General features: G+C 61.9%; 52 protein-coding genes and 1 pseudogene (1 of these 53 cut by a window edge). 24 read left to right on the top strand and 29 right to left on the bottom strand.

Features of this window, described 5'->3' with window-relative positions; all coding sequences use genetic code 11:
• The 3 genes from ROE7235_RS08890 to ROE7235_RS08880 form a co-directional block, all read right to left on the bottom strand.
• Nucleotides 1-435, bottom strand: the beginning of a protein-coding gene (locus ROE7235_RS08890) for an ABC transporter substrate-binding protein (RefSeq protein ID WP_121094808.1). 1,197 nt of this gene lie to the left of the window's left edge; only the first 435 of its 1,632 coding nucleotides appear in the window; the start codon lies at nucleotides 433-435; its stop codon lies off the left edge, out of view.
• Between the two features lie 372 nt (nucleotides 436-807).
• Complete coding sequence (locus ROE7235_RS08885) at nucleotides 808-2,037, bottom strand: M20 family metallo-hydrolase (protein WP_121094762.1); 1,230 nt, start codon at nucleotides 2,035-2,037, stop codon at nucleotides 808-810.
• Entirely contained in the window at nucleotides 2,030-2,692 is a 663-nt protein-coding gene (locus ROE7235_RS08880) for a DUF1028 domain-containing protein (protein WP_121094760.1), read from the bottom strand. The genes ROE7235_RS08885 and ROE7235_RS08880 overlap by 8 nt, the downstream gene beginning before the upstream one ends.
• A gap of 106 nt (nucleotides 2,693-2,798) precedes the next feature.
• On the opposite strand from ROE7235_RS08880, the gene ROE7235_RS08875 reads away from it, so the two are divergent.
• From ROE7235_RS08875 to ROE7235_RS08855, 5 genes are all read left to right on the top strand, one after another.
• A complete protein-coding gene (locus ROE7235_RS08875) occupies nucleotides 2,799-4,376 on the top strand; it encodes an ABC transporter substrate-binding protein (protein ID WP_121094758.1) in 1,578 nt (525 codons plus the stop codon).
• A 95-nt stretch (nucleotides 4,377-4,471) separates the two neighbouring features.
• Entirely contained in the window at nucleotides 4,472-5,419 is a 948-nt protein-coding gene (locus tag ROE7235_RS08870; protein WP_121094756.1) for an ABC transporter permease, read from the top strand.
• The gene (locus ROE7235_RS08865; protein WP_121094754.1) at nucleotides 5,416-7,281 is read left to right on the top strand and encodes a dipeptide/oligopeptide/nickel ABC transporter permease/ATP-binding protein; all 1,866 of its coding nucleotides are present in this window, start codon (nucleotides 5,416-5,418) and stop codon (nucleotides 7,279-7,281) included. The genes ROE7235_RS08870 and ROE7235_RS08865 overlap by 4 nt, the downstream gene beginning before the upstream one ends.
• The gene (locus tag ROE7235_RS08860; protein ID WP_121094752.1) at nucleotides 7,278-8,231 is read left to right on the top strand and encodes an ABC transporter ATP-binding protein; all 954 of its coding nucleotides are present in this window, start codon (nucleotides 7,278-7,280) and stop codon (nucleotides 8,229-8,231) included. Before ROE7235_RS08865 ends, ROE7235_RS08860 begins: the two co-directional genes overlap by 4 nt.
• Nucleotides 8,200-8,973: a FadR/GntR family transcriptional regulator gene (locus ROE7235_RS08855; protein WP_281272830.1), complete on the top strand. Its 774-nt coding sequence runs from the start codon at nucleotides 8,200-8,202 to the stop codon at nucleotides 8,971-8,973. Before ROE7235_RS08860 ends, ROE7235_RS08855 begins: the two co-directional genes overlap by 32 nt.
• Here the strand turns inward: ROE7235_RS08855 and hypF are convergent.
• The 4 genes from hypF to ROE7235_RS08835 form a co-directional block, all read right to left on the bottom strand.
• Nucleotides 8,966-11,203, bottom strand: a complete 2,238-nt coding sequence (gene hypF / locus ROE7235_RS08850; RefSeq protein WP_121094804.1) for a carbamoyltransferase HypF — start codon at nucleotides 11,201-11,203, stop codon at nucleotides 8,966-8,968. The genes ROE7235_RS08855 and hypF overlap by 8 nt on opposite strands.
• 94 nt (nucleotides 11,204-11,297) lie before the next feature.
• A complete protein-coding gene (locus ROE7235_RS08845; RefSeq protein ID WP_121094750.1) occupies nucleotides 11,298-12,731 on the bottom strand; it encodes a nickel-dependent hydrogenase large subunit in 1,434 nt (477 codons plus the stop codon).
• On the bottom strand, nucleotides 12,728-13,720 hold the full coding sequence (locus ROE7235_RS08840) for an NADH-quinone oxidoreductase subunit B family protein (protein WP_121094748.1): 993 nt from the start codon (nucleotides 13,718-13,720) through the stop codon (nucleotides 12,728-12,730). The genes ROE7235_RS08845 and ROE7235_RS08840 overlap by 4 nt, the downstream gene beginning before the upstream one ends.
• Nucleotides 13,717-14,970: a sensor histidine kinase gene (locus tag ROE7235_RS08835; protein WP_370743586.1), complete on the bottom strand. Its 1,254-nt coding sequence runs from the start codon at nucleotides 14,968-14,970 to the stop codon at nucleotides 13,717-13,719. Before ROE7235_RS08835 ends, ROE7235_RS08840 begins: the two co-directional genes overlap by 4 nt.
• A 201-nt stretch (nucleotides 14,971-15,171) precedes the next feature.
• On the opposite strand from ROE7235_RS08835, the gene nikR reads away from it, so the two are divergent.
• Nucleotides 15,172-15,645: a nickel-responsive transcriptional regulator NikR gene (gene nikR / locus ROE7235_RS08830; protein ID WP_121094744.1), complete on the top strand. Its 474-nt coding sequence runs from the start codon at nucleotides 15,172-15,174 to the stop codon at nucleotides 15,643-15,645.
• Here nikR and ROE7235_RS08825 read toward each other — a convergent pair.
• The 5 genes from ROE7235_RS08825 to ROE7235_RS08805 are packed head-to-tail and all read right to left on the bottom strand — an operon-like array spanning nucleotide 15,642 to nucleotide 18,798.
• On the bottom strand, nucleotides 15,642-16,361 hold the full coding sequence (locus ROE7235_RS08825) for an energy-coupling factor ABC transporter ATP-binding protein (protein WP_121094742.1): 720 nt from the start codon (nucleotides 16,359-16,361) through the stop codon (nucleotides 15,642-15,644). The two genes, nikR and ROE7235_RS08825, sit on opposite strands and share 4 nt — an antisense overlap.
• A complete protein-coding gene (locus ROE7235_RS08820; protein ID WP_121094740.1) occupies nucleotides 16,358-17,050 on the bottom strand; it encodes an energy-coupling factor transporter transmembrane component T family protein in 693 nt (230 codons plus the stop codon). Before ROE7235_RS08820 ends, ROE7235_RS08825 begins: the two co-directional genes overlap by 4 nt.
• The gene (gene cbiM, locus ROE7235_RS08815; RefSeq protein WP_121094738.1) at nucleotides 17,043-17,666 is read right to left on the bottom strand and encodes a cobalt transporter CbiM; all 624 of its coding nucleotides are present in this window, start codon (nucleotides 17,664-17,666) and stop codon (nucleotides 17,043-17,045) included. The genes ROE7235_RS08820 and cbiM overlap by 8 nt, the downstream gene beginning before the upstream one ends.
• Before the next feature lie 3 nt (nucleotides 17,667-17,669).
• Nucleotides 17,670-18,098 carry a carboxypeptidase-like regulatory domain-containing protein gene (locus ROE7235_RS08810; protein ID WP_121094802.1) on the bottom strand — a complete coding sequence of 143 codons (429 nt, stop codon included), beginning with the start codon at nucleotides 18,096-18,098 and terminating at the stop codon, nucleotides 17,670-17,672.
• Nucleotides 18,082-18,798, bottom strand: coding sequence for a hypothetical protein (locus ROE7235_RS08805; RefSeq protein ID WP_121094736.1), 717 nt, complete (start codon nucleotides 18,796-18,798; stop codon nucleotides 18,082-18,084). The genes ROE7235_RS08810 and ROE7235_RS08805 overlap by 17 nt, the downstream gene beginning before the upstream one ends.
• Before the next feature lie 311 nt (nucleotides 18,799-19,109).
• Between ROE7235_RS08805 and ROE7235_RS08800 the strand changes: the two genes are divergently transcribed.
• From ROE7235_RS08800 to hypE, 15 genes are all read left to right on the top strand, one after another.
• Entirely contained in the window at nucleotides 19,110-20,261 is a 1,152-nt protein-coding gene (locus ROE7235_RS08800; RefSeq protein WP_281272829.1) for a hydrogenase small subunit, read from the top strand.
• A gap of 3 nt (nucleotides 20,262-20,264) precedes the next feature.
• Nucleotides 20,265-22,055 (top strand): nickel-dependent hydrogenase large subunit, encoded by a 1,791-nt coding sequence (locus ROE7235_RS08795; protein WP_121094734.1) that lies wholly within the window; start codon nucleotides 20,265-20,267, stop codon nucleotides 22,053-22,055.
• 13 nt (nucleotides 22,056-22,068) lie between these two features.
• On the top strand, nucleotides 22,069-22,794 hold the full coding sequence (gene cybH / locus ROE7235_RS08790) for a Ni/Fe-hydrogenase, b-type cytochrome subunit (RefSeq protein WP_121094732.1): 726 nt from the start codon (nucleotides 22,069-22,071) through the stop codon (nucleotides 22,792-22,794).
• A gap of 283 nt (nucleotides 22,795-23,077) precedes the next feature.
• Complete coding sequence (locus ROE7235_RS08785) at nucleotides 23,078-23,713, top strand: HyaD/HybD family hydrogenase maturation endopeptidase (RefSeq protein ID WP_121094798.1); 636 nt, start codon at nucleotides 23,078-23,080, stop codon at nucleotides 23,711-23,713.
• Nucleotides 23,714-23,718: 5 nt separating this feature from the next.
• Nucleotides 23,719-24,039 (top strand): HypC/HybG/HupF family hydrogenase formation chaperone, encoded by a 321-nt coding sequence (locus ROE7235_RS08780; RefSeq protein WP_121094729.1) that lies wholly within the window; start codon nucleotides 23,719-23,721, stop codon nucleotides 24,037-24,039.
• 10 nt (nucleotides 24,040-24,049) lie between these two features.
• Nucleotides 24,050-24,436 carry a thioredoxin domain-containing protein gene (locus tag ROE7235_RS08775; RefSeq protein WP_121094727.1) on the top strand — a complete coding sequence of 129 codons (387 nt, stop codon included), beginning with the start codon at nucleotides 24,050-24,052 and terminating at the stop codon, nucleotides 24,434-24,436.
• Nucleotides 24,436-25,263, top strand: a complete 828-nt coding sequence (locus ROE7235_RS08770) for a hydrogenase expression/formation protein (RefSeq protein ID WP_121094725.1) — start codon at nucleotides 24,436-24,438, stop codon at nucleotides 25,261-25,263. The genes ROE7235_RS08775 and ROE7235_RS08770 overlap by 1 nt, the downstream gene beginning before the upstream one ends.
• Nucleotides 25,260-26,021, top strand: a complete 762-nt coding sequence (hybE, locus tag ROE7235_RS08765) for a [NiFe]-hydrogenase assembly chaperone HybE (protein WP_121094723.1) — start codon at nucleotides 25,260-25,262, stop codon at nucleotides 26,019-26,021. Before ROE7235_RS08770 ends, hybE begins: the two co-directional genes overlap by 4 nt.
• A 5-nt stretch (nucleotides 26,022-26,026) precedes the next feature.
• Complete coding sequence (locus ROE7235_RS08760; RefSeq protein ID WP_121094721.1) at nucleotides 26,027-26,911, top strand: hydrogenase expression/formation protein HupK; 885 nt, start codon at nucleotides 26,027-26,029, stop codon at nucleotides 26,909-26,911.
• Nucleotides 26,904-27,245 (top strand): hydrogenase maturation nickel metallochaperone HypA, encoded by a 342-nt coding sequence (hypA, locus tag ROE7235_RS08755; RefSeq protein WP_121094719.1) that lies wholly within the window; start codon nucleotides 26,904-26,906, stop codon nucleotides 27,243-27,245. The genes ROE7235_RS08760 and hypA overlap by 8 nt, the downstream gene beginning before the upstream one ends.
• The gene (gene hypB / locus ROE7235_RS08750; RefSeq protein ID WP_121094717.1) at nucleotides 27,245-28,051 is read left to right on the top strand and encodes a hydrogenase nickel incorporation protein HypB; all 807 of its coding nucleotides are present in this window, start codon (nucleotides 27,245-27,247) and stop codon (nucleotides 28,049-28,051) included. Before hypA ends, hypB begins: the two co-directional genes overlap by 1 nt.
• Nucleotides 28,048-29,535, top strand: coding sequence for a sigma-54-dependent transcriptional regulator (locus ROE7235_RS08745; RefSeq protein WP_121094715.1), 1,488 nt, complete (start codon nucleotides 28,048-28,050; stop codon nucleotides 29,533-29,535). Before hypB ends, ROE7235_RS08745 begins: the two co-directional genes overlap by 4 nt.
• A 3-nt stretch (nucleotides 29,536-29,538) precedes the next feature.
• Nucleotides 29,539-29,829, top strand: a complete 291-nt coding sequence (locus ROE7235_RS08740; protein ID WP_121094713.1) for a HypC/HybG/HupF family hydrogenase formation chaperone — start codon at nucleotides 29,539-29,541, stop codon at nucleotides 29,827-29,829.
• Nucleotides 29,826-30,962, top strand: coding sequence for a hydrogenase formation protein HypD (hypD, locus tag ROE7235_RS08735; protein WP_121094711.1), 1,137 nt, complete (start codon nucleotides 29,826-29,828; stop codon nucleotides 30,960-30,962). Before ROE7235_RS08740 ends, hypD begins: the two co-directional genes overlap by 4 nt.
• A gap of 74 nt (nucleotides 30,963-31,036) precedes the next feature.
• Nucleotides 31,037-32,059: a hydrogenase expression/formation protein HypE gene (gene hypE / locus ROE7235_RS08730; protein ID WP_121094708.1), complete on the top strand. Its 1,023-nt coding sequence runs from the start codon at nucleotides 31,037-31,039 to the stop codon at nucleotides 32,057-32,059.
• Between the two features lie 74 nt (nucleotides 32,060-32,133).
• On the opposite strand, the gene ROE7235_RS08725 is transcribed toward hypE, so the two are convergent.
• The 17 genes from ROE7235_RS08725 to ROE7235_RS08645 form a co-directional block, all read right to left on the bottom strand.
• Nucleotides 32,134-33,180, bottom strand: a complete 1,047-nt coding sequence (locus ROE7235_RS08725; protein WP_121094706.1) for an ABC transporter ATP-binding protein — start codon at nucleotides 33,178-33,180, stop codon at nucleotides 32,134-32,136.
• The gene (locus ROE7235_RS08720; protein ID WP_121094796.1) at nucleotides 33,180-34,436 is read right to left on the bottom strand and encodes an MGH1-like glycoside hydrolase domain-containing protein; all 1,257 of its coding nucleotides are present in this window, start codon (nucleotides 34,434-34,436) and stop codon (nucleotides 33,180-33,182) included. The genes ROE7235_RS08725 and ROE7235_RS08720 overlap by 1 nt, the downstream gene beginning before the upstream one ends.
• A gap of 5 nt (nucleotides 34,437-34,441) precedes the next feature.
• The gene (locus ROE7235_RS08715) at nucleotides 34,442-35,653 is read right to left on the bottom strand and encodes a carbohydrate ABC transporter permease (RefSeq protein ID WP_121094704.1); all 1,212 of its coding nucleotides are present in this window, start codon (nucleotides 35,651-35,653) and stop codon (nucleotides 34,442-34,444) included.
• Nucleotides 35,650-36,879, bottom strand: coding sequence for a carbohydrate ABC transporter permease (locus ROE7235_RS08710; RefSeq protein WP_121094702.1), 1,230 nt, complete (start codon nucleotides 36,877-36,879; stop codon nucleotides 35,650-35,652). Before ROE7235_RS08710 ends, ROE7235_RS08715 begins: the two co-directional genes overlap by 4 nt.
• Nucleotides 36,880-36,932: 53 nt before the next feature.
• Nucleotides 36,933-38,279 (bottom strand): ABC transporter substrate-binding protein, encoded by a 1,347-nt coding sequence (locus tag ROE7235_RS08705; protein ID WP_121094700.1) that lies wholly within the window; start codon nucleotides 38,277-38,279, stop codon nucleotides 36,933-36,935.
• 35 nt (nucleotides 38,280-38,314) lie between these two features.
• A complete protein-coding gene (locus ROE7235_RS08700) occupies nucleotides 38,315-39,379 on the bottom strand; it encodes a LacI family DNA-binding transcriptional regulator (RefSeq protein ID WP_121094698.1) in 1,065 nt (354 codons plus the stop codon).
• A 176-nt stretch (nucleotides 39,380-39,555) separates the two neighbouring features.
• Nucleotides 39,556-40,947, bottom strand: a complete 1,392-nt coding sequence (locus tag ROE7235_RS08695; RefSeq protein ID WP_121094696.1) for a sulfatase family protein — start codon at nucleotides 40,945-40,947, stop codon at nucleotides 39,556-39,558.
• A complete protein-coding gene (locus ROE7235_RS08690; RefSeq protein ID WP_183073429.1) occupies nucleotides 40,944-41,891 on the bottom strand; it encodes a carbohydrate kinase family protein in 948 nt (315 codons plus the stop codon). The genes ROE7235_RS08695 and ROE7235_RS08690 overlap by 4 nt, the downstream gene beginning before the upstream one ends.
• Nucleotides 41,892-41,952: 61 nt before the next feature.
• Nucleotides 41,953-42,960: an ABC transporter ATP-binding protein gene (locus ROE7235_RS08685; RefSeq protein ID WP_121094691.1), complete on the bottom strand. Its 1,008-nt coding sequence runs from the start codon at nucleotides 42,958-42,960 to the stop codon at nucleotides 41,953-41,955.
• A gap of 3 nt (nucleotides 42,961-42,963) precedes the next feature.
• The gene (locus tag ROE7235_RS08680) at nucleotides 42,964-43,794 is read right to left on the bottom strand and encodes a carbohydrate ABC transporter permease (protein WP_121094689.1); all 831 of its coding nucleotides are present in this window, start codon (nucleotides 43,792-43,794) and stop codon (nucleotides 42,964-42,966) included.
• Entirely contained in the window at nucleotides 43,791-44,738 is a 948-nt protein-coding gene (locus tag ROE7235_RS08675) for a carbohydrate ABC transporter permease (RefSeq protein ID WP_121094687.1), read from the bottom strand. The genes ROE7235_RS08680 and ROE7235_RS08675 overlap by 4 nt, the downstream gene beginning before the upstream one ends.
• Before the next feature lie 57 nt (nucleotides 44,739-44,795).
• Nucleotides 44,796-46,061, bottom strand: coding sequence for an ABC transporter substrate-binding protein (locus tag ROE7235_RS08670; protein ID WP_121094686.1), 1,266 nt, complete (start codon nucleotides 46,059-46,061; stop codon nucleotides 44,796-44,798).
• A gap of 43 nt (nucleotides 46,062-46,104) precedes the next feature.
• A complete protein-coding gene (locus ROE7235_RS08665; protein WP_121094684.1) occupies nucleotides 46,105-47,649 on the bottom strand; it encodes a PHP domain-containing protein in 1,545 nt (514 codons plus the stop codon).
• Nucleotides 47,646-48,914, bottom strand: a complete 1,269-nt coding sequence (locus ROE7235_RS08660) for a Gfo/Idh/MocA family protein (RefSeq protein WP_121094681.1) — start codon at nucleotides 48,912-48,914, stop codon at nucleotides 47,646-47,648. The genes ROE7235_RS08665 and ROE7235_RS08660 overlap by 4 nt, the downstream gene beginning before the upstream one ends.
• Before the next feature lie 73 nt (nucleotides 48,915-48,987).
• Entirely contained in the window at nucleotides 48,988-50,082 is a 1,095-nt protein-coding gene (locus tag ROE7235_RS08655) for a GntR family transcriptional regulator (protein ID WP_121094679.1), read from the bottom strand.
• 183 nt (nucleotides 50,083-50,265) lie between these two features.
• On the bottom strand, nucleotides 50,266-50,652 hold the full coding sequence (locus ROE7235_RS08650; RefSeq protein ID WP_121094677.1) for a DUF3307 domain-containing protein: 387 nt from the start codon (nucleotides 50,650-50,652) through the stop codon (nucleotides 50,266-50,268).
• On the bottom strand, nucleotides 50,649-51,356 hold the full coding sequence (locus ROE7235_RS08645; RefSeq protein ID WP_121094675.1) for a Crp/Fnr family transcriptional regulator: 708 nt from the start codon (nucleotides 51,354-51,356) through the stop codon (nucleotides 50,649-50,651). The genes ROE7235_RS08650 and ROE7235_RS08645 overlap by 4 nt, the downstream gene beginning before the upstream one ends.
• A gap of 245 nt (nucleotides 51,357-51,601) precedes the next feature.
• Between ROE7235_RS08645 and ROE7235_RS20930 the strand changes: the two are divergent.
• The 3 genes and pseudogenes from ROE7235_RS20930 to ROE7235_RS08635 form a co-directional block, all read left to right on the top strand.
• Nucleotides 51,602-51,733 (top strand): annotated as a pseudogene (locus ROE7235_RS20930) (double zinc ribbon domain-containing protein); the annotation flags it as partial.
• A gap of 84 nt (nucleotides 51,734-51,817) precedes the next feature.
• Nucleotides 51,818-55,006, top strand: a complete 3,189-nt coding sequence (locus tag ROE7235_RS08640; protein WP_245963915.1) for an ATP-binding protein — start codon at nucleotides 51,818-51,820, stop codon at nucleotides 55,004-55,006.
• Between the two features lie 66 nt (nucleotides 55,007-55,072).
• On the top strand, nucleotides 55,073-56,053 hold the full coding sequence (locus tag ROE7235_RS08635) for a hypothetical protein (RefSeq protein WP_121094671.1): 981 nt from the start codon (nucleotides 55,073-55,075) through the stop codon (nucleotides 56,051-56,053).
• Nucleotides 56,054-56,176 lie beyond the last annotated feature (123 nt).

The following is a 56,176-nucleotide window of genomic DNA, read 5'->3' as shown; positions in this document are numbered from 1 at the left end:
CGCCACATCCGAGGCCGTGAACGGGTCGCCGTTGTTCCATGTGACGCCGGGGCGGATTTTCAGGGTATAGGCAGTCGCATCGGCATTGGCCTCCCAGCTTTCCAGCAACACGGGCTGCACGGTGCCGTCGCGTTCATAGCTGACCAGATATTCCAGCCAGCCGCGGCAGACATTGGACAGTTCCGACCAGTCCCATGTTCGTGGGTCGCGTTGCGCCTTGATCGCCATCTGGATGCGCATGCTGCCGCCCATCTGGGCAGTCTGAGCCGTTGCCTGTGGTGCAGCAAGCCCCAGCAGGCCATAGGCGGCGGGTGCCGCAACACCCAAGGCTGTGGCGCGGGTCAAAAACTCGCGGCGACTTAGTTTGCCATCTTTGCACTCGCGCGCGTATCCGCGTACCCCTTGGTGCAGGCCGTTGCTGCTGTCTTTTGTCATCGTCGTCTCCCTAGTGTATTTCGCCGTTTTTTGGTCGACCGGTTGCGCTTGTTTTGCAGGTGCGCGGTCAGTTTGCGCCATCAGTGTATCAAAAGCGACATCGTCGCTGGTTTCAAGCATGTATCGCCCAGCAGCTTGGCCGATTTCGTATGTGTTTGGGTAAGAACCTGTTTCAACAAAAATAATGTCAAGGGTTGCGCCTGCATTTGCAGGTGCACCGCTCGGTCACCACATCGGTGGTCACGTGTTTTTCCGGCGCGTCCTGCCAGTGTTCACAAGGGTCATGCGTATGACTTTGCGAATTGGATAAAGCAATCTCAGCGGATCAACAGGCGCGTTCCGGCCTTTAGAGTGCGCAGCCACCCGAACCGCCTACTTGGCGGGAAGCGTTTGCATCATGCGGCACAGAACCTCGATCGCTGCTGACATCGCTACTGCATCGACATGCTCTTCGGGGTTATGGCTGATACCGGACTTGCAGCGGGTAAACAGCATCCCGACAGGGCAGAGATCCGCCATGGCAGATGTGTCATGCGTGGCCCCGGACGGAAGGGTCGGCGCGTCAAAACCCAGCCCAGCCGCCGCTTGGGACAGGTGGTTGATGATCGCTCCGTCGCAAAGGGTTGCCGGTTGCGCATATGTGCGCGTAGTGTCGAGTTTCAGACCTCTGCGGGTAGCTATGTTCTGGGCAGCATCCGCCAGGTCAGCGCCGGCCTGCGCGCGCTGCTTGTTTATGGCCGAGCGCAATTCCAGCGTCATCTCGACGTGGCCGGGCACCGAATTGACCGCGCCGGGCCGGACCTGCAACGTGCCGATATTCGCCAAAAGCGCGTCAGTGTCTTGGGCCAGGCGCTCAACCCTGCCGATCAGTTCAGACGCGCCAGCCAATGCGTCGCGGCGCAGCGCCATCGGCACAGTTCCGGCATGGGCTGCTGTGCCGGTAAACGCGATCCTGTGGCGCTCGATCCCGCAAATGGCCGAGACAACACCGACAGGTTGGCCAGCATGTTCCAGCACTGGCCCTTGCTCCAGATGGGGTTCGATCCAGCCCAATATGCCTGCCGGATCGCGCTTCAGGGCGGGTAGTGTATCCGGGCGAAGGCCGAAGCCTTCCATTGCGCGCCGCAGCGAGATGCCATCGCGGTCGCACAGGTCCAGCGCAGCCATGTCGAACGTGCCTGCCAGAACACGCGGTCCCATCAGGGCTGTCGGGAAGCGCACGCCTTCTTCATCGGCGAAGGCCAAAATCTCTATGCTGTAGGGCAGCGTGATCCCGTCCTGTTGCAATTTCATCAAGGCCAGAACCGGCAGCACAACCCCCATTATCCCATCATAGGCACCGCCCTCGCGCACCGAGTCCTGATGCGAGCCCATCAGCAAAACCGGCGCCGCGCGTGGTCCATCCCGCCGTCCGATCAACGTGCCTGCCGCATCCATCGACACGGCCAGCCCGGCCGCGTGCATCAGCTCTGTCAGGATATCGGTGGCCGCCTTGTGTTCGGGGGTAAAGGGCAGGCGGGTCACGCCGGGGCCGGGTTCAGAGCATTGCGCAAGCCTGTCCAGCCAGTGTTGCGCTTGTGTTCCCCAATCGGTTTCATCCATGCCCGCGCTCCGGGTCGTTTCGGGTGGGCACCGTCGGCAGCCATTCAGCATAGTCGCCTGTCTGGCTGCGGTCATACAAATCCTGAAGCGCCCGGATCGGCGCTTCGGCCCAGTCGATGCGCAGGGTCAGTGGGGGGGTGTCGTTCGACACGACCAGCAGTGCCGCCGATTGCAGGCCACGGGTGTCGCCGCCTGCGGCATCGGCGGCTGCCAGCGCCGCCAACAGCCGTTCTGGCAATGCGCCCTGGCTGGCAAGGAATGTGTCGCGCAACGCCACCAACACATGGGGGCCGTCAAGCAGATTTCCCGACACGACCAATCCCGGAGCGACCAAGGCCCCTTTCCAGTCTGTATTCTGCGCGCCGGTGTGACAGGCGGTGCCCCCTTTGCGGTCTAGCACCGCCAATTGCCGCCAATCGTGCCCGCGATCCCGCGCCACCAGCGCGGAAAGCGTGTCATTGGCGGTATGGCCGTCGCGCATGCGGTCAAGCGCATCCTCGCCCCACAGGATTGACGGTGACGCGCCCTGCGAGGCCGACATGCCACCGCGCGAATCGCCGCGCAACACCCATCCCCCGACACAGAGCGACCCCGTCGCCGCCGCGCCGCCAAATGCCCCGGTGCTCAAATCTTGCGCAAGAATCGAAAAAGTCATGTGGTTGTTTCCCGTGTTGCCACCAATTTATCATGAAAATTTTGACCGATGCAAATTATCATGATAATTAGGCTGAAAATAAACTTCACAACAGGGAGTGCCGGATATGGCCTTTTCTTCACTGACCCGTCGCGGCTTCGGGGTTTTGACAGCCGCATTGTTGGCCAGTTCGGCGCTTGTTGCGCCTGCCAGTGCCCAGACCCCGCCCGGTGTGCTGGTTGTCGGTCAGATCGCCGAACCGCAGGCGCTGGACCCGCATGCTGTGACCGCCGTCAATGATTTCCGCATTCTGATGAATATCTATGACGGTCTTGTGCGCTATGCCTCCGGCACGCTGGAAGTGGAGCCCGCCTTGGCCGAATCCTGGGAGATTTCCGAGGATGGAACAGTCTACACGTTCAACCTGCGCGACGGTGTCAGCTTTCATGATGGCAGCACATTCGATGCCGAGGACGTGGTGTGGAATTTCGAACGCATGCTGAATGAGGACCATCCCTATTACGACACTGGCCCGTTCCCGCTGTCGTTCTTTTTCAGCGCAATCCAGTCGGTCGACGCGTTGGATGCCTCGACCGTGCAATTCACCCTGAACGAGCCTTATGCACCGTTCCTGTCGAATCTTGCCTATCCGACCGGGCTGATCGTGTCGCCCGATGCGGTGATGGAACATGGCAGCGATTTCGGCCGCAACCCGTCGGGCACCGGCCCGTTCCAGTTTGCCGAATGGCGCTCTAACGAGCGGGTGGTCGTGACCCGCAACGAAGATTACTGGGACGGTGTCGCCAGCACCGAAGCTGTCATTTTCCGCCCGATCACCGACGCCAACACCCGCGTGGCCGAAATGCTGGCCGGTGGCATTGACTTGATGGTCGAAGTGCCGCCCGTGGCAATTTCGCAGTTCCAGAGCGATGCGCATACCGTACATGAACAGGCAGGCCCGCATGTCTGGTTTCTGATCCTGAACGCCAAGGAAGGGCCGTTCGCAGACAAACGCGTGCGGCAGGCCGCGAACTATGCGATCAACAAGGAAGCGCTGGTGGATGACGTGCTGGAAGGCACGGCCACCATTGCCGCGGGCCCGACCCCGCCCGCCTTTGCATGGGCCTATAACGAGGCGCTGGAACCCTACCCCTACAACCCCGACCGCGCGCGTGAATTGTTGGCAGAGGCCGGCGCAGAAAGAGCCAGTCTGACCTTCTACGTCACCGAAGGTGGCTCTGGCATGCTGGACCCGATCCCGATGGGCACCGCCATTCAGGCCGATCTGGCTGCCGTGGGGCTGGATGTCGAGATCGAGACCTATGAGTGGAACACATTTCTGGGCGAGGTAAACCCCGGTCTGGAAGGCAAGGCCGACATGGCGCAAATGGCGTGGATGACCAACGACCCCGACACGCTGCCCTTCCTTGCGCTGCGCACCGATGCCTGGCCCGACGCGGGCGGGTTCAATTCGGGCTATTATTCCAACCCCGAAGTGGATGCCTTGCTGGAAGCCGCCCGTGTGGAAACCGATCAGGCCGAACGTGCGCGGTTGTACCGCGAAATGCAGGCCATTGTGCAAGAAGACGCGCCATGGGTGTTCGTCGCGAACTGGAAGCAGAACGCGGTCACATCGGACGCGGTCGACAATTTCCAGTTGGAACCGTCTTTCTTTCTGCTGCTGAAAGACGTGGTCAAAAATTGAGCCGGGGCAGGGGGCGCTCGCGCCCCCTCTTGGCCTTTGGCCAATTCACCCCCTGAGGATATTTAGGCAAGGATGAAACAGCAGGGGATGCGCGGATGGGCGGCTATATCCTGAAACGGCTTTTATCGGCCATTCCGGTCTTGCTGGGAATTACGGTGATCGTGTTCCTGATTATGGCCATGATCCCTGGTGATCCGGCCACGGCGATCCTGGGCAGCTATGCGACGCCTGAAAATGTCGAGCGCCTAAACCGCCATCTGGGCTTGGACGAGCCCTTGTGGCGGCAGTATTTCATTTGGCTTGGCAATCTTGTGCAGGGCGATTTCGGGCGTTCTTTCGCGCTGAACCGGCCTGTGCTGGATGAAATCCTTGACCGGTTCTCGGCGACGCTTGTGCTTGCGGGCACCGCATTTGTGCTGTGTTCGCTGCTGGGTATTCTGGCCGGTGTGGTGTCTGCCGCACGGCAATACGGGCTTGCGGATAAGGCCATCACCTTCGTGGTGATCCTGGGTATTTCGGTGCCCTCGTTTTTCCTTGGCATGATGATGATCCTGCTATTCGCCGTGAAACTGCAATGGTTTCCCGTATCGGGCATGTATTCCATCTGGGGCGGCGGCGATCTGCCCGACCTGATCCGCCATCTGACCATGCCCGCGCTGGCGCTGTCGGTCGTGGCCACGGGCGTGATCGCGCGGCTGTCGCGCGGCGCGATGCTGGAAGTGCTGCGGCAGGATTTCGTCCGCACCGCGCGCGCCAAGGGCGTGCATGAGCGCCGCGTGATCTGGGGCCATGCACTGCGCGCCGCGATGGTCAGCATCATCCCGGTGCTGGGTATCCAAGCCGGGTTCGTGCTGTCGGGCGCGGTCTATATCGAAATGGTGTTTCAATGGCCCGGCGTGGGCCGGATGCTGGTCGACGGCATCCTGAAGCGCGACATCCTGCTGGTGCAGGGGGGCGTTGTTTTTGTCGCGGCCTGCTACGTCGGGTTCAATATCGTGGTCGACGTGGCGCAAAGCCTGCTGGACCCGAGGATCCGCACATGACCCTGTTCCTGCGCCTTTTGTTTCGTAACAAGTTGGCAGGCTTTGGCGCTGTGGTGCTGGGCGTGATCGTGGTGCTGGCGGTGCTGACCCCGATCCTGCCCTTGCAGCCGCCGAATGAAACCAACACAGCCGACCGGTTTCTGCGGCCTCTGCAAGGCGGGCATTTGCTGGGCACCGACCATCTGGGTCGTGATCTGCTGTCGCGGCTGATGTGGGGCACACGGCTGTCGCTGGCGGTCGGCTTTGCCGCCGCATTGGTGGCCGGACTTGTGGGGGCCGCGATCGGCGTGGTTGCGGGGTATTTCGGCGGGCGCACAGACAACGTGACCATGCGCGGCGTCGATATGCTGATGGCCTTTCCCTACATCTTGCTGGCCTTGGCCATTGTGGCCGTGCTGGGGCCGGGCCTGTTGAACGCGCTGATCGCGGTCGCGGTGGTGAACATTCCCTTCTTCGCGCGCAATATTCGGGGCGTGACAGTGGGCATAGCCCATCGCGAATTCATAGACGCCGCGAAACTGGCGGGCATGGGGCACACGCGCATTCTGCTCAGCGAGGTGGTGCCAAATATCGTGCCGGTCGTGGTAATCGCCATGTCGACCACCATTGGCTGGATGATACTGGAAACCGCCGGGCTGTCCTTTCTGGGCCTTGGCAGCCAGCCACCGCAGGCCGATCTAGGGTCCATGCTGGGCGAGGCCCGCTCGGCGCTGATCACGGCGCCGCACACCTCGGTGGTGCCGGGCGTGATGATCCTGCTGATCGTGATGTCGGTCAACCTGCTGGGGGACGGGATACGCGATGCGCTGGACCCGCGCTTGCGCTCGGGTGCGCTGGCGCGGCCCATGGCAACCACCCGGGTGGAGCGTGCAGGCGCACCGATGCCCAAGCCTGAGGACGGGCTGTTGCAGATTGATGATCTGGAAACACAGTTCCATGTCGGCACGCGCGTGTACAAGGCTGTCAACAAGGTGTCTCTGGCGTTGAATCCCGGCGAATGTCTGGGGCTGGTTGGCGAAAGCGGGTCGGGCAAATCGGTCACGGCGCTGTCGGTCATGGGGCTTGTGGCCTCGCCCCCCGGCGTGATTACTGGCGGCGCCGTGCATCTGCAAGGGCAAGACCTGATCGGCGCGCCGTATGAACTGCTGCGCACGCTCAGGGGCCGTAAGGTGGCGTATATCTTTCAAGACCCGCTTTCGACCCTGCACCCGCTGTACCGCATCGGCGACCAATTGATAGAGGCGATCCGCGTCCATGACCCGGTTAGCCATGCCCAAGCGCATCGGCGCGCGGTCAAGCTGCTGGAAGACGTGCGCATCCCCAATGCGGGTGCGCGCGCAAGGGCCTATCCGCATGAACTGTCGGGCGGTATGCGCCAACGTGTGGGCATTGCGATGGCGCTGGCCAATGATCCCGACATCATCATCGCGGACGAACCGACCACCGCACTGGATGTGACGGTGCAGGCGCAGATACTTGCGCTTTTGTCGGACCTGCGGCGCGACCGTGGTCTGGCGATCCTGTTCATCACCCATGACTTTGGTGTTGTCGGCCAGCTTTGTGACCGGGTGGCGGTCATGTATGGTGGCCGAATTGTCGAGGCGGGGCCAACCGGCGATGTTCTGACAGCGCCCGCACATCCCTACACCAAGCGGCTGATCGCCTGCGTGCCGGAACTGGGTGGCGGCCAGCGCGCGCTTGCGGCGATTCCGGGCTTGCCCCCCGCGGTCGACAATTTGCCCGAGGGCTGCGCCTTTGCGCCGCGCTGCGACAAGGCCCAGCCAAGCTGCAAGACCGGAGAGATTGATCTGACAGGCGACACGCGCAAGGTGCGCTGCCTGTTTCCAGAGGTGGCGCTATGACCTTGGCCCTGAAAACGACAGACCTTGCCAAGACGTTCGATATGGGCAAACGGCTGTTTGGCCCGCCGCGTGCTCAGGTTCACGCAGTGCACCCCGTATCCTTGCAGGTGCGGCAGACAGAGACCTTGGGCATTGTCGGCGAATCCGGTTGCGGCAAATCCACCTTGGCGCGTATGCTGGTCGGCCTGACCCCGCCCACATCCGGCACGATAGAAATAGAGGGGCGGGCGCTGGACCGCGCCGACCCGGCGGCCTTTGGGCGGCTCATTCAGTATGTGTTCCAAGACCCTGTTTCCAGCCTGAACCCGCGCAAGACGATCCGGCAGATCATGGAAGCGCCGCTGCGCCTGCTGCACGGGCTGACGGGACAGGCGTTGGACGACCGGGTCATGGAGCTGTTCGATGCCGTCAATCTGCGCCCCGAATTCCTGACCCGCTACCCGCATGAGTTTTCCGGCGGGCAGGCGCAGCGTATCGGGATCGCGCGTGCGCTTGCCGCCAGCCCGCGTATCCTGATCCTTGATGAGCCCGTCTCGGCGCTGGATGTGTCGGTGCAGGCACAGGTGCTGAACCTGCTGGCCGATCTGAAACAGCGGCTGGACCTGACCTATCTGTTCATCAGCCATGATCTGGCCGTGGTAGAGGCCGTAAGCGACCGCATCGCGGTGCTGTATTTCGGGTCGGTGGTGGAAACCGGACCCGCCGAAAAGGTCTTTGCAGCGCCGCGCCATCCCTATACCAAGCTACTTGCGGATTCCGCACCCGTGGTGGCGCGCGCGCTTGGCGGGGCGCAATCGGGCGAATTGCCCGACCCGCTGAACCCGCCTGCGGGATGCGCCTTTGCCGGGCGCTGCCCGCGCGCAACCGATCTGTGCCGCCGCATCGTGCCCGACCTGCGCGCCATTGAAGGAGACCAGTTTGCCGCCTGCCATCATCCGCGCGATCCCTGAACGCCTGTCCCGCCCGCAGCAGGTGGCAGAGGCGATCAAGTCATGGGTCATGGCGAATGGCTGGGTGCCGGGCGACAGGTTGCCGTCAGAGCAAGACCTGATCGACCGTTTCGGCATGGCCAAGGGCACCATCCGCGAGGCCATCCGCATTCTTGAAGCGCAAGGATTGGTGAAATCGCGCACCGGACCGGGGGGTGGGGTGTTCGTGCATCAGGTGTCCGAGGAACGGGCCACAGCGCTTCTGGGGAATTATTTCTACTTCCAGCATCTGACGATAGACGATGTCTACCAGATCCGCACCGTGCTGGAGCCGGAGCTCGCCGCCTCGCTTGCCGGCAAGCTGTCCGAGGCGCAACTTCATGCGCTGGAAGAGGTGATGACCTGCTATGCGGCCCCCGCGCGGTCCGCGCAGGAAGAACGCGAGCAGCATATCTCTTCGCTAAGGTTTCATGCGCTTCTGGCCGAGATGTCGGAAAATCCGCTGCTAAGGTTCCTGATCCGCTTCACCGCCAATATGCTGGCGGATATCACCGTGTCGCGCAAACTCTATGCGCAGCCCAATCAAGAACTCTGGTCGTCGGGGTTGGATTACCAGTCACGCCTGGTATCCGCCCTGCGCGCGGGCGATGCCGCTGCGGCGCGTCAGATTCTGGCAGAGCACATGAAAAATGCCCAGCGGCTAATGCGCATGCAAGAGACGGTTCTGACCCAGCGTTTCCTGCCGGAAGGCACGATTATTTAGGCAGCCCTTGCGCAAGGGCGACCAGCGCCTGCCCGAAAGCAAGGCTTCCGTCATTGGCTGGCAGGGTTTGATAATGCAACACCCGATAGCCGTCAAGCCGGGCCATACAAGCCGACAACAAGACTTCGTTCTGAAAGCATCCTCCAGTCAGGGCAACCGCAGCCGCCTGTCCTGTGTCGACCAAGGCGCGCGCCTGACTGCAGAACATCTCTGCAATGGTCGCATGGAAGCGCGCTGCGATGCGCGTAGTCGGCTGTCCCGTCTCTAGATCGGCTGCAATGGCGCGAAACAGGGCATCGGTCGGGATCGCGCCGGATGCGGCAGGCAAGACATAGGGCGAGGCCACGCCATATGCCTGCGCCTGCGCTTCCAGCGCCATTGCGGCCTCTGCTTCATGCGTCTGGCGCATTGGGCAAAGGCCCAGAAGGGCCGCCACGGCATCAAACAGCCGACCTGCGGAACTGGACAGCGGGGCATTGACCTGCGCTGCTACGGCTTGACGCAGCGCCGCGCGGGGGGCGTCTGGGAACACCCTGTCGGCAAGTCCCCCCAAGCCCGCCATGTCCAGACGCACCAGCGCGTTGCGCCATGGCTGTGCTTGTGCCAGATCGCCACCAGCCAAAGGGGCGGGCGCGAGCCATGCAATCCGGTCGAACCCATGATAATCGCCCAGCAACACTTCGCCGCCCCAGATCGTGCCGTCTGGTCCCAGGCCCAACCCGTCCAGCACGATCCCTGCGACCGCGCCGCCATCCTTCGGCCAGCCATGCTCGCCGATGCAGGCGGCCAGATGTGCATGATGGTGCTGAACTTCGACCACTGGCAGGCCCAGAGCTTGGCCGGCTTGCGTGGCACGAAACCCTTGGTGCAGATCCACCGCAACACCGGCGGGGGAGTGGTCGAATAGCGCAGCATAATCGGCCATGGCGCGCCTGTATTCGTCCCATGTCAGCGCATCGTCCAGATCGCCCAGATGATGCGATAAAAGTGCCTCGCCGCCGCGTGTCAGGCACAAGGCCCCCTTCATCTGGCCGCCCATGGCCAGCATTTCAGGTGCATCCTCGAACCCCGGTGGCAAGCGCGTGGTGCCGGGTGCGCGCCCGCGCGCATGGCGCAGCACCATGGGACCATATGGCGTGATGCGCTCGACCGAATCGTCCAGCCGCCGCGCGATGGGCCGGTCATGCAGCAAAAACGCATCGGCAAACCCGGCCAGCTTTTCGCGGGCCTCTGCGAGCGTTGTGACCTGTGGCTCGCCCGACAGGTTGCCGGATGTCATGACCAGCGGTCCGCCGAACCGCGCCAGCAGCAGGTGGTGCAATGGCGTGTAGGGCAACATCCAGCCCAAGTTTGTCTGCCCCGGCGCGACCGACGGGGCGACAGAAACGCCCTTTTGCGCCAAAAGCAGGATGGGTGCGGCAGGGTCCGACAGGCGCGCGGCCTCTTTGGGCGAAACGGCGCAGGCGGTGCAGATCATGTCCATATCGCCCATCAGCGCGAAGGGCTTCATGGGGCGCCGCTTGCGGTTGCGCAACAGTGTCACTGCCGCGTCATTCTGCGCATCACAGGCCAGATGCACGCCACCCAAGCCCATGACGGCCACGATTTGCCCGCCGCGCAAAGCCTCTGCCGCCAGTGCGATCCCGTCACCCGGCTGCTCTATGCCCGCCCGTTCCAGCCAAAGGCGGGGTCCGCAGGCGGGGCATGCGATTGGCTGGGCATGAAAGCGACGGTCGGCAGGGTCGGCATATTCCGTTGCGCAATCGGTGCACATCGCAAACCCGGCCATGCTTGTTTGCGCCCGGTCATAGGGCAGAGCGCGCAAGATCGAAAAGCGCGGTCCGCAATGGGTGCAATTTGTGAACGCATACCCTGCCCGCCGCCCGTCCCCCATAATTTCCGCCAGACAGGCCGCACAGGTCGCCGCATCGGGTGTCACGCGTGTGCGTGCCGCCCCGGCTGCGCTTGCGACAATCTCGAAACCTTCGGGCAGGTCTTCGAATTCAGCCGCTGCGACCTCGACACTATCGACCCGCGCCAAGGGCGGTGCCTCGTCGCGCAGCGCGGCGGCGAAGCTGTCCAGCCCGGCGCCAGCGGCCTCTATCAAGACCCCTTCCGCATCGTTCAAAACCCGCCCGCGGATGCCAATGCGCCGTGCCAGCGTCCAGACAAACGGGCGGAACCCCACGCCCTGAACCTGTCCCCGCACCCTGATCCGGCATCCCTGCATGCTCATGCTTCATCTTGCTCCAAATACTCCGGGGGAGTCGCCGAAGGCGAGGGGGGCAGCGCCCCCAAGCGCCGAAGCCGCCTGAACGTCCATTTCAATGCACCGTGCAGACCATGCAGGGGTCAAAGCTGCGCACAATATGCTGCACGGCGATGGGGGTGTCCTCTCCGGCAGCGACCGGCGCGCCGACCAGCGCGGCTTCCAGCGGGCCGGGGGTGCCCGCTGCATCCCGCGGGCTGAAATTCCAAGTGGTGGGCGCAATGATCTGGTAGGATGCAATGCGCCCGTTCTCAATCCGCAGCCAATGGCCCAGCGCACCGCGCGCGGCTTCGACCAGTCCCACGCCTTGACCGTCACGCGGCAGATCCGCGCGCTGCATGAAGCTGGCATCAGGGTCGATTCCGTGGGCCATGTCTTCCATCAACAATTGGGTGCGCGCAATCTCCAGCAGTCGGGCTGCCACCCGTGCAAGCACGCCGCCGCCCTGTGCCGCCATATCACGTGCCAGGGGGTGGCCGTCGATCAGCTGCCTTGCAAATGCGCCGCATTCCATGGGTTGTCCGCCCATCCGTGGCGCCTTGCACCAGCTATAGGCCGTGTCGCGCATGTCCAGATCGGGTTCGGTCTGGCCTTGGCTGGGGTGTGAGGGCGCGCCGAGCATCCAGGCATGGCTGACATCCTCGACAATCGCGTCCGTGTCGGGCGCGCGTAGCGCTTCGTTCTGCCAAAGGCCGGGCGCGAAACCGTGACCTTCGGGGCCGGGATACGCGCCAAAGCTCAGGTAGCGCCCTGCGCCCTTGCCCATTTGGGCCAAGTCCAGATCACCCGCCAGCCGCAGGAACAACCCGGCATCGCCACGCCCCCAATCAAGCGCCTTATCCTGTGCCGTAAGGGCGATGAACTCTTCGACCGGCGCGCCGAACAGCTCGTTTTCCAAGAACCGTCGGAACCCGCGCAGGTCTGAGCGGATGCGCACGCGTTCGGCGGCGCTGGGGCGACGGGTCACGCCACCGGGTTGGATGGCCAGCGTGTGCGGCCATTTCCCAGCCAGCAGGCCCAATATATGCATCAGCTTCGCGCGCGCCGTCACGGCATTGCGCGCGCCAGAGCCTTGCATCGCGGTAAAGCGCTCGACCACCTGCCTGTGCCACGGGCGCGCACTGTAAACTGGGCGTGCGAAATCGGGCATGAAGAACAGGTAGAAATGCGTCAGGTGATCGCAGACATTTTCGACCGCGTGGATAAGTCCGGCCACGCGGGCGCCTTGTGGCGTCGGGGCCAGCCCCATTGCCGCAGCCAAGGCCCGCGCCGCAGCGGCGGATTGGCTGATAGAGCAGATGCCGCAGATGCGTGGGGTGATCGTCAGCGCGTCGCGTGGGTCACGGCCTTCCAGCATGCGCTCGAACCCGCGATACAGCGGCGCGTTCACGCGCGCGCTTGTGACCGCGCCATCGGCGATGTCCAGATGCACTTCCAGATCGCCCTCGACCCGGTTGAACGGCCCGACCACCAGTCGTGCATTGCTCATGATCGGGGCTTTCGCACACCGGGCGGCACGTCCAGCCGGTCCGAGGTTGCGTTATGGGCCAACCTGTGCGGTGTTGCGGCCTTGGACAGTGACGCCAGCGCCATGAACCACGCTTTGGGCATATCGGTGGGCAGGCCCACGGGGATGCCCGCAATTTTTGGCGTTTGGGTAAAGGAATGGCGCGGGTTCTCGAACTCTGGCGCGGTGCAGTTGATGCACGGGTATCCGCCAGAGGTGCAGGACCCCGACCCGTTCCAAGGCCGGATATTGCAATCGCCCACGGCCTGCGTGCCCACGCAGCCCAGATGTTCCATCATGCAGCCCAATTCAGACAGCGCCGTCGCGCTGGCCTTGTATTCGTAGAACTCGTTCTTGGAGCAGCCATGATGCACCAGATGGTCGGCATAGAAGCGCGGTCTTGCGAAACTGTCCAACCCGTCCGCGCCCAGAGTGCCTTCGGCCAACAGCATCAGCGTTTCCAGCACCCAGCCCGGATGGGTTGGGCAGCCTGCCACGTTGATGACCGGCAAACCCGTCTGGTCGCGAAACCCGACGGGCAAGATGCCGCCATCATGCGCGCCCTCATATTGCAGGCCTGCCGCGTCGGAGGGATTATCACCTGCCGTGGTCACACCACCGAACGCTGCGCAAGACCCGACCGCCACAACATGGCGCGCGCGGGGGGCAAGGGCTGTCACCCAATCCATCATCGACCGGCCTGTGCCCGATAGCATCTGGAAGCGACCGGTGCCGCGCGGCCCGCGCGCGATCGCGCCCTCCACACAGAACAGGTCGAGCGCGATCTTGCCCTGTTCAATCTGTTCCAAAAGCCCACGCACCTCGGCACCGCTGCTGGCACTGAATGCGGGGTGCCACAGGGTTTCTATGCCCGCATCCTGCAAGCTGTCGAACACGTCCGGGTCTTCGGCGCAAAGCAGCGACATGGTGCAGCCACCGCAGCCAGACGCTTGCAGCCAAAGCAGGTTCATGATGTGCTCTCCGCTTGTGGCAAGGGAAGTTCCAGCCGGAAACACGCACCATCGGGCTGGTTCGGACACAGCCGCAATTGCCCGCCATGTTCCTCTGCTATCTTGTGGCTGATCGACAGGCCCAGTCCCGTGCCTTGCCCCACCGGCTTGGTGGTGAAGAACGGGTCGAAAATCGCGGCCTGGACGTCGGGCGCAATGCCCGGACCGTTGTCGGACACTTCCAGAACGGCAAAGCCGCTTTCGGTGAAATGGCGCAGGCACAGCCGCGCATCGGGTTGCCCGTCCAGCACGTCGAGCGCGTTTTGCACAAGGTTCATCACCACTTGCTGGATATGACCGGCGCGGCCTGTGACCATTAGCGTTTCGCACCCGTCATGCTGCAAGACGACCCCGCCTGCGCGGCCCCGCTTCACCCAGTCTGCGGCGACACGGGAAACCTCGACCAGATCGAAGCTGACCATTTCGCCATCGCCGCCTGCCGACAGACGGCGTAGGTCGGCCACGATGTCGCGCACGCGTTCTGCCCCGTCGCGCGCCCCGTGGATTGCTTCGCGCAGGTTGCGCAATTCGCGGTCCAGCCGCAGGTCTTCGCGCAGCGCGATCAGCTCTGCGCGGCTGGCCCCGTCGGCGACGCGGTCAAAATAGGTCTCGAACTTGGTCGCGTAGCGTTCCAGCGCATGCGCATTGGCGTAAACAAAGCTGATCGGATTGTTCAGCTCATGTGCGACACCGGCCAGCAAGCGGCCCAACGAGGCCAGCTTTTCATTGCGCACCAACTGTCCCTGCATCGCCTTCAGCTCGTGATGGCTATGCTCCAGCGCCTGATAGGCATGGCGCAATTCGCCCACCGACCGCCCCGCCAGCACATAGCCCGCCACGCGCCCGCGCTCGTCACTGCGCGGCGAGATGATGATCTCATAGGGCATCGGGTCGGGTTTGGCTGCCAGCTCCAGTTCCAGCGTGACCGGGGCACGGTTGGTGCGGCACGAGTCCAGCGCGGCGTTCAGCGCCGCCTGATCGCGAAACAGCCCGGCGACCTGCCCACCCCGCAGGTTGGCCGCGTTTTGCTGCAACCGCGCAGCCAACGAGTCTGACAGTTGCTCGACCGTGCCGGTGCGCGATACGACCAGCAAAATATCGGACACCGAAGACAGCACCGATTCCAGAAAACCGCGCATCGATTCCAGTTCGGAATTCTGTGCTTCCAGCTTTTCCTGATAGTGGACCAGTTCCGCATAGGTGCGGTCCATAGCCTGAATGACATCGCCCCATGCCTGATCGGCGATGCGGTCATCCAGATGGGTCAGCAGCGGTGCGCTGGAAGCGATGGGTGTTGACGACGGTTCCATCACGTTACCCTAACGCAGCTTGCGCGGCGTTTGAAGCCATCTTGCGCCGCGCCCTGCGCGCATGGCAGTCTGGGACAACCGCAAGCCGAAGGATAGCACATCATGCAGCGCGTGACCGTCACACTGCCCGAAGGGCTTTGCTCAGAGCTGGATGCCTTCACGGCGGCGCGGCGCTATGACAACCGCTCGGAAGCCGTGCGCGACTTGTTGCGCGGCGCGCTCCGCGATAGCGCGGGGGCAGCGCAGCCAGATGGTCAGGCGATGGGCGTGCTGTCCTATGTCTATGACCACCACACCCGCGATCTGGCCAGTCGTTTGATGCACCATCATCACGACCACCATGCGCTGACGGTCACAACCAGCCATGTGCATCTGGACCATGACACCTGTCTGGAAACGGCCATCCTGCGCGGTCCGGCCGCGGCGCTGCGCGCCTATGCCGACGGGGTTCTGGGCCAGCGGGGGGTGAAACATGGCAACCTGTTCCTGATCCCGATAGAGCGGCATGAACACACCCATGAACATGGCCATGAAAGCACACCGCACACGCATTTGCATGTGAAGGACAGTTTCTAGCCTCTTGCCAGAGACGCAGGCACCTCTTGCCCGTGTTGTGCCATCAATGCTGCATCGCTCAGAATGTCATGCGCCGCGCCATCGGCACAAAGGCGGCCTTGGTCGATCAACAGGATGCGTGGGCACAACTCCAGCAGGAATTCCAGATCGTGGCTGGCAATCATCATGGCCGTGGGCAACTTGCTCAGCAGGTCGATCATGTTGCGTCGCTGGCGCAGGTCCAGTGCGGCGCTGGGTTCGTCCAGCAGTAAAAGCGCGGGGCGCATGACCAGCGCACCCGCAATACAGGCGCGCCGTTTTTCGCCACCCGACAGCTTGTGGACAGGCTGATCTTCCAAGCCGGTCAGGCCGCATTCGGCCAGTGCTTGGGTGGTGCGCGCCGCAACCTCGGGCGCAGGCAGCCCCAGGTTCCGCGCGCCATAGGCCACGTCTTCGGCCAGCGTCGGGCAGAATAACTGGTCATCGGCATTCTGGAACACCATCGCCAGCTTCGGGTTGAACCGACCGGCGCGTACGGGCGTGCCGTCGAAGCTGATCTGCCCCGCGCGGGTTGGCAAAATTGCGGCGATGGTCTGAAACAGGCTGCTTTTTCCTGCGCCATTCGGTCCGACCAGTCCGACCCGCTCACTAGTGGCCATGTCAAAGCCCAGATGCTCCAGCACCGGCGGCCCGTCCTGCCAGCCGATGCCGACATCCGAAAGCGACAGCAAGCTCATGCGGCGCGGTCCAGCCAGATCAGTGCGGCGGCGCAAGCAACCGCCAGCGCCAACGCCGCCAGTTCGCCCATGCCGATGCCTGCGACGGGATGCGACGCCCCATGCCCGCGCAGCCGCATTGCCGCCCAAAGCCGTTCGGCCCGATCCTGTGCGCGGATAAGACTAGCGGCAAGTATGAGCGCCCGGTCAGGCAGGGCGCGCCACCCGGTTGGGCCCGCCCGCAAGCGGCGGGCCAGTTCAGCCCGCGCCAGCTCCGCGCGGACCTCATTCAGGTAGCGCAGGGTCAGCATGGTCATATCTGTTATCAGTGCAGGCAGGTGCAACCCGCGCAACCCTTGGGCAAGTTGCAATGGTGACAGACGGCCCAGAAGTGCCCAGACCAGTGCGACAATGGTCAGCATCCGCACCGCGATCATGGCTCCGGCCTGCAAACCCTCAGCATAGAGCGGGACCGGGCCAAGCCGAAGCACTGTGCTGTCGCCAAGGGACAGTCCCAAACCCAGCACGAACGCCAGCGCCAGCGCGACGGGCGCGCGAAAGCGCCGCCACGGCGCGCGGCCCAGCCACAGAGCAGCGCCCGCGAGCAATGCCAATACCGGCAGCATGGCAACGCTATTCACCGCCGATACGGCAAAGGCCAGCACAAGGCTGGCCAAGATACGCGCGCGGGGGCCTATACTGTCAGGCATGGGCCAGCAAGCGCGGCTCTACACGGCGGAGCACGCGCAGCAGCACCACCACGATCACAGCTTCAGCCAGCACAAGCGGCAGATGGGCCAGAACCAAAGCAGCAAGGGCCAGGCGCTCTGCCCCGGCATCCAGTTGCGGGGGCAGGCCAAGCAGCACAAGCGCCGCGAATAGCCCCAAGGCCAGTAGAACCGCACCGCCGCCCGCCAGCGCGGCCGCCAGATCGGGCCAGCGCTGGCCCATCCGTGCCCAAAGCCCATATGCTGCCAGCGCAGGCAGCCCGAAGATCAGCCCGTTCAGCCCCAGCGTGGTCAGCCCGCCATGGCCAAACATGACCGCTTGCAGGAACAGGCCAACCAGAATGGCTGGCATGGCATACCAGCCCAGACAGATGCCCATCAGCCCCGCGAGCATTAGATGCACCGACGCGGGCGGCACGGGAATGGCGATGAGTGAAGCTGCGAAGAACACCGTGACCAGCATGGCCGCGCGGGGCAGCCCTGCGCCGGGGTCGGGCAAGCGGTTGATGCGTGACAAAGCCAAGGCGGTCAGGCCTGCGCTGGCCCCGTAGCCTGCCAACGCCATGCCCACCGGAACGATTCCATCGGCCAGATGCATCGTTTAACCCCTCTTGTTGCGGCGAAAAAACAGCACTGTTCCCAGCGCGCCCCAAGCGACCAGCGCGACCATCAGCGCGCGTTGGCCCCAATCCTGCGGGCGCTCTACCGTGACACGCAGCGCGTTTGCACCTTGCTCGAAATAGGTGATCGCGCCGTGGCCCGCGGCACGCACCTGCACGGTCCAGCGCCCCGGCGCGGGGTCTGGCACGAACACGAACCGTCCGTCGGCATCGGTCTGGCCCAAGGCAATCGGCGTTTGCGGCGCATCGGGCGCAAAGGCTTGAACCTGTGCGCCCGCCATCGGTTCGCCCGTGTCGAAATGCGCCTCCAAGGCGATGGCCTGTACCGGGGTGGCGGTCAGCTCTGCCCCATGCGCCAAGGCGGACGCGGGCAGCGCCATTGCCAGAAGCAGGCTACAGGGTCGTATCATGGCAATGCCCTTCGCCGACATGGCCCAGATGGATGCCTTGCAGCGATATGTCATGCGTGCCGCCGCTGGCGAATTGATCGAACCCGAGCGCGGTCTGGTTCATTGCATCATCAGCGGGCAAATCGGCACGGCCGAAGATATGGTCCAGATGCAGCGTGATCTCGACCTGCCCCGGCGCGGCATCAGTCACGAAGCCCTTGCGCGTATCGCCGACGAATTCGCCGCAAGCATAGGCGATGCGGTCGGCACTGCGCAGGGTGAAAGCAACCTCTTGCCCGTCCTTGGTCGCCATGCCTTGCAACACAAGCGAATAGCCTGCATCGGGCCCGTCGGTTGCGGGCACCAGCCCCCATGACAATGCGTTGTAATGGCCTGCCTCTGCGGGCAGCGTGGCAAGATCAATGCGCCCGTCCTCGCCCGCCTCGGCCAGATTGACGGTAAAGGTGCCATCAAACGGCAGCGCCGCACCGTCGATACCGGGTCCATCGGCGGCAAAGGGTGGGTCGGTGCGCCACGCTGTGACATCCGCAAAGCTGGCCTGCACGCGGCCGAAGCTGATTGTCCAGCCATCGCGTGTCAGCTCTGGCGCGGTGAAGCCTTCGGTCGCAAGCGCTTCTCCCGTCACTTGCAGGCTCAGGGTCTTGGCTTGCACGGTGATCGGCAAGGCAGTGGCGGCAAGGGCAAGGATCAGGCAGCGCATGGCGATTTCTCCATTAGGTCAGAATTGTATGACGAATATGCTTATTTGTCATACGCGCCCCCGGGCACCTGTCAAGCGTGCCGTCGGCGCTGCTCAAACGCTGTGCAAGGTGCATGTGGAAAGCCCGTTTCCGAGGCGGTTTCGGACTGGAAGCCCCCTCACCGGAGCGAAAATGCCGCTTGGCATACAAAGGCACACCAAAACAACCGTTTAGCCCGATCCGGCGGCAGGCGCGCTTTTTCCTGCCACCAAAATGCATCTTGGCGCATTTTTTTGGGCAATCAGCCAGACAAGCACCGGAGGAGGCCGCTTTGACCCAGCCAGAAACCACGACCGAGCGAATCGAAACCTTTTACGAGGTGATGCGCGCGCAGGGCATTACGCGACGCAGTTTTATGAAATACTGCTCGCTCACCGCAGCGGCCCTTGGCCTTGGCCCGGCCTTCGTGCCCAAGATTGCCCATGCGATGGAAACCAAGCCGCGCACGCCGGTCATCTGGTTGCACGGGCTGGAATGCACATGTTGTTCGGAAAGCTTTATCCGGTCGGGCCATCCGCTGGCCAAAGACGTGATCCTGTCCATGATCAGCCTTGATTATGACGACCTGCTGATGGCCGCTGCCGGCCATCAGGCAGAGGCCGCGCTGGAAGAGACGATCCAGAAATACAAGGGCAACTATATTCTGGCGGTCGAAGGCAATCCGCCGCTGAACGAGGATGGGATGTTCTGCATCTCTGGCGGCAAGCCATTTCTGGAAAAACTGAAACGGGTTGCCAAAGACGCGAAGGCGGTGATCGCATGGGGTGCTTGCGCGTCCTATGGTTGCGTTCAGGCCGCAGCCCCGAACCCCACGCAGGCGACGCCGATTCACAAGGTCATCACCGACAAACCCATCATCAAGGTGCCCGGCTGTCCGCCGATTGCCGAGGTGATGACCGGCGTCATTACCTACATGGTGACGTTCGACAAGATGCCGTCGCTGGACCGGCAGGGCCGCCCGCTGATGTTCTATTCGCAGCGCATCCATGACAAATGCTACCGCCGTCCGCATTTCGACGCAGGCCAGTTCGTCGAAGCGTGGGACGACGAAGGTGCGCGCAAGGGGTACTGCCTGTACAAGGTGGGGTGCAAGGGCCCGACCACCTACAACGCCTGTTCCACCGTGCGCTGGAACGAGGGCGTCAGCTTTCCCATCCAATCCGGCCATGGCTGCATCGGCTGTTCCGAAGACGGGTTCTGGGATCAGGGCAGCTTCTATGACCGCGTGACCGATGTGACCCAGTTCGGGGTCGAGGCGAATGCCGACCGTGTGGGCCTGGCTGCGATGGGTGTCGTGGGCGGGGCCGTGGCGGGCCATGCCGCGCTGTCCGCGCTGAAACGCGCGCAGCAAAAGGCGCAAGGTCATGCCAACGCGGTCAAGGATGATGAAAAGGCCGCCAAGGCCAACAAGGAAGAGGCGTAAACCATGCTGGAAACTCCGAACGGTTATTCGATGGACAAATCCGGCCGCCGGATCGTCATCGACCCTGTCACCCGCATCGAAGGCCATATGCGCTGCGAGATCAACGTGGATGACCAAGGCGTCATTCGCAACGCGGTCAGCACCGGCACCATGTGGCGTGGGCTGGAGGTGATCCTGAAGGGCCGCGACCCGCGCGACGCGTGGGCCTTTACCGAGCGGATCTGCGGCGTCTGCACTGGCACCCATGCTTTGACGAGCGTCCGCGCGGTGGAAGATGCGCTGGGCATCCAGATCCCGGACAACGCCAATTCCATTCGCAATATCATGCAGTTGAACCTGGAAATTCACGACCATATCGTGCATTTCTACCACCTGCACGCACTGGACTGGGTGAACCCGATCAACGCATTGCGCGCCGACCCAAAGGCGACCAGCGAATTGCAACAGATGGTCAGCCCCGCGCATCCGCTCTCCAGCCCCGGCTATTTCCGGGACGTGCAGAACCGGCTGAAGAAATTCGTGGAATCGGGGCAGCTTGGCATTTTCAAGAACGGCTATTGGGACAACCCGGCCTATAAAATGCCGCCCGAAGCCGACCTGATGGCGACCACGCATTATCTGGAAGCGCTGGACCTGCAAAAGGACATCGTCAAGATTCACACCATTTTCGGCGGCAAGAACCCGCATCCGAACTGGCTGGTGGGCGGTGTGCCTTGCCCGATCAACATGGACAGCGTGGGTGCCACGGGCGCGATCAACATGGAGCGGCTGAACCTTGCAAGCTCTATCATCGACCGCTGCATAGAGTTCAACAACAACGTCTACATTCCCGATGTGATCGCCATCGGCAACTTCTACCGCACATGGCTGCATGGCGGCGGCTTGTCGTCGCAAGCCTGTCTGGCCTATGGCGACATTCCCGAAAACGCCAATGATTTCAGCACGGAAAACCTGCATTTGCCGCGGGGTGCGATCATCAACGGCAACCTGAACGAAGTGCATGATGTCGATGTGCGCGACCCCGAACAGGTTCAGGAATTCGTCGATCATTCTTGGTATACTTATGGCGAACCCGGTCGCGGGCTGCACCCTTGGGATGGCATCTCGGAAGCGCAGTACGAGCTTGGGCCGAACGCCAAGGGCACCCGGACCAACATCAAGGAACTGGACGAGGCGGCCAAATATAGCTGGATCAAGGCCCCGCGCTGGCGCGGGCACGCGATGGAAACGGGGCCGCTTGCCCGCTACGTCGTGGGCTATGCCAAGGGGCATGAAGACATCAAGGATCAGGTCGACGGGCTGCTCCGCACGATGGACCTGCCGTTTGAGGCGATCTTCTCGACCTTGGGGCGCACCGCTGCGCGCGCGCTGGAGTCGGAATATTGCGGGCGCTTGCAGAAGTACTTTTTCGACAAGCTTGTGACCAATATCAAGAACGGCGACACTCACACCGCCAATGTCGAGAAATGGGACCCCAAGACCTGGCCGAAGGAAGCCAAGGGCGTGGGTATGACCGAAGCGCCGCGCGGATCATTGGGCCACTGGATTCGCATCAAGGACGGGCGGATCGAGAATTATCAATGCGTGGTGCCCACCACATGGAACGGCAGCCCGCGCGACGCACAGGGCAATATCGGGGCGTTCGAAGCGAGCCTTATGAACACCCCGATGGAACGCCCGGACGAACCCGTGGAAGTGCTGCGCACTCTGCACAGCTTCGACCCGTGTCTGGCTTGTTCCACGCATGTCATGTCGCCCGACGGGGACGAACTGACCACTGTGCGCGTGCGGTGAAGGGGGGCATGACATGAGCGTTCAACCCGATACCGACACGCCGTTCCACAAGGCGGGGCGGCACAAGCAAACCTCGATCTATGTCTATGAAGCGCCGGTACGCATCTGGCATTGGGTCAATGCGCTGGCCATCATGGTCTTGTGCCTGACCGGCTATTTCATCGGCAAACCCCTGCCCAGCTTTTCGGGGGCAGAGGCCACCTACCAGTTCTTTTTCGGCTATTTGCGTTTTGCGCATTTTGCCGCCGGAATGGTGCTGACCGTGGGCTTTTTCGGGCGCGCCTATTGGGCGCTTGTGGGCAACCACCACGCAAAGCAATTGTTCAGCTTTCCATTCTGGAAGGCCCATTTCTGGGCCGAGGTTTGGTTCGAGCTACGCTGGTATATGTTCTTGGAACGCGAACCGAAGAAGTACGAGGGGCACAACCCGCTGGCGCAAATGGCGATGTTCTTTTTCATCACCGTGGCCACGCTCTTCATGATCGTGACGGGTTTTGCGCTGTATGCCGAGGGCCTGGGCAAAAGCCACTGGTTGTATTCGATCGCTGGCTGGGTCATCGAACTGGCGGGCAACAGTCTGGACGTGCATATGCTGCACCGGATGGGCATGTGGGCCATGCTGATCTTTGTGGTCATCCATATCTATGTGGCGGTGCGCGAAGATATCATGTCTCGCCAATCCATCGTCTCTACCATGATTTCGGGGCACCGCACTTTCAAAGACGACCGCCCGGACTAGACCCGGCATATCACACAGGGGTGAATCAGCCCCGGAAAACGGCCCTGCGGGGCCGTTTTGCATGTCATAAGCCGCAAGATGGATTGCCACAAAGCAGAAATGTGAAAACAAACTTTCCACCTTTCTGCGGCGCGGCATGCAGTGGAATGCCGAAATATAGTATATATTTCATGGATTTATTTATTTTCACTGTTTCGATCAAAACCTGCATCTTGAGCGCATGGAAAGTTGTAATTTGTATTTGACCGCAGGTGCAAAGCTTGCAGTCAGCCAGCCCGGCAAGATGGAGGATCCCGTGGCCAGCCAGACCAATCCAGAGAATATTCTTGTCATGGGCATCGGCAATCTGCTGTGGGCCGACGAAGGCTTCGGCGTGCGCTGCGTGGAACATCTGTCGCAGAACTGGGCTGTCCCGCCCAATGTGCACTTGCTGGATGGCGGCACGCAGGGGCTGTATCTGCTGCCTTTTCTAGAGGCTGCGGATGCTTTGATCGTCTTCGATGCGGTGGATTACGGCATCGAGCCCGGCACCATGAAGCTGGTCGAGGATGATGAAGTGCCCGCTTTCATGGGCGCAAAGAAGATGAGCCTGCACCAGACCGGGTTTCAGGAGGTGATTGCCACCGCGCAATTGCTGGGGCGCTGCCCGGACCGGCTGTTCCTGATCGGCGTGCAGCCAGTTGAACTAGAGGATTTCGGCGGCGGCCTTCGCCCGCTGACTGCCAGCCGTGTGCAGCCCTCTGTGCAGATTGCCGTCGAAAAGCTGCGTGAATGGGGCGTGCAAGTGCAGCCGGGTCAGACCGTCGCCCATGATCTTGCCGACCCCTCATTGACGCGCGACGCCTATGAAGGCGGACGCCCGTCTGAGGATGTCGCTTGCCGCACCGGTGACGACCGCTTCTTTCCGGCCAAGGTGTAGCTGCGATGTGTGTGGGTCTTCCAATGCAAATCGTATCGGTCGACGGTATTGCCGCGACCTGCACCGACGGGACGCAACACGAAACGGTCGATCTGTCGTTGCTGGGCGATCAGGCTCCCGGCACATGGGTGCTGACCCATCTGGGCTGCGCCCGAGAGGTGATTTCAGAAACCGAAGCGCGCCAGATCATGGCCGCGCTCGAAGGTTTGCGCGCGATCATGGCAGGGGGCGACGCCGGCGATGCGTTTGCCGATCTGGACGCCCGCGCACCGCAACTGCCGCCCCATTTGCAAGCCGCGCTCGACGCGGGCCACCCTAACGGTTGAGGAGGTTTTCATGTCCCACCCGCTTCTGACACGACTGACCAATGAGATGGGCTGGCCTCATCTGACAGATGCCGACGCCTTGTCTGCGCATCTGGCGTGCCCCGGCCTGCATTGCCTGTTCATTCCCGGCGACCCGGCGCGCAATCTGGAAACCGCAGATGCCGCCGTGATCCTGCCGGAATTGCAACAGGCGTTCCAAGGCCGGTTCGACTGTGCGCTTGTGGGTGACGCGATCGAAGCGGGCTTGCGTGAAACCACGCGGGTTCTGAAAACGCCGGGCTTCTTGTTCTATGATGGCGACCGTTTCCTTGGTGGCATCGCCAAGGTGCGCGACTGGGACGACTACATGGCGCGCGTCCCGCATATCCTGTCCACCCCAGCCGAAAGCGACGCGTAATGGAAAGCCCCTTCACCCTGCCGCCCAGCGGGTTTGGCCCCGGAACCCAAGCCGATGACGACGCGCTGGAATACATTGCGCTGCCCTCTGGCATGCGCACCTACACCGCCCATACGCCAGAAGTGGATGACCCCGCCTCTGTTGCGCCCGCTCTGGCCGTGTTGGCGCAGATTGCCCATGCCTGCGATACCGTCGCGCAAGGCGGCGGTCGGGCACAGGTCGCGCTGGAGGGTCTGAGCGGTATCGCCCGCAAGTTTCTGGCCGATACGCTCGGTCAGGGCGAAGTGTCCATGAAGCTGCGCGGTGTTCCTGCCATCGCGGTTCAGGAAAGTGTGTTCGCCGGCGTTTGGGTGTTAAAGGGCGCGGGCGTGGATATGGCCGAAATCGGCCCCGTGCCGGAACAAGCCGTTTTGCGCGCGAACCGCCCGCACCGTGCCGCAGCGCCGGACGCCCCACGCGCGGCTGGTGTGGTCAATGCGCCCGCGCTGCTGGAAGAGCTGTCGGACAAGGCCCGCGCTTGGGCCCCCGGCACGCAGGTGCATGTCGTGAACCTGACGCTCTTGCCTCACACGCCCGAAGACCTTGACCACATGGCAACGGTCTTGGGCGAAGGCGCGGTCACGATCCTGTCGCGGGGCTATGGCAACTGCCGGATCACGGCGGCAGCGGTTCCGCATGTCTGGCGTGTGCAGTTCTTCAACTCCAGCGACACGCTGATACTGGACACTTGGGAAGTCACGGATATGCCCGAGGTTGCGCTGGCCGCACCAGAAGATCTGGCCGACAGCGCCGACCGTATCCGCGACGTGATAGAGGCGATCCGATGAGCGCGCCCGGGTTCGAGGGCTCTTATCTGGGCGCTGGTGCCAAGATTTCGGCGCAGGCCGTCATGGAATGTAAGATATGCTGGCAGGTCTATGACCCTGCCCATGGCGATGAGAGCCGCCAGATCAGCGCGGGCACGCCCTTTACCGCGCTGCCCGATGACTGGACCTGCCCCGGTTGCGGGGCCGCGCCCGAGCAATTCATGGTGCTGCGCGACGAGGGCCAAGGCGCAAGCCAGATGGATAGCGCCATTGCCCGGCTAGAGGCCGATTTCCGCGAAATCTACAATGGGAAGATGCGCGATGTGCCGCTGTGCAATCACTCTCTGCATGTTCAGGCGGTGGGCTTTTCCGACTGGCAGGGGCATTACCTTGGCGTGCTGATCGCGCCGTGGTTCATGAACCTTGTGCTTCTGGCAGGGCCGGATGACGCATGGTCGGCCCTGCATTCGGGCGAGAAAGAGATGATCGGCTTCCCATCTGGCAATTACGAGTTCATCCACAATACCCGTGACATGGTCGGCGGCTACAAGGCATGTTCGTTGTTCTCGCCCATGTCCGATTTCAACAGTCAGGTGCAGGCGGTCGATGTCGCACGCGCGGTCATGGCGGCATTGTTCGACCCGGAGGCGTTGGAACGGCTGGAAGACGGGGCAGAGTCACTGACACCGCAAAAACCCGATCTGCCGCGCGGCGAAGCCCCGAAATTGCAAAAGGCCCGTCCGCTGGAGCGGCGCGCCTTTATCACCGGTCGTGTCTGACGATCATGTCGGGTGAGCTTGTCATAAACCAAGGCGCGCAAGGCTGGGTGTTCAACCTGCCAGACCCGCCGCCGCTGGCACAGGTGCTCGCTGGCAAGACACCCGAGGCCGCGGCGCAGCTACTGGCGCGCATTTTCAATCTATGCGGAACGGCGCAGGGCATGGCCGCGCGGCTGTCGGCGCAGCGTCCCGACGGGCCTCGCGCGCTGGACGGCTTGGCGCGCGATGTGGTGCGCGATCATCTGTTGGCGCTGTGCATCACCTTGCCGCGCATATGCGGTTTGCCGGTGCAACCGCTGCCACAAGATTGGCAAGCGATGGGTGATCTGTCGGGCGCGCTATGGGGTGGACCGCGCCCCATGGTATTGCAGGACTGGCTGAACGGGGGCAGGGGGTTTGCACCACTTGCCAATGCGGTCTGCACGCGCTTTCCGGGGCGGCTGGCAGCATCGCGCCCACTGCCATTTGCCTGCGCCACCAGCGTGGGCCGGTTTGAGCCGTTGGAAAACAGCCCCGCCATGCGCCACGCCCAAGATGCGCTTTTACGGCAGGCAGAGGCCGCGCATGGGCGTGGCCCGCTCTGGCGGTTGCTGGGCCGCATCTGCGATGCAGAGGATGCCGCTTTGGGCCGGTTGCCCGCGCCGCAGCGCCGCGACGATGGCACGGCGCTGGTGCCAGCCGCGCGCGGGGTTTATGCACTGCGGTTACACCTAAAGGATGGGCGGGTTGGTGGCATATCGCGATCTACCCCCACGGATCATATGCTGGCTTCGGGTGGCGCGTTGCGCAGCGCGCTTGACAGCGTGCGCGACATGATGCTGGCCCGTATCGTGCTGGCGCTACATGACCCATGCCTGCCCACAAGGCTGGAGGAAACCGCCCATGCATGAGATGTCGCTCGCCGAAGGTATTCGCAGCACAGTGATGGATCAGGCGCAGGCGCATGGCTTTACCCGTGTGACCCGTTTGCGGCTGGAAATCGGCCGCTTTGCCGGGGTCGAAAAACCAGCGCTGGAATTCGCCTTTGACGTGGTCATGCGCGGCAGCCCCGCCGAGGGCGCGGAACTGTCCCTGATAGACCTGCCTGGACGGGCCCTGTGCTACGATTGCATGGTAGAGGTGGAAATCAACGACCGGCTGGACCCCTGCCCGCATTGCGGCGGTGGCAAGCTGATGCCGCAAGGCGGCGACGAAATGCGGATAAAAGACATGGAGGTGATCTGATGTGCACAGTTTGCGGTTGTAGCGAAGGCCCGAAGATTGATGGCAAGGCCACGGCACATTCTCATGCGCATGATCACGATCATGCACATGACCACCATCATTACGGGCATGGCGCGGCAGGTGTTTCTGTTCCCGGCATGAGCCAAGAACGCCTGATCGCGGTCGAAACCGACATACTGGCCAAGAACAATGTCCATGCCGCGTCGAACCGTCGTGTTCTGGGCGCGCTGGGGTGCCTTGCGGTCAATCTTGTTTCTTCCCCCGGATCGGGGAAAACCACGCTGCTGTGCAAGACCATCGAGGCGCTGGGCGATCAGCCTCTGGCCGTGATCGAGGGCGACCAGCAGACCAGCAACGACGCCGACCGCATCCGCGCCACCGGCGCGCGCGCGGTTCAGGTGAATACCGGCAAGGGGTGCCATTTGGACGGCCACATGGTGGGCCACGCGATGGATGATCTGCGCCTTGCACCGCAAAGCATGCTGTTCATCGAAAACGTGGGCAACCTTGTCTGCCCCGCTGCGTTTGATCTGGGCGAGGATGCCAAGGTCGCCATTCTGTCGGTGACAGAGGGTGAAGACAAACCCCTGAAATACCCCGACATGTTTACCGCTGCAAAGCTCGCGATCCTGAACAAGACCGACCTTGCGCCAAATTGCGATGCGGATCTGGACGCCTACGAGGCCAATCTGCGCCGTGTGAACCCCGACATAACCGTGCTGCGCGTCTCGGCGCGCACCGGAGAGGGGATGGAGGCATGGCTTGACTGGCTGCGCGCGGGGCTTGCCGCCAAGGCCGCACCATGACCCGCTCTGCCCGCCCCTCTATTCTTGTGGTCGATGACGAGCCGCATTCGCTGGCCTCTATGCGGATGGCGCTGGAAGACGAGTTCGACATTCTGACCGCCACGAGCGCCGAAGGTGCCCTGCGCATTCTGTCGGATGAGTGGGTGCAGGTGGTGTTCTGCGACCAGCGGATGCCCGGAAAAACCGGTGTGCAATTGCTGACAGAGATGCGCGAACGCTGGCCGGAAATCGTGCGCGTTATCATCACCGGCTATACCGACCCCGGCGACATGGCCGATGCGATCAATGCCGCCGGGATCTACCAGTTCCTGACAAAGCCGTGGCATCCCGAACAACTGCTGATGGTCGCGCGCAACGCCGCCGACCTGTTCACCATGACCCGCGAGCATGAACGCCTGTCGCTGGAAATGAAGCATTTGGGCACGACCACCGAAACCAAGCTGGAAAAGCGCCGCCGCGACCTGCGCGAGCGGCAGGGTTTTGACGCCATCTTGCGCAGTCCGCAGTCGCGCATGAACGCGGTGATAGAGGCCGCGCGCCAATATGCCAGTTTTGACGTTCCCGTGCTGTTAAGCGGCGAAGCCGGAACCGGCAAGCGTGATATCGCGCAGGCCATGCACCATGCGTCCTTGCGCGCAGACAAGCCGTTTTATGCGCTCAACTGCGCGGGCCTGCCCGAAGACTTGCTGGAACTGGAGCTGTTCGGCGCCAAGCGCGGCGCTGTGGCGGGGCTGGCCACCAACCGTGTCGGGCTGCTGCAAAAGGCCGATCGCGGCACGCTTTATCTGGGCGGGGTGGAAACCTTGGGGCCACATTTGCAAATGGCGCTGGTGCGGGTGTTGTCCGAAGGCGCCTTTCAGCCGTTGGGCGCACATGAAGCGGTGCGCACGCAGGTGCGGCTGATCTGCGGGCTGACCGGCGATCTGCGCGAATTGATGGCCGAAGGGCGGCTGCGCACCGATCTGGGCTATGCCATTTCCACTGGCGAAATCTCCCTGCCGCCCTTGCGCGGGCGGCGCGGCGATGTCGCCATTCTGGCACAGGCCGCGCTGTTCGACGCGGCAGCCACCCACGGCAAACAGGTGCAGGGCTTTGACGATACCGCGTTGGAATTTCTGGAAAACTATGACTGGCCCGGAAACCTGCGCGAGTTGGAGAACGAGGTGACGCGGATGCTGGTGTTCGCCCAGGACCCCAGCTTGGGCGCGGACCTGATCTCGCGCCATATTTTGCAGTCAGAGCCCAGCGAAGAGGGCGCGGATCGGAGCCTCGGGCCGATCCTGACGGGTGAGGGCACGCTCAAGGACAGGGTGGAACTGGTCGAAATGCGCATCCTGCGCGAAACGCTGACGCGCCACCGTTGGAACAAAAGCCGCACCGCTGCCGAACTTGGGCTTAGCCGCGTGGGGCTGCGCGCCAAGATTGACCGCTACGGTATAGACGACCCAACCGGCCAAAGTGCCACAACCGACGAGGAGGTGTAGACCATGTGCCTAGGTATTCCCGGCCAGATCACCGCGATCACCGATGCCGACCGGCTGACGGGCATGGCCGATGTGTCCGGCGTGCGGCGCGAAGTGTCGCTGGCCCCCGTGGCGGACGGCCCACTGGACGATTTGATCGGGCAATGGGCGCTGATCCATGTGGGTTTCGCGATGGCGATCATCGACGAGAAAGAGGCCGCGCGCACGCTCGATGCGCTGCGCGATCTGGGTGAGGCGCAGGAAGCGCTGGACGCCATGGCAGAAGGCCAGAAAGCGCTGGAGGGCAGCCAATGAAACATGTCACCGAATTTCGCGATCCGGCACTGGCGCGCAACCTGCTGGGCGAAATCGCCCGGCTGGCCGACCAGATCGGGGCAACGCGCGACAAGCCGACGCGCATTATGGAAATCTGCGGCGGGCATACCCACGCAATCTTTCGCTTCGGACTGGACAAGCTGGTGCATGAGGGGATCGAGTTCATCCACGGCCCCGGTTGTCCGGTCTGCGTGCTGCCTATGGCGCGGGTCGATGAGTGCATAGAGATCGCAGAGCGGCCCGGCGTCATCTTCACCACCTTTGGCGATGCGATGCGCGTGCCCGGAACGCGCGGCTCGCTGATACAAGCCAAAGCGCGCGGTTGCGATATTCGCATGGTCTATAGCCCGCTGGACGCGCTGGAAATCGCGCGCCGCAACCCCGACCGCGAGGTGGTGTTCTTCGGGCTGGGGTTCGAGACGACAACCCCCTCGACCGCCTTTGCCATTCAGGCCGCCGCCCGCGAAGGCTTGGGCAATTTCAGCGTGTTCTGCAACCATATCACGGTACCCGAACCGCTGCGCGCGTTGCTCAATGACCCTCATATGCAACTGGACGGCTTTGTCGGGCCGGGCCATGTCAGCATGGTCATCGGCACGCACCCCTATGATTTCATTGCAGAGGAATTCGGCAAGCCTATCGCCGTGGCAGGGTTCGAGCCGCTGGATCTGTTGCATTCGGTCGCCATGGTGCTGCGCCAGATCGCCGAAGGGCGCGCCGAGGTGGAAAACCAATACGCCCGCGTGGTGCCTGAGCATGGCAATCCGGCATCCTTGGCGGCAATCGCTGATGTCTATGAGCGGCGCCCCAGCTTTGAGTGGCGCGGCTTGGGCGAGATCGACGCTTCTGGCCTGCGCATTCGTCCGGCCTATGCCGCCTTTGACGCAGAAGAGAAATTTGGCGTGGGCTATGCCACCGAACGCCGCCACGTCCCCGAGCCCGAAGGCTGCGCTTGCGGCGCGGTGATGACCGGGCGCATCAAGCCCACCGCCTGCCCGCAATACGGGTTGGGCTGCACGCCGGAAACACCGCTTGGCGCGCTGATGGTCAGTTCCGAAGGGGCTTGCGCGGCCTATTGGCAATACGGTGGCGCGCGGCTGGCAGCACAATAACGCCATGGACCGACGGGGTACCCTGCGGTCCATGGCATCTTTTTGAGTATTTTTGGCAAGATGAAGAGGCAAGCATGGCGCTGCGCGACACCCATGTAACCATGGCCCATGGCGGCGGCGGGCGTGCAATGCGCGACCTGATCGCAGAGGTCTTTACCGATGTGTTTCAACCACCGGGGCACGAGGATCAGGCGCGGCTGATGGTGGACGCATTACAAAAGCCGGGCGCAAGGCTGGCCTTTACCACTGACAGTTTCGTGGTGTCGCCACTGGAGTTTCGGGGCGGCGATATCGGCAAGCTGGCAGTCTGCGGCACGGTCAACGATCTGGCGGTCGGCGGCGCGCGGCCGCTGTGGCTGTCGGCGGCGTTCATTATCGAGGAAGGCTGCGAGATCGCGATGTTGCGCCGGATTGTCGCGACGATGGATGCAGAAGCGCGGGCCGCCGGTGTGACCATCGTGACGGGTGACACCAAGGTGGTCGAGCGCGGCGCGGCGGACGGCGTGTTCATCACCACGTCCGGTGTTGGCGTGATCGCGCCGGGGGTGGATCTGGGCGCGGCTCATTTGCGCGCGGGCGACGCGATCATCGTCAATGGCCCTTTGGGCGATCATGGCGCGACGATTATGGCGGCGCGCGGCGATTTCGCGCTGCAAAGCACGCTGGCTTCGGATTGCGCAGCGTTGCACGGTGTTATGAGCGCAGCGATGCAGGCTGCCCCCGACATACGGGCGGCGCGCGACTGCACGCGCGGGGGGCTTGCTTCGGCGCTCAACGAACTGGCGAGTGACGCCAAGCTGGGTATGGTGCTGGACGAAGCCGTCCTGCCGCTGCGGGACGAAGTGCGGGGGCTATGCGAGATTCTGGGCCTTGACCCGCTCTATCTGGCGAATGAAGGGCGGCTTGTCTGCTTTACCCCGCCCGAGCAAGCGGAGGCGGTTGTCACGGCGTTGCAAACCCTGCCAGAGGGACAAGGCGCCTGTGTGATTGGGCATGTCACCGATGCACATCCCGGTCAGGTGCGCATGCAAACCCTGTTCGGGGGCGCGCGCATCGTCGATATGCTGATCGGAGACCAATTGCCCCGGATATGCTGAAGCCTTTGTAGAGTGTGGCCGCGCGCCACCGTGCTATCCGTACGGCCAGAACGGTCCTGTGTGACGGGCACGCATTACACCCTCTGGCCATCCGCGCTGAAGAAACTGATGCGTTCGGTATCGAAGGACAGGCCGACAGCTGCGCCGGGCTTCACAGGGCTATCACCTTGGATGCGCGCCATGATCTGTCCCAACGCGCCGCAATCGGCCACTATAAAGCTGTCGGCCCCAAGATACTCGACCACTTCGACCACGCCCGAACATTCGCCCTTACCGGGCTCGACCAAACTGATGTGTTCGGGGCGGATGCCGAGGTTCACGGCGGGTGCCGTGCCAGCGAAAGCGCCAGTGCCGCCACCCTCCAGGTGAAATGCCCCTGCATCTGTTCGACAGGGTAGGACATTCATCTTGGGGCTGCCGATGAACTGCGCGACGAACAGGTTCGCAGGACGCTCATACAGCTCTTTCGGCGTGCCGACCTGCGCGATCTTGCCGAATTCCAGCACCACGATGCGGTCGGCCAAGGTCATCGCCTCTACCTGATCATGGGTCACGTAGATCATGGTGGCTTTCAGCCTGTGATGCAGCTTGGCGATTTCCAGACGCATCTCTACCCGCAAGGCGGCATCGAGGTTGGACAGAGGTTCGTCGAACAGGAAAGCGGTCGGGTCGCGCACGATGCATCGGCCGATGGCCACGCGCTGGCGCTGCCCGCCCGACAGATCCTTGGGGCGACGGTCCAGGTAAGGTTCCAGCTTCAGCACCTCGGCCGCGTTGTCCACTTTCGCGGTGATCTCTGCTTTGGGCGCTCCGGCGGTTTTCAGCGAAAAACCCATGTTGTCACGCACGGACATGTGGGGATAAAGCGCATAGGACTGGAACACCATCGCCAGCCCGCGCTTCGAGGGTGGCTCTGCGGTCACGTCGCGACCGTCAATCTCCAGGCTGCCTCGGCTGATATCTTCCAGCCCGCCGATCATGCGCAGCAATGTGGATTTGCCACAGCCCGACGGGCCGACAAAGACCACGAATTCGCCATTGTCGATTTCAAGGTCGATCCCCTTGATGACCTGAACCTCGCCGAACCATTTTTCGACCGCATTCAACCGGATCAAACCCATCACACGCCTCCTGCCGAGGGAGAGGCCCATGCCAGCCAGACCGCCGCCGTCCATGTAAAGCTGGCGCCGCCCGCAGGGGCGCCCGTCAGCGGATCGTAGTATTCAGCGAACCCATGTTCCGACATCATCTTTGCGGTGCGGGCGCGCAATTCGTCCGCTTCGGCCGTGTGGCCCATATCTGCCAATCCCAACCCGATCAGCATGTTGACAATGGCCCATGTCGGCCCGCGCCAATAGCGTTTGGCGTTGAAGCTACCGCTTCCGACCTTCTGGCTGGGCACCGGGTAGCGGCTGTCAGCGAATGCCTCTTGCAACTCTGCCAGCATTTTGGGGCTTTCGACTAGCCCGAACCAGCACAGGAACGACGCGTTTGAAACCGTTCCGGCGTGATGGCCAAGGTTCAGGTTGTAGCCGTCGAAAACGCCCGCGTCATTGCGCAGACCTTGCGCGCCAGTGGTCAGTTCCGCTGTCCAGCGGTCCAACTCGCGGCGATCCTCTCCCAATGCATCGGCCAGTGCGGCAAGGTCGCGATTGGCGCGCAGCAGAACAAAGGTCATGAGCGGGTCGGCCACTTTGAACGGTTGGTCCTGCGCGACCTTTGCGTCATCCCACCCCAAGCTCCGTGCGCGCTGCACCAGCCAGATATACCGGTCGTAATCTTCTTTCGTGGGCCGCATAGAGGCGTCGACATGTGCAGTGTCGCGGCGGGTGTATGCATCCACGCCGACAGGGTCGATGGCCTGCATTGCGCTGTCCCAGTCGGGCGCGTTGTCACGCCCGCCTTCCCACGGGTGGGTGATGAAAATCATGCCGTCCGAATTGCGCCATGACATGAACCAGCGGTGCCATGCCACCAGTTTGGGAAAGAGCGCCGCGATATGCGCGCGACCTTCCTGCGGGTCTTTGTCATAAATCATCCGCGCGAACGTGGCCGCAACAGGTGGCTGAGAGATGCCGGAGGACGCAATCGGCCCCTTGCCGTCAGTGTCCCAGACATCCTGCCCCGGAAAGTACCTCGGATCAGGCTTGTGGAACAGGATATGCGGTAGCATCCCGTTGGGCCACTGCCCCGAAAACAGCGTTGTCAATTCCAGCCATGCGCGGTCAATGTCGAACTGCGCGAAGCCCCAAGCGGCGAAAGCACTGTCCCAATTCCATTGGTAAGGATACAGTCCGTAGGTCGGCAAAGTATAGCCGCCCTGATCGTTCTTGCGCAGGATCGCGCGCGCCGCTTCGTCTAGGGCAAGATGGTTCATTGTCGTCATCCTTTAACAGAGCCTGCGGTCAGGCCCTTGGTCATGAAACGTTCCAGCCCGAGAAACAGCGCCATGATCGGCACCGTGGCAACGACCGCGCCCGCCATAAGGTGCTGGCGCGGGATCTCGGAGGAATTGAGCGAAGCAATGCCGCGCGTCAGGGTGAATTTGGACGGGTCGTCCAGCAGCATGAAGGCAAGCAGGAATTCGTTCCACGCGATCATGAAGACATACAGCGACACGCTTGCGAGCGCCGGTAACGCCAGCGGCAGGGTGATCTTCCAGATCACTTGCAGCCGGTTCAGCCCGTCCATCAGCCCGGCTTCTTCCACCTCTTGCGGCAGGCCCCGGAAATAGCCTTGCAGCATATACAGCGCGACCGGGATGGTCGTGACCGGATAGATCAGCAAGATGCCGAAAATTGTGTTGCGCAGCCCGGTCATGGAAAAGCCGATATAAATGGGCAACGCCAGCACGATGATCGGCACCATGTAAATCAGCAGAATGGAGCGCGAGAAAACCGCCTGCCCCTTGAAGCGCAGGCGCGCCACGGCATAAGCCCCCGGCACGCTGAACAGCAGTGTGATGGCCACCGTCATCACAGAGATGAACAGCGAGTTCACCATGTAGGTGCCGAAATTATAGCTGGCAAAAAGCTCGTAATATGACCGGAACAGGCCCCAGCCTTGTGTCAGATCCAGCGAGAAATCGAGCGGGTTGGCGACCAGTTGTTGCTGGTTCTTGAGGCTGGTCATCACCATGACATAGAACGGGATCGCCACGATCGCGGTGAAGAAGATATAGCCAAAGCCCGTCAGAAAACGGATCACCGCATCCTCGAATTCGTGCCGGGTCAGGGTGCCGGGGCGGATTTCGGCAAACATGACATGCAGCGACCAGCCCGTGCCCAACCCAGCCAGCAGTGCCGCAATTCCAAGCGCTACCGGGCCGACACCGTCTGTCAGCATCGGCCCGAACCCGGCCCCAAGCGTGAGGGCAAACAGCGCCACCGCGGCAGCCATGGCAAAGCCGCGTTGCGGCACGCGCAGCAGCACCATGCCCAAAGCCGCGCCCATAACCAGAGCTTGCAGCACGGACGGGCGGAACGCATCGCCTGTGGCAAAGCTCATGGTTATGGCAACGCTGGTGGCGATCACCACCGTCCAGAGCGCACCAATGACGGCGGCGGTCAGGTATCCGCGACGGATGTGCGTCATAGCCCGTCCTCCCGGCTCATGAACTTGAAGAAGAACACCGAGAAACTGAGCAAGCACAGGAAGATGACCACCGCAACAGCGGCACCCGCACCGATATTCGACACGGCAAAGGCCTGTTCATAGACATTGACGGTCAGGGTGCGCGTGCCCGCGTTTCCGCCGGTCAGCAGGAAGATGTCGTCGAACTTGTTGAAGGTCCAGATAAAGCGCAGCAGGAACAACACGCTTAGAATGCCCAGTAGCTGTGGCAGCGACAGATACCAGAATTTCTGGAACGGGGATGCGCCGTCCATATCGGCGGCCTCATACATGTCCGTGTCGATGGCCTGCATCCGCGCAAGGATGAACAGGAAGGACAGCGGGAAATAGCGCCAGATCTCAAACACCGTGACCATGATCAGCGCCAACGGGCGTTCGCCGAAGAAATTGATCGCGCCGTTCGTCACGCCCATCTGGATCAGTAAAGCGTTGGCAGAGCCGGAGAACGGATCGAACAGGATCAGCCATGAAAAGGCGACGGCAATGATCGGGGCGACATAGGGAAACAGGTATAGCCCGCGCAAAATGCCCTGCCCGCGAAAGGATTTGTTCAGCAAAAGCGCCGCGAACAGGCCAACACTCAAGGCGCCGATTGTTCCGAACACCGTGTAGAACAGGGTCACGCCGAACACGCCCCAAAATTCGTCGCCGTCGAAGATGCGCGCGAAATTATCTAGCGTAAACGTGGTATTGGTCAGGATGCTGTCGGATTGGCCGGAAACGGTGGGCAGGCTGGATTCGGCCAGCTCTTCCGTGCGGTCGGCATCTTCTGCGACAAGCGGGATAATGATGCGCTCATTATAGCCGCCCTCGATCGTTCCAATAGGACAGGTCAGGTCACGCCCGCTCAGGGTGCAGGGCGCGGGAAGGTCGCCGCGCAAGGCGACGCCCTCGGGCAATGTGTCGGACAGGGTAACGCCCGTGACCTCGATGTCCTGGCTGGAATTGCGCAGCCGGTATTCGACCCGCAAATCATCGCCCGCACCGCGCACGCTCTCGCGTAAAATGGGCGCTGGCGGGCGCAGGTCGGCCAGCCCGATGGGCTTGAAGCTGATCCAGAAGATCGCCAGCAACGGCAGCACCACAACCAGCGCAACACTGACAAGGGTCGGCGCAAGCAAGCCCCAGGCAAGCCGGGCCTCGCGCCGCGCAAGCGGCGTGGTTCCGTTGGGTGGAACGGCTGACATCGGAATTCTCCTGACAGGATCAGGGCCGCCGCTGTTGGGCGGCCCTGTCTGGATTACTCGATGGCGGACAATTCCGCATTCATCGCGGCTACGGCTGCGGCGGCATCTACCCGACCGTCGATATAGTCGCGCACCACGCGGTTGATGGCTTGGCTGTTGATCATCTTCGATGCCAGCGCAAGCTGCCCTTCGGCCACGCCCCAACGCTGCGCCACATCCAGACCGCCGACGATTTCGTCGATCATCGCGGCGTCATACAGGTCGCCCAACGGGGCCTTGCGGTCTACGCCAACCGGGAGCGTTGCCCAAAGCTCTTTGAACTTGGTAGGCTCATCGGCTGTGCCCGCGCGTACCGGAAACTTGCCCTCTGGCGCGATGGACAAGGTTTGGCCGTAGCCCGCATCGACCGAGAATTTGACGAACTCCATCGCGGCGTCGGTATCGGCATCGGCGCTGATCCCGAAATAGCGCACATCGCCCCAAGCCGCGCCATCGGGGTTGGACGGCCCGGCGAAATTGGTCACGATGCCGGTCTTGCTGGCCAGTTCCGAAGATGTCGGGTCGTCATTGATGGTGGGCGGGGCGCTGTCGCGCAGACCGGCCAGTTCATCCAGAATGAAGGGCGACCAGATGATCATCGCCGCGTTGCCGCTGAAATACAGCGTGCGCGACTGGTCCCAGTACAGGTCGCCGGGTGGCGAGGCTTCGGCGATCGCCTTGTAAAATTCGAGCACTTCGATGGTTTTCGCCTCGTCCAGCGGCTGAAACCCGTCCGGCCCGACCGGCGACACGCCATTGGCCAGAAACACATGCTCCAGAACCTGGCTCATGAAGTTTTCGTCCACTTTGGTGGCCGCAACGAAGCCGTACATTTCCGGCGGGTTGTGCAGTGCCTCGACCGCCGCAAGCACGTTCGAATAGCTTGAAGGTGCCTCCAGCCCGGCGGCCTCGAACAGGTCCTTGCGATAGATGATCATTTGCGTCCAGCCATCAACCGGAACCGATGCGGTGTTTCCCTCATGCGCCGCCATAGAGATCGCGCCGGGGGCGAATGTGTCCACACCCAGATCTTCGATCACCTCTGTCGCGGCGTCGGTATCCAGAATTCCGGCTTCGGCCCATGGCAGCGCATATTGCAAGGTGTGGTAAATCACATCCGGCAGGTCGCCAGCGGCAAAAGCTGCCGTCGCGCGCGTGCCCAGATCGCTTTCCGTCACCGGGATCACCTCGACCTCGACCCCGGTCATTTCCAGAAATTGTGCCGCCATCTCTTCTTGTTTGGCCAGTCGTTCGGGCTGTTCCTCGGTTGTCCAGAACCGGATGGTGTCGGCCGAAACCGCCAGCGCCGACATGCTTAACGCAAGTGCCGTCCCTGTCATCAATTTGGTGAAACGTGTCATTCTTCTCTCTCCCTTTGGTGCCGTAGTTCGGTGGGTTACGCCTTGGCAGGGGCAACCCCGTGCGAGCCGCGCGACCGAAACGCCGCGCGACCCAATTCTCGTAAGTCTTCCGGTGGTGCCCCGCGACACCGTTTGATCAACAGTTCAGCCAGCCGCGCTCCTGCCGCCCGCGTGTCGACCCGGTAGGTCGATAGCGGCGGGTCCAGAAGCGTGGTTTCGGGAATGCCGTCATAGGAAATGACCGACAGGTCCGTGCCGATCTTCAGGCCGCGGTGGCGCGCGGCGTCATAGACGCCCAAAGCCGCAGCATCGACAGAACAGACAATTGCGCTGGGCGGGTGCGGCAGGTCCAGAAGGATTGCGGCCGCGGCCGCGCCTGCATCGCGCCCCATGGCGGGCGGCGCGATCAATTGCGTGTCATGCGACAACCCGCTGCGGGCCAGCCCTGCCAGGTAGCCGTCATGGCGCAGCTTGGCATAGGAATAACCGTCAGCGCCGGGCACAAAGCCGATGCGCTTATGGTCAAGACCCGCCAGTAGCATGACCGCATCCTCGATGGATTTTTCGCTTTCGATATCGAACCATGCGCAGCCACCCGCATCTTCTGTGCGGCCATAGAGAACGAAAGGCACGCCCCGTGTGCGCAGGAAATCAATGCGCGGATCGTGCAGCTTTGTCCGGGGCAGGATGAACCCATCGGCCTTTTTCTCGACCGTCAGGCGGTCCAGCAGGTCGAGCGTTTGCTCATCGCTGCCTGCGGTGGCGACGGTAAGCGTCCAATCCTCGGCAGAGGCGGCTTGCGACAATCCCGCGAGAAACTCTGCAACAAACGGGCGATGTGCGTCATGCTCGTTGACCTGCAACACCAACCCAAGCGACCGAACCCGGCCCGTGCGAATAGCCTGCGCATGGCTTAGGGGCCTGTAACCCAGCTTTTCGGCGGCCTTGCGAACACGCAGCCGCGTGCGGTCAGAAATATCGGGGTGGTCGTTCAAGGCCCGGCTGACCGTGCCTTTGGTCAGGCCAAGCTGTGCGGCCAGATCCACAATACGCACCCGTTCGGGCAATGCCGAGGGTTCCGCAGTTTCTGTCGCCTGCATGTGATTCGTCCTCCCAACTCTCAAAATCTATTCCGAAACCGGTTTCGACAACAGTTTATGTTGAGTAGCGCAACAAAGCGGGGTTTTCTGGCAAACCGGCGGGGTTCAGCTAGCGACGCGCGCAGCCCAGCCACGCGGCCCTGATCCGGACCGGCACTTTGGCCTTTGTGGTGGTTCTAGCGGTCGCGAGGGTTGTCAGGGTCCAGATCAAACCTGTCCGGCAGGGTCAGCCCATGCGCCAGATGGTGCTCGACCGCCATGACCGAAACCCCGTCACGATAGAGCCAAGGGTCGCGGGTGTCGCGTTGCCAAGCCTCCATCTGCTGGCGGAACGATGCCAGACGGTCAGCATGCTCGGGCGCATCTGCAAGGTTGCGCACTTCTTGCGGGTCGGTTTGCAGATCGTATAGCTCTTCCGGCGGTCGCCGCAGGTAGTTGCGCAGCGGTCGCTGGCCGATCATCACCGGGTCGGTTCTGCGAATGCCCTGCCAAGACAACGACCCGTAGAGATCGCCGGAAAATGGGAAATCCAACTGCCACGCGACGTTGCGATGATACTTGTAGCGCGGTGTGCGCAGGAACCGCGTCGGCCAGTAATTCGTCACCTCATGAAACGTGTGTGATCCGAAGACGATCTGCCAATCCGGCAGCAGGTCGGCCCGCTCTAGAATCGGCAACAAGGACCGGCCTTTGCGTTTTCCGGGCGTCGCAGGCGCATTGGCGACATCCAGAAAGGTCGGCAACAGATCGGTGAAGGAAACAAGATTGGGGTTTGCAACGCCCGTCTTTTGGCCCGGACGGTGCATGATTAACGGCAAATGCACCCCTGCATCGAACAAGGTGGTTTTAGAGTTCAGGAACGGTGCGCCATTGTCGGACAGGAAAACCACAAGCGTATCATCGGCAAGCCCCTCGGCGCTAAGCGCGTCAAGGACCAAGCCCACACCCCGGTCAAGCCTGTGGACGGACCGGTAATAGGCGGCAAGCTCGTCGCGCACCTCTGGCAGGTCGGGCAGAAAGGGCGGCACGTGGACCGCATCTGCGGGGAAAACGGGGTCCAGCGCCCCGAACGCGTTATTGCCGAAGCCGCCGCGTGTTTCGTCGCGGTGCGGGTCGACAAACCCGATGGTCAGGAAAAACGGGTCACGGTCGGCGGCGCGGTCGCCGAAATAGGCGCGGGCCCGATCCGCCACCCAACCGACATCACGCGTTCCGCTCTCCTCTCGGTGCTGCCATGGGTAAACCTCTGACGGGCCGACATGCACTTTGCCGATAATGCCGGTGTGATAGCCGGCCTCTGCCAGCAGGCGGGGCGCGGTGGGCACATCCGCAAAGGTCATGAAATGATGGTGGTCGTGGTGCAGTCCGTATTGACCGGTCTCATGCGTGTGCAGGCCCGTATAGATCACCGACCGGCTGGCCGAACAGGACGCGGTTGAGGTGAAAGCCATGTCAAACCGCGTGCCGCGGGCCGCCAGCGCATCAATATTGGGCGTGCGGATCGCAGTTTCGCCGTAGCAGCCTGCCATGCGGCCAAGGTCGTCTGCGATCATCAGAAGAATGTTCATTCGCTGGTTCCTTGCGATAAAAGCTCCGGCAGGTGCAGCGCAGTCTTGGCGCGCGGGAAGGCGCGGATTACCGCGCTTGCAACCGCGCAACCCGCTGAAAGGCACGACGCCACATCGTGCCCGGCCTGCGCCGCAGCAAGGTATCCGGCATTGAACGCATCGCCTGCGCCGATCGTGTCAAAAATCTCGGCCTTTGGGCTGCTGGCGGCAAAACTCTGGTCATTCGCCAACGCAATGGCGCCATTCGGCCCGCATTTGACGACGAGCACGGTTTCTTTTGCAAGGGTTGGTGCGATCTCGCTGATTGCGGCTTTCAGTGTGTCGGCACCCGTCATGCCCAACAGCTCTTTGTCGTTTATCAAGACAAGCGCGCTTTGTGCGATCCAGTCTTGCATCAGGCCGCGCATCGCGACGGTCCAGCCGTCACCGGGCCAGCCGGGGTCAATGGCCACCCGCGCGCCCTGTGCCTTCAGATCAGCCATCAGTGACAGGCAATCCTCGGTAAGCCCCGGCATGGCAAACGCGCCGGAAACAAGCGCATATGCCCCGTTCAAAGGCCAGTCTTTCAACCCGGACCGAACCTGCCCCACGTCGAAGCTGTCCAGATGCCCGGGGGTCGAAAAAAAGCTTCGTTCTGATCCGGGATGCAGCACGCCGAAACTGACAGAGGTCGGCCCCGCAATCCGTGCGATCCGGTCAAGCGGACCTGTGAACGCGTCCGCGATCATCTGGCCGACCGTGTCCGTCCCCGCAGAGGCGATCAGCCCGGACCGCGCGCCCAGACGTTGCAACACAAGCGCCGTATTGGCTGCCGATCCCCCGACACGGCTGTCGGCATGGTCCAGAAAAACCTCTGTGCCCCTGTCGGGCCAGTCGGACAAGACGCCGCCAATCAGGTCCAGATTGGCGTTTCCGATCACGGCGATGGGTCGTGTCGTGGTCATTACGCGACCTGTCTGGGTGCGGCAGTGTTGGGCGGTTTCAAGCCTGTGTTCATGGTCTTCGTCAGCCCGGTATCGGCCGTCCTTTCGCATCGAAAAGATGAACAGAGGCCGGATCGGGTGTAAGATGGACTTCGTCGTTGGCGTGCACTTCTGAGCGGCCCTCTATCCGGACATTGACTGGCCCGACCCCGTCGACTTCGACATGAACGAATGTATCGCTGCCCAGCCGTTCGGTCAGGATCACGCGTCCGCGCCAGTCGCCAGCGTCAGGCGACAGGCTGATATGTTCTGGCCGGATGCCGTAGGTTTCGGCCCCGTGCGCGGCGGCCACGGTGCCATTCAGGAAATTCATCCGCGGGCTGCCGATAAAGCCTGCCACAAACTGGCTGGCGGGACGCTCATATAGCTCCATCGGGGTGCCCACCTGTTCGACGATTCCGCCGTTCAACACAACAATTCGGTCCGCAAGGGTCATCGCTTCGACCTGATCGTGGGTGACATAGACCATCGTGGTGTCCGGCAGTCTTTTGCCAAGGCTGGCGATTTCCAGGCGCGTGTCGACGCGCAGCGCCGCGTCGAGGTTCGAGAGGGGCTCGTCAAACAAAAAGACCCGAGGGTCGCAGGTGATCGCGCGCCCGATGGCAACGCGCTGCCGCTGCCCGCCCGAAAGCTGCTTTGGCTTGCGATCAAGGAACGCTTCGATCTGCAACATCTTCGCGGCCTTCTCGACCCGTTCGCGGATTTCGGCCTTGTTCAAGCGGGCCTGTTCCAGCCCGAAGGCCATGTTTTCGAACACCGTCATATGCGGGTATAGCGCGTAGGACTGGAACACCATTGCGATCCCGCGTTTTGCGGGCAACACGTCGTTCATGGGCTGGCCGTCGATCCGGAGTTCACCCCCGGTGATGTCTTCAAGCCCCGCGATCATCCGCAGCAAGGTCGATTTTCCGCACCCGGAGGGCCCTACGAACACAACGAATTCGCCCTGCTCCAGTTCCAGGTTGATGTCGCGCAGCACCTCGACAGTGCCGTAGGATTTGGACACGTTTTTCAGTTCGACTGTCGCCATGGATTATCCTTTCACGGCGCCGGCGGTCAGGCCGGACACGATCTTGCGTTGAAACACCAGAACCAGCGCCACCAGTGGCAGCGTCACGATGACCGAAGCGGCCATGATATTGCCCCAAGGGATTTCGAATTCGCTGCGCCCCGAAATAAGCGCGATGGCCACGGGCACCGTGCGCTGGCTGTCGGTCGACAGGAAGGTGAGCGCGAAAAGAAACTCGTTCCAAGCGTGGATGAAGGCCAGAAGCCCCGTCGTCACCATCGCGGGCCACATCAGCGGGAGGAACACGCGGCGGATGATGGTGAAAGACGAGGCCCCGTCCATGATCGCAGCTTCCTCTATTTCTATCGGAAGGTTGCGCATGAAGGTTGTCAGAACCCAGACCGTGAAGGGCAGGGTGAATATCATGTAGGAGAAGACAAGGCTCCAGAGCGAATTGAACAGGCCGAAATAGCGGATCACTTCGAACAGGCCGGACAGCACGGCGATCTGGGGAAACATGGACACGGAAAGCACCGTCAACAGCAGCAACCCACGCCCGCGAAACCGGATACGAGAGAGCGCATAGGCGGCTGTAACGGCCAGAAACAGTGACAGGATGACCACAACAGTGGCGACAAAGACCGAATTCAAAATCTGCTTGCCGAACACGCCACCCGACAGCATGGCCTGATAATTGGCTAGGTTCAGGGCGCGCGGCAGATAGTTCACCTCGAACAGGGCCTGACCGTCTTCCAGTGATGTAAGGATCGCGTAATAGAAGGGGAACAGCGCCTGAAGGACGATAACGCCGACAAGGATGTAAAAGCCAATGCTTTGCCAAAGGGGCGGTTTCATGAGCGTTTGCCCTCCAGATCCATCCGGGTCGCCATGATGAAGGTGATCGTGATCAGTGCGATCACCAGAAACAGCAGCGTCGACGCCGCCGAGCCATAGGCAAACTTGTCGTAATCGAACAGGTTCTCGCGGGCGAAGACCGACATCGTCCGCGTTGCATCGGTGTTGGGTGTCAGAACATAGACGATATCGAAGACCCGCAGCGCGTCGAGCGCGCGGAACACAACGGCCACCAGCACGGCAGGCATGATCAGCGGCAGCGTGATCTTGCGAAACACCCGCCATGGGGGCACGCCGTCCAGCTTTGCGGCTTCGTAAATATCGCCGGGCACCATTTGTAGACCGGCAAGAATAAGCAGCGCCATAAAGGGCGTGGTCTTCCAGATATCGACCATCAGCACCGCCACCATCGCCGTATCGGGAGAGGCGGTCCATGCAATCGGCTCTGCGATCAGTCCAATGGTTTGCAGCATGTCATTGATAATGCCGAACTGGTCATGCAGCATCCATGCCCACATCTTGGCCGACACAATGGTCGGGATTGCCCAAGGGATAAGGACAGCGGCGCGTACCAGACCGCGACCGCGGAACTGCTGGTTCAGCACCAGCGCGATAATCAGGCCAAAGACCGTTTCGAAACTGACAGAGACAACGGCAAACAGGATCGTATTCCAGACCGAGCGCCACCAGCGGGCATCGGCCAGCAGGCCATAGTACTGGCCCTCGCCATCGCCCCAAGCGACATATTCAAGGTAATTGCGAAAACCCACGAAACGCGCTTCGCCCATCAGGTCCAGCGACGCATCGGTAAAGCTGAACCAGATCGTGCGTCCCAGCGGCCAGGCCGCAACAATGGCCAGCGTCAGCAGCATCGGGGCAAGGAACAGCCAAGCCGACCGGGTCCGGCTGCGCGACAGGCGAGATTTCTGGACGGTCTTGGACATGGATCTGCTCCGCAAAGGTGTCCGGGCGTGGGCCGCCCGGACAGGGATCAAGGCTGATTACCAGCGCGGACCGCGCAGGCGCGTCAGTTCGGCCTCTAGCCGCGACAGGTTTTCTTCTGCCGCGCCATTGCCGGACAGCGTGTTGTGCACGGCAGTCCAGAATAGCGAAGACGCCTCGTTATACTTGCGTTTCGCGGCTGCCGAAGGTCGCGCCAGCGTCCCGTCAAGCACCGGCTTCCACAGCGGGATGAACGGCTGCTCTGCGGCCACATCTGCGTCGTTATACACGGCGGTCAGGGTCGGTGGGCGCGATGTGACAATCGCACGTTCCTTCTGGTTCTCATAGTTGGTCAGAAACTTGATCAACTCGATCGAAGCTTCCTGGTGCTCGGAATATTTCGAGACGCCCAGTTCCCAGCCGCCCAGTGTTGCGGCAGACGACATCCCCTCTCCGCCCGAGGGTAGTTGGGTGACGCCGACCATGCCTTTGACGGGGCTGTCATCACCCTGCACCAGCGCATAGGCGTAGTTCCAGTTGCGCATGAAAATCGCATTGCCGGACTGGAACACGCCGCGCGCGTCCTCTTCTTTGTAGTTCAGCACGCCTTCGGGCGCGATGGTTCCGATCCAGGACGCGGCGAGGGTCAGCGCCTCTGCGGCTTGCGGATTGTTGATGCCGATGGACCCGTCGGGTTCGACGAAATTACCGCCGCCATAGCTTGCGACCCATTCCATCGCGTTGCAGGTCAGCCCTTCATAGGCAGCGCCCTGGAACACGAAGCCTTGCAAATCGCTGTTGCCTTCAGCGCGCTCGCCCTCAAGGATCAGTGCCGCCGTCTCTGTCAGCTCTGCCCACGTGGCTGGAACCTCTTGACCGTATTTTTCCAGCAGATCTTGCCGGTAATAAAGGGCAGGGGCGCCGATGAACATCGGCAGGGCCACGAGTTTGCCGTCAACCGTCTGGCCCTCTAGCGTCGAGGGAATGAACTGGTCCCGGATATCGGCGGTCGCCTCGGTCAGATCGACGAAATGCTCGGCGAGCTGTGGGGCCCAGATCACGTCCAGCCGGTAAACGTCGATATCTGTCGATTGCGCGGACAGCCACAGCCGGTACTGGCCAAACTGGTCGGTCGTGCTTTCGGGCATCGACACGATCGTGACGGTATGACCCGTCTGCGCTTCGAATTTGTCAAGCTGGCTGCGCAGAACTTCCTGGTCTCGACCGACGGACCCGTGAACGATCGTCAGGTCCTCGGCGATTGCGCCGGTCGCCAGCAAGGCCGCGCCCGCCAGTCCGGTCATGAGATGTCTTATCAGTGTCATTGTTACCTCCTGTCGTGATTATGGTCTTCTTGGTGGTGCAACTTCATCGAACGAAGATCGGTGAAGTCCATGCCATCTGGCCGCTGAGTTGCCTCAGTCGCAGATAGATCGTTTCGCCAGAGGACAGCGCGCCCAAAGGCACGTCCCCGTGCCATTGCCAGTCCGCTATGCGGGGCAACTGGTGAAACCGCCATGCGGGGCTGTCGATCGGGCCAAGATTGCCGCTTTTGGCACCTTGCGACAGCCGCGCCGCCGGTATGCGGATATCTTGTCCGCAAAGACATGCTTGGATAACGGCATCCGGCGTCAAGGCCGCGCGCAGCATCAGTCCCTGCATGGCCGGGGTTGTGTTGTTGGGGTTCGCCTCGGCGGTCACGGCAAAGCGAACGCGGTGTCCGTCCATGCTGATCTGCGGGATGGCGTGGCCACTATCCTGCCCTTCTAAAGGCGATACGATCTCTGGTCCGCGAAAGCGCGGTTCGACCGCGCGGATATCACCACCCTCCAGCCATAGCGTTCCGTCCCAGTCGTGGCGCAGGCCCCGAGCGCCCCAGCCCATCTCCAGATGGATCAAGGTCTCGGCGCTTTCGGGGTCGATGGGCTGCGGGGTGATTGCCGGGCTGATCCTGTGCCAGAGCCGTCCGTTGCGGATTACGTCGATGCTGTCGACCGCGCCACCGGCTACGGCCTCTATCCCCAGTGTCGCTTCATCCTGTGCGGCAACATAGTCGCCCTGAAGGCTGCTGCCGATCTGCGCCAGCAGATGGATGCGGTCGCCTGTCAGGGCATTGGTGTGCCGGCCCCGCATCGCGGTCCAGAACGCATCGCGGTCATGTTCGGGCGCATATAGCGCCATGCGGCCATGCCCGTAAGACCCCGGAAACCCGCTGTGATGGTCTGTATTGCCCACAATACCGAAGCGATGCCCCAGCGCCAGCCCATGGGACATGGTGGACTGCCCGTCCACCGGCCCCATGGAATGCAGGTAGCCGCGTTCGGTTTCGGACTGCTCTGCGCAACCATGCATCGACAGCATCTCGACAAAAGGGGACAGGTCCGGGTCGAAACTGTCCCAGTTGATGCCGCGCGCGCCGGTGCGGTAGCCGATATGGTGCGGAAAGGCGAAAGCGCGCGCGCCGTATCGGGCATCCAGCGCCGCTTTCAATGCAGCGGGGTCATCGGCCAACTCTAGCGGTCCGTCCGCCAGGTCGGCCAGAACGATCGTGTAGTCGCCATGCGCCGCAGAATGGATCTCATATCCCGGAAAGACCGTGAATGTGCCGGGATCATCCGCCGCGCGCAGCACTGCGTAGTGATCCGGCCATGCGGCCCGCAGCTTGGCGAACCCCTTCACATGAAACTCTACAATGTGGGCAACCGAAGGGTCATCCACCGGCATGTCGGGCCAATGTGCATGGCCTGTGACCGACACGAAATCCAGTTGCAACGCGGCCTTTTTCAAAGCGTCGGGAAAGGCGCCATGGCCATAGGACAGGTCGGAATGGTTGTGGATGTCGCCATAAAAGGCCCGCAGCCCGAGAGCCGTGGCGCGCGGGCACAAACGCTCTGGCAGGGACGCATTGATCATTGGGCCGCCTCCTCGACCTGCATCTCGCGCGGGTCGACCGGGCGGCCACCTTCGGACAGGCTGATCTGCGCGGCTGTCACCAGTCGCAAAGAGGCAAGCCCCTCGGCCACACCCACCGGAGGCACTTCGCCCTGCAAGAATTTTTCCAGCTTGCGCACAAGTTCACGGTCGGCGCCGTAATGCGACGATGCGCGGTCCGGATTTGGAAATTGAATCCCGGAGCGCGCGTGGCCATGGTTTTCGACAAGGTCGATGTCGCCGCTATGACGCTCCATCCGCAGACGCCCACTGTCGCCGACGATTTCCAGAGTTTCCTGATCCGTTGCCCAAGGTCCGAAAATCGCGAAGAATAGGGTCGCTACAAGACCACTGTCATATTGCACGGTGACAACGGCATGGTCGTCTATATCCGCGCCCGGATGATAGACGCAGGTATCGTTGCGGTCATGAACGGCATGCGCTGTGCGCCAGCTATCATTCGGGACGCGGCCGATGCCTTCGAACTTGTCGATCAGGGTTTCATGGCGACGGTAAGGGCAATCGCGTTCGCATTCGCTACAGCGCGCGGGCGCGGTCGGATCGGGGGCGAAGATGCCCGACACACCGCCTGTCGCTGTGACCCGGACGGGCCGCGCGCCATCCGCGATCCAGTTCAAAACGTCGAAATGGTGCGACCCCTTGTCGTTCAGGGCACCGCCAGACCGCGCCTCGTTGCGATGCCAAAGCTGCAAATAGCGGGTGTAGGGGATAATCGAGCGCAAAAGCACCATGCGCGGCGTTCCGATACGGCCACCATGCGCGATTTTCACAGCTTCGATCCATGGTTGTTCATATCGACGGGTGAAGCCCATCATGATCGGCTGACCCGCGCTGCGTTCGGATCGTGCGATCGCCTCTGCATCGCTGAGCGTGACAGAGATCGGCTTGTCCAGGTAAACCCGTTTGCCATGGGCGACGGCGCGTTCCACAGGTTCGCGGTGGCTGTCAGTGTGGGTGGTCACGATGACAAGATCTACCGACGGGTCCGCCAACGCGTCTTCAAGCGAGGCAAAGACCTGCACCTGATGGTCCAGTCCGCCAGACTCGTAAATCGTGCTCAGATGCGCGGCGGCCAAAGTCGCGCGGTCGGTCAACCTGTCAAAGACGCCGACCACCCGAAGCCCCGTGTCAGAGGCCGCTTCGGCAATGCGGCTGCCGATGAAATAGACACCGCGCTCGCCCGCGCCGATGATTGCTATTCCAAAGCCCGGCTTGGATGATGCCATGACGCCCCCTGCGATCCATTGGGGTCGATGATAGGTGAGTATAAGTCATGTGAAAACGTAACTTATACTCACTTTAGTCGCGCGTTGTGGCATCCAGAAGCTGAATAGAACCGTTCATATGGGTATAGATCGGCAGGTAATGCGTGCGCGGCGGCTCTGTGCTTCCCACAAGACGTGCCGTGACAACCTCGGTGAACAGGTCGAGCTTTTCGCGGTCCGAATTGCCGACGATATCGAACCGGCTGACATGCTCGGACGGCACATCCACGCTGCCAAGCAGCAGAAGGCTGACATCCACCCCCGACTTCAGGCGTTTTTCTTGAAGCGCGGCGTCCAGCATGTGTCCCTCGACCAGCCCCCAGACAATCAGGGCTGTAGAGGCATCGGGTTCGGTCGCGCTGTCGGGCAGGGCGCGGACCAGATCGGCATGACGGTAGGAGCCCGGCAACGCCCCGACTGTATACAGGCGGGGATGGGGTGACGGCCCCTCCCATCCGCTGAGAAGTAGAAACTCTCGCCGCGCCATCGCGATCTGGCGTGCGTCATGTGCCGAGGTAAGAAACCCGATTCGCGAATGCCCGCGATCTTGCAGTATCCGGTATCCGACCGAAAGCGCCTCGCGCCAGTTGGTGCCGATTACATCCGCATCAATGCCGGTGACCGACACGCCATCCACGACCAGCGCATCGGCGCATTCCAGAATACGGGCAAGGAACCTGACGGAAACGACCTCGAAATTGGTTTGCAGCAGGCAGCAACGAACCCGTCCGCGCCGATCTATATGGTCCAGCACATCGGCTTCGTCGTCAAAGCCTTTCATTTCGACCCGGTAGCCATTGCGGCGCAGGCGATTGACCAATTCTATCAGCAAGCGCCGTGCAAGCCTGCTTTCAGAGTCCCGATACAAGATCAGGCAATCAACGCTATAGGCGGTTTCGGGTGCATCTTGGTGCTGTGCGATCCGCAACCCCGCGCCCGGCTTCGCGTCAATCAATCCAAGTCCGAGCAGCGGCTCCAACGCTCTTTGGACAACCCTTTGCGATGTCGCGAATTCGACCATGAGGTCGCGCACCTTGGGCAGTCTGTCGCCATGTCGACCTTCGGCGATCAGCTTTTCCAGCTTCCGTCTTACTGCCGCATCCTTCGAGGTCTTGCGCTCACTGTCCATGTTTTCCCAGTGCCGGGGTTATCGCATCGGTCCGATGCGGGAAACTATGCCAATCTGTTCGCAAAAGAAAAGCACTGCGCGACAACGTCCGCTAGCGCCGTGCATGGCCAAGCGCTGGTTTTAGTCATGGTTTTACGGATTGAACGTGCGGGATTCTGACGCTGCAGTCATGGGTCGGACATTCTACGGCCCGAACGTGACCAGCGCGCCAATAATCGCGATATAGGTGAGCTGATGAGCCGCCTGATCCAGCCCCAGCAAACGCCAGAACACAGGGTTGTTTTCATGTATCCCCCGCTGGGTCGTCTGGCGCGCCTTGATCCAGTCAATATGATAATGCACCGCGATCTCGGCCAGAATCAGCAGCGCAAAAAGAACCGGCATGACGGGTGCGATTACAACCAGCACAGGCAGGGTAAGCAGGCCGTGTAGACCGGCATGGGCCAAGCCGCCCGGATGGCCATAAAACCCCTTGGTCGACAGCATCCACGGGGTCTGCCAATGAAAATCGGCCAAGTAGTGTTTAATCTGAAACAGGACCAGCCCCGCAAGCACTGTCGCGACACTCATGCCCGATCCCCGGTCATCGTCGACAGGCGTTGATTGGCCCGCATCAGTTTGCGCCCTGTATCGCTGCTCATGCCGTTTTCCAGCAAGATCCGAAACTCGGAGTCGCGTGCGGCCATCCGTCGGAGCGTGTCGCCGGAAATCACGAAAACCCGTGCCGCATTCACCACCACAACAGAGGCGGAGGCCGGGCCGCTGGTCAGCACATTCATTTCGCCCAGCAAGCCGGACTCCACTGTGCTGATCGGCTTGCCCCCGGACCTGATCTCGGCCTTGCCGCGCGCCAGATAAAACAGGTTCTGGACCGGCTCGCCCTCTTCGATAAGCTGGCCGCCTGCTTCGGCATCGATCCAGGTTCCGCTGTCCAGAAAGCGGCGCGCAATCGGGGCTGGCATGTCGGGGAACGCATCGGCCAGAAAGCCGCGCTCTTCATCGGAAAAGCGGACTCTGCGGTTGACCCAGACCAAGCGCGCAATGCCCAGAATGCTGATGACGATCCAAGATATCTGGATGATTGCCGATGACAGGTTGAATGCGACGGTCAGGCTAAGCAGAACCATGCTGGCCGCGCACAGGTTGAGGGTCGCATAAGCGTAACCGTTCCCGCGCAAAACGCCAAGTTGCAACAGCGCGTAAGAGCCGAGATACAGGACTACGCCAGCCAAGCCAGCGGCATCGAAAAGCTGGTCGGTCGAAAAATTCCCCATTGTCGGCCCTTCGTCATTCCCGACTGTGTAAAACAGCCCGCCAGACGAAAATCAAAATCTTTCTTTGGCGGCGATGGGTTGTCCGGGCTTGCGCGCCGCAACGGACCCGGCGCCCCGCCTGTCGCACCTGGTAGGCGTCGTTTGCGCACAAAGCCTTGCTCAGGCGGGCGAATTCTAGACTTGACCGAGGGTCTTGGCCGCGTCACGGTTTCCCCTAGGTAAGACAACTTGGGATTGTTTGGTCTTTGTTGTGCGGGTCTTGCGGAAACGAGTGCGGCGAAACTGCCAAGTTCTGCGACCATTGCGGGAGCAGGCTTGCAGCCATTTTGGCCTGTCGCGAATGCGCGGCGGTGCTGCAACCGCAGAACCGGTTTTGCCCTGAATGTGGAACAGCTACTGATACGGGCGCGCGGCCCAAGACCTCTCTTGACGCGGCAGGTCACGCGGGTGGTGACAGGGCGGTGGCCGAGCCATTGTCGTCCAATCTGGCGCTAAGGGCTGCGGAACGCCGCCAGTTGACGGTTCTGTTCTGCGACCTTGTCGGGTCTACCCAGCTTGCCGAAGCCCTTGATCCCGAAGACCTGCGTGCCATTCTGGCGACCTACCGCGCAATCTGCTCTGAGATCGTTGCGCGCCACGGCGGCACGGTCATGCAGTATCTGGGCGATGGCATCAATGTCATGTTTGGCTACCCTGTGGCCTATGAGCATGCGACTGGCAGCGCCATTCGCGCCGCGCTGGACATGCTGCGGTCGATCACTGGTGGCCATCCCGATTTGTCCGCCCTGAATGTGAAGCTGAACCTGCGCATCGGGATCAATACCGGGCAGGTTGTCGTCGGCAGTGACGGGGCCGGGGCCTTGGGCGAACAGCTTTCGGTGATCGGTGATGTGCCCAACCTCGCGGCGCGACTACAGGGTATTGCCCAGCCCGGCCAGATCGTCGTCAGCCGGACCACGCACAACCTGACCAAAGGGCTATTTGCGTTCACCGACCTTGGTGCCCATGACCTGAAAGGGTTCTCGAAGCCTGTAAACTGCTTTTCAGTTACTGGCGATATGCTGGACGGCACGACCTTGTCCAGCAGTCAGAGGGAAAATGCCCGCCCCCTGATCGGCCGCACCGCAGAGCTTGGGTTGATTCAGCAGCATTGGGCATCCGCCAAAAGCGGCGATGGTCAGGTGATGATGCTGAGCGGCGAGGCAGGTGTCGGAAAATCCCGCATCCTGCACAGCTTCAACCGCCAATTGGGCGACGAGGACATGAATATTGTCCGGTTTTTCGGCTCTGCCTTTCACCAGCATTCGGCCATGCATCCGATTGCCGAGGAATTGCAGCGGCGCTTCGGGCTGCGCAAGGAGGCCGCGAGCAGCGAAAACCTAGAACTGATCAAGGACGCCCTGCGGCCAGGTCACGCGCATCATCTGCCGGCCCTGTCCTACCTGTTGGGGGTCGAAACGGATACGACGGCGGACTGGCTGGCCCATGCCCCCGAAGAGATAAAGCGCGCAACATTCTCTGCCGTTCTGGATTTCTACCAGTCACTGGCGGACGCAACCCCCTTGCTGATGGAATTCGAGGATGTCCATTGGTGCGATCCGACCACGCTGGAAGTCATTTCGCATTTCATCGAACAGCTCAAGACCAAGCGGTGGCTGCTGTTGCTGTCCTTCCGCCCGGATTACAAGCCGCCCTTCCAGAGCATGTCGCATGTCACATCGCTTTCCCTGAACCGGTTTCGCAGGGCCGAAGTCATCAATCTGGTCAACGCCATGACGGGCGGCAAAACACTGCCAAGGCGTCTGCTGGAACAGATTGTAGAGCGTGCGGACGGCATTCCGCTATATGCCGAAGAACTGACCCAGATGGTGCTCGAATCCGGGTGGGTAGAGGATGTCGATGGTCGCTACCGGATGAGTGGCGCGAACATGGAACAGGCGATCCCCGCCTCTTTGCAGGATTCGCTGATGGCGCGTCTGGACCGGTCGCCATCCGCCAAGGAAATTGCGCAGATCGCTGCAACGATCGGCCGCCGCTTTTCGCATGACCTGCTGCGCCATGTCTCTGGGTATCGGGATGCCCAACTGCGCGGCGCGCTGGACCAGTTGCTGGATGCAGAGCTGATTTATTGTGAGGGCAGTTCCACACAGGCAAGCTACGAATTCAAACATGCCCTTGTGCAGGATGCGGCATACCAATCACTGCTCAAGACGGCGCAGCACGAGTGTCACCGGCGTATTGCGCACGCGCTGGAAGAGCATATGCCGGACGTATGCAGCAATGAACCCGAAAGTCTTGGGTATCACTACGCCGCCGGTGGCGAGCACGCGCGCGCCTTCCCGTTTTTCGTGACCGCTGCCGAACGTGCGCTTGCGTCATCGGCCAGTCTGGAGGCGATCAACCATCTGGAAAACGCGTTGGCGGCGTTGGCCAAGACCCCGCATAGCGATGCACGCGACGCGCAGGAATTCGAATTGCTGGTCATGCTGGCTGTGCCGCAGGCCGCCGCACTTGGCTATTCGCATGAACATGTCAACCGCTCGTATGAACGCGCCCGCGAACTGGCACGCGATCAGCATGATAATTTTGCGATCTTCCCCGTGACATACGGGTTGATGCGGTATCATCTGCTGGGTGCACGCTATGCCAAAGCCATCGAGCACGGCGAAAATCTGGCAGAGATGGCGCGCGCGACCGGAAGCCGCCTGATAATGGCCGCGGGCTATCGCGCCAAGGGAGCGGCCAGCTTTTATTGCGGTGAACCCCATGCCGCGCTTGATGCCTTGTCCAATGTGATCGAGTCCGGGATGACGGATGAAGAGCGCGCAGAGGCGCTCAAGTTCGATGTGGTGGATATAAAGGTTGCGGCGCTGGGCTATGCAAGCTGGGCGCATTGGCAGTTGGGGCATGCCGATACGGCGCGGCGCGTCTCGGATGAAGCCATGACAACCGCCAAACAGACCGGACACCCGTTTTCGACCGCCTTTGCGATCTGCTTTGCATCTTGGACGCATGCTTTCTGCGGCGACCTGCAACGTGCGTTGGACTTGTCGCAAGAGGCGTTCGTGCTGTCAAAACGGCACGGTTTCCAATTCTGGATCGGCTGGACAGAGGTGATCGCGGCTTGGTCGCGCGCGCATCTATGCGGCGCGTATGATGTCGGCGTGGAAAAGCTGAGCGCCGGCATTGCAGACTGGAAGGATACCCGCTCGCGCCTGGGGCTAAGCTACTTTCTGTATCTTCAGGCAGACCTGCTGGCGGCCAATGGCGAGCATGACAAGGCACTTGGCATTCTGGACGAAGCCCGAAGCTTTTGCGACGAAACCAACGAGCGGTTCTGGTTGCCCGAATTGTTGCGACTGCGCGGCGAGATCTTGTTCGCCCAGACGTCCGAAAATGGCGGCCAAAGCGAAGCGCTTTTCCAATCCGCCGCAGCAATAGCGGGGGAATGCGGGAGCGTTGCGCTTCAGTCCCGCGCCCTGACCAGCCTGACAGGGTTGCAACACAAGCTTCGCGGTTGCTCTGACGCGGCACCGAAATTGGAAAAATTATTGCCAGCTTTGCAGGATGGCGGGTTAACGTTGGACCATCAAAAGGCCCGTCGTTTGCTGGAAACGATCCCGACAGGGCCGTCGACAGGGGGCGCATAACGCGACAGGGCTGGGTCGCAAGCATCGGCATCCAAAGGCCCGAAACACGCAAGTCAGGAGAGACGAATGGCCAAAGCCAATGCAGTCAGCGACAAGATTCCCGCCGTCGGAAACCCGCCCTTTCTGTATGGGTCGTTTTCAGCCATCTGGGTTTACCTAAAGGTTCCAATCGCAACCCTGAACCAGATTCTGGCCAAGCAGTCCAACGCTCTGGCGGCGTTTCCCTTTGATGATCTGGCGGAAGGTGGGCAGGACTACGGGCTGATGAATATCAATTTCATGAGCTATTCGTCCGATTCCGGGGTCAATGACCCGCAGTCCTATGCTGATATCCTGAAGCCCATCACCTATGCCGATCCGGCACCCGCCAGCATGGGCATCGAACCGACCCATGAATGCGAGATCAACATCGTGTCCTACGCGACGGCGAAAACGGCACAAACGCCGTTCGGCCTGACCAGTTCGCAATTCATACAAGGGCGCGACCATACCAAGACGCTTGGAAATTACCGCCTATGGGTGCCCTGTGATGACCGGATCGCGGTCTATTGGGGCATGCATAATTTTGGTGAAAACAAGGTCATGACCTATCCGTTCATTTACCAGAATCCGGCCCCGAACAATCCCGGCCGAACATCATGGGAGTTTACAATTCCGGCGCCGGTGGCGGAGCCTGCGACAAGCGCGCTGTTCAGCCTGTCGGTGGATGATCTTGTCGGTGGGCCGGGGGTTGTCGGGTCCAACCAGTCAGAGATCATCGATTTCAGCCTGTATCCGCATGCGGCGACCAATCCGGCGTCGCAACGGCTTGTGGCGTCGCGGCGGAATGTGTTCGGACAGTTTGCCTGCATGACCTTGGAAAGTGCGAAAACCGCCGGGGTGGCCTTTCCCGACTGCACCGTGAAACTTGGCAATTCACCCCATCCGATGGTGGCTGATCTGGCGACCATGCTCGGCGGCTCTGGCTTGTTCCGTCCGGCGGGAATGATGACATACCACTCCGCGCCAGCAGTGGCTGAAAGCGCGCTGTACTATGCCGATATCTAGTGTTCCCCACCTGACACAGGATTCCCATTGAGGGCCTGATGTGCTATATTCGGGACATGAGACGCAATGACATTTGCCTTTACCTTGGCCCCGCCGACCGTGCTGAGCTTCAAGCTCTGATCA

The organism is Roseinatronobacter ekhonensis (assembly GCF_900499075.1).
Classification (GTDB): domain Bacteria; phylum Pseudomonadota; class Alphaproteobacteria; order Rhodobacterales; family Rhodobacteraceae; genus Roseinatronobacter; species Roseinatronobacter ekhonensis.
The sequence above is the reverse complement of the archived record's forward strand: the minus strand, read 5'-3'. Positions and strand labels throughout refer to the sequence as shown.

What these genes read in the sequence shown, in the direction of transcription:
- ROE7235_RS08885 (WP_121094762.1), bottom strand. Translation starts at nt 2,037, where the DNA reads ATGGATGAAACCGATTGGGGAACACAAGCGCAACACTGGCTGGACAGG.
- ROE7235_RS08880 (WP_121094760.1), bottom strand. Translation starts at nt 2,692, where the DNA reads ATGACTTTTTCGATTCTTGCGCAAGATTTGAGCACCGGGGCATTTGGC.
- ROE7235_RS08875 (WP_121094758.1), top strand. Translation starts at nt 2,799, where the DNA reads ATGGCCTTTTCTTCACTGACCCGTCGCGGCTTCGGGGTTTTGACAGCC.
- ROE7235_RS08870 (WP_121094756.1), top strand. Translation starts at nt 4,472, where the DNA reads ATGGGCGGCTATATCCTGAAACGGCTTTTATCGGCCATTCCGGTCTTG.
- ROE7235_RS08865 (WP_121094754.1), top strand. Translation starts at nt 5,416, where the DNA reads ATGACCCTGTTCCTGCGCCTTTTGTTTCGTAACAAGTTGGCAGGCTTT.
- ROE7235_RS08860 (WP_121094752.1), top strand. Translation starts at nt 7,278, where the DNA reads ATGACCTTGGCCCTGAAAACGACAGACCTTGCCAAGACGTTCGATATG.
- hypF (WP_121094804.1), bottom strand. Translation starts at nt 11,203, where the DNA reads ATGCAGGGATGCCGGATCAGGGTGCGGGGACAGGTTCAGGGCGTGGGG.
- ROE7235_RS08845 (WP_121094750.1), bottom strand. Translation starts at nt 12,731, where the DNA reads ATGAGCAATGCACGACTGGTGGTCGGGCCGTTCAACCGGGTCGAGGGC.
- ROE7235_RS08840 (WP_121094748.1), bottom strand. Translation starts at nt 13,720, where the DNA reads ATGAACCTGCTTTGGCTGCAAGCGTCTGGCTGCGGTGGCTGCACCATG.
- ROE7235_RS08835 (WP_370743586.1), bottom strand. Translation starts at nt 14,970, where the DNA reads ATGGACCGCACCTATGCGGAACTGGTCCACTATCAGGAAAAGCTGGAA.
- nikR (WP_121094744.1), top strand. Translation starts at nt 15,172, where the DNA reads ATGCAGCGCGTGACCGTCACACTGCCCGAAGGGCTTTGCTCAGAGCTG.
- ROE7235_RS08825 (WP_121094742.1), bottom strand. Translation starts at nt 16,361, where the DNA reads ATGAGCTTGCTGTCGCTTTCGGATGTCGGCATCGGCTGGCAGGACGGG.
- ROE7235_RS08820 (WP_121094740.1), bottom strand. Translation starts at nt 17,050, where the DNA reads ATGCCTGACAGTATAGGCCCCCGCGCGCGTATCTTGGCCAGCCTTGTG.
- cbiM (WP_121094738.1), bottom strand. Translation starts at nt 17,666, where the DNA reads ATGCATCTGGCCGATGGAATCGTTCCGGTGGGCATGGCGTTGGCAGGC.
- ROE7235_RS08810 (WP_121094802.1), bottom strand. Translation starts at nt 18,098, where the DNA reads ATGATACGACCCTGTAGCCTGCTTCTGGCAATGGCGCTGCCCGCGTCC.
- ROE7235_RS08805 (WP_121094736.1), bottom strand. Translation starts at nt 18,798, where the DNA reads ATGCGCTGCCTGATCCTTGCCCTTGCCGCCACTGCCTTGCCGATCACC.
- ROE7235_RS08795 (WP_121094734.1), top strand. Translation starts at nt 20,265, where the DNA reads ATGCTGGAAACTCCGAACGGTTATTCGATGGACAAATCCGGCCGCCGG.
- cybH (WP_121094732.1), top strand. Translation starts at nt 22,069, where the DNA reads ATGAGCGTTCAACCCGATACCGACACGCCGTTCCACAAGGCGGGGCGG.
- ROE7235_RS08785 (WP_121094798.1), top strand. Translation starts at nt 23,078, where the DNA reads ATGGAGGATCCCGTGGCCAGCCAGACCAATCCAGAGAATATTCTTGTC.
- ROE7235_RS08780 (WP_121094729.1), top strand. Translation starts at nt 23,719, where the DNA reads ATGTGTGTGGGTCTTCCAATGCAAATCGTATCGGTCGACGGTATTGCC.
- ROE7235_RS08775 (WP_121094727.1), top strand. Translation starts at nt 24,050, where the DNA reads ATGTCCCACCCGCTTCTGACACGACTGACCAATGAGATGGGCTGGCCT.
- ROE7235_RS08770 (WP_121094725.1), top strand. Translation starts at nt 24,436, where the DNA reads ATGGAAAGCCCCTTCACCCTGCCGCCCAGCGGGTTTGGCCCCGGAACC.
- hybE (WP_121094723.1), top strand. Translation starts at nt 25,260, where the DNA reads ATGAGCGCGCCCGGGTTCGAGGGCTCTTATCTGGGCGCTGGTGCCAAG.
- ROE7235_RS08760 (WP_121094721.1), top strand. Translation starts at nt 26,027, where the DNA reads ATGTCGGGTGAGCTTGTCATAAACCAAGGCGCGCAAGGCTGGGTGTTC.
- hypA (WP_121094719.1), top strand. Translation starts at nt 26,904, where the DNA reads ATGCATGAGATGTCGCTCGCCGAAGGTATTCGCAGCACAGTGATGGAT.
- hypB (WP_121094717.1), top strand. Translation starts at nt 27,245, where the DNA reads ATGTGCACAGTTTGCGGTTGTAGCGAAGGCCCGAAGATTGATGGCAAG.
- ROE7235_RS08745 (WP_121094715.1), top strand. Translation starts at nt 28,048, where the DNA reads ATGACCCGCTCTGCCCGCCCCTCTATTCTTGTGGTCGATGACGAGCCG.
- ROE7235_RS08740 (WP_121094713.1), top strand. Translation starts at nt 29,539, where the DNA reads ATGTGCCTAGGTATTCCCGGCCAGATCACCGCGATCACCGATGCCGAC.
- hypD (WP_121094711.1), top strand. Translation starts at nt 29,826, where the DNA reads ATGAAACATGTCACCGAATTTCGCGATCCGGCACTGGCGCGCAACCTG.
- hypE (WP_121094708.1), top strand. Translation starts at nt 31,037, where the DNA reads ATGGCGCTGCGCGACACCCATGTAACCATGGCCCATGGCGGCGGCGGG.
- ROE7235_RS08725 (WP_121094706.1), bottom strand. Translation starts at nt 33,180, where the DNA reads ATGGGTTTGATCCGGTTGAATGCGGTCGAAAAATGGTTCGGCGAGGTT.
- ROE7235_RS08720 (WP_121094796.1), bottom strand. Translation starts at nt 34,436, where the DNA reads ATGAACCATCTTGCCCTAGACGAAGCGGCGCGCGCGATCCTGCGCAAG.
- ROE7235_RS08715 (WP_121094704.1), bottom strand. Translation starts at nt 35,653, where the DNA reads ATGACGCACATCCGTCGCGGATACCTGACCGCCGCCGTCATTGGTGCG.
- ROE7235_RS08710 (WP_121094702.1), bottom strand. Translation starts at nt 36,879, where the DNA reads ATGTCAGCCGTTCCACCCAACGGAACCACGCCGCTTGCGCGGCGCGAG.
- ROE7235_RS08705 (WP_121094700.1), bottom strand. Translation starts at nt 38,279, where the DNA reads ATGACACGTTTCACCAAATTGATGACAGGGACGGCACTTGCGTTAAGC.
- ROE7235_RS08700 (WP_121094698.1), bottom strand. Translation starts at nt 39,379, where the DNA reads ATGCAGGCGACAGAAACTGCGGAACCCTCGGCATTGCCCGAACGGGTG.
- ROE7235_RS08695 (WP_121094696.1), bottom strand. Translation starts at nt 40,947, where the DNA reads ATGAACATTCTTCTGATGATCGCAGACGACCTTGGCCGCATGGCAGGC.
- ROE7235_RS08690 (WP_183073429.1), bottom strand. Translation starts at nt 41,891, where the DNA reads ATGACCACGACACGACCCATCGCCGTGATCGGAAACGCCAATCTGGAC.
- ROE7235_RS08685 (WP_121094691.1), bottom strand. Translation starts at nt 42,960, where the DNA reads ATGGCGACAGTCGAACTGAAAAACGTGTCCAAATCCTACGGCACTGTC.
- ROE7235_RS08680 (WP_121094689.1), bottom strand. Translation starts at nt 43,794, where the DNA reads ATGAAACCGCCCCTTTGGCAAAGCATTGGCTTTTACATCCTTGTCGGC.
- ROE7235_RS08675 (WP_121094687.1), bottom strand. Translation starts at nt 44,738, where the DNA reads ATGTCCAAGACCGTCCAGAAATCTCGCCTGTCGCGCAGCCGGACCCGG.
- ROE7235_RS08670 (WP_121094686.1), bottom strand. Translation starts at nt 46,061, where the DNA reads ATGACACTGATAAGACATCTCATGACCGGACTGGCGGGCGCGGCCTTG.
- ROE7235_RS08665 (WP_121094684.1), bottom strand. Translation starts at nt 47,649, where the DNA reads ATGATCAATGCGTCCCTGCCAGAGCGTTTGTGCCCGCGCGCCACGGCT.
- ROE7235_RS08660 (WP_121094681.1), bottom strand. Translation starts at nt 48,914, where the DNA reads ATGGCATCATCCAAGCCGGGCTTTGGAATAGCAATCATCGGCGCGGGC.
- ROE7235_RS08655 (WP_121094679.1), bottom strand. Translation starts at nt 50,082, where the DNA reads ATGGACAGTGAGCGCAAGACCTCGAAGGATGCGGCAGTAAGACGGAAG.
- ROE7235_RS08650 (WP_121094677.1), bottom strand. Translation starts at nt 50,652, where the DNA reads ATGAGTGTCGCGACAGTGCTTGCGGGGCTGGTCCTGTTTCAGATTAAA.
- ROE7235_RS08645 (WP_121094675.1), bottom strand. Translation starts at nt 51,356, where the DNA reads ATGGGGAATTTTTCGACCGACCAGCTTTTCGATGCCGCTGGCTTGGCT.
- ROE7235_RS08635 (WP_121094671.1), top strand. Translation starts at nt 55,073, where the DNA reads ATGGCCAAAGCCAATGCAGTCAGCGACAAGATTCCCGCCGTCGGAAAC.